The organism is Micromonospora sp. NPDC005413 (assembly GCF_040606435.1).
Taxonomy (GTDB): Bacteria; Actinomycetota; Actinomycetes; order Mycobacteriales; family Micromonosporaceae; genus Micromonospora.
Genome location: NZ_JBEXEV010000001.1, coordinates 114,675 through 172,345 on the forward strand (window position 1 = coordinate 114,675; position 57,671 = coordinate 172,345).

At 71.2% G+C, this 57,671-nt stretch carries 44 protein-coding genes, 1 tRNA gene and 2 pseudogenes (2 of these 47 cut by a window edge); 27 read left to right on the forward strand and 20 right to left on the reverse strand.

The features are described 5' to 3' along the window. A protein-coding gene (locus ABZS37_RS00495) for a helix-turn-helix transcriptional regulator (RefSeq protein WP_355164653.1) crosses the window boundary here: on the reverse strand, positions 1-647 show its 5' portion. Its footprint begins 151 nt before the window's first position; 647 of the gene's 798 nt are visible here — the first part of the coding sequence; its start codon is at positions 645-647; its stop codon lies beyond the left edge, outside the window. Positions 648-901: 254 nt separating this feature from the next. On the opposite strand from ABZS37_RS00495, the gene ABZS37_RS00500 reads away from it, so the two are divergent. The 6 genes from ABZS37_RS00500 to malQ all read left to right on the forward strand — a co-directional run bounded on the left by ABZS37_RS00500 (position 902) and on the right by malQ (position 7,819). Then, positions 902-1,192, forward strand: a complete 291-nt coding sequence (locus ABZS37_RS00500; RefSeq protein ID WP_355164654.1) for a flavin reductase — start codon at positions 902-904, stop codon at positions 1,190-1,192. A 163-nt stretch (positions 1,193-1,355) separates the two neighbouring features. Then, positions 1,356-2,642 carry an ABC transporter substrate-binding protein gene (locus tag ABZS37_RS00505; RefSeq protein WP_355164655.1) on the forward strand — a complete coding sequence of 429 codons (1,287 nt, stop codon included), beginning with the start codon at positions 1,356-1,358 and terminating at the stop codon, positions 2,640-2,642. Positions 2,643-2,695: 53 nt separating this feature from the next. Beyond that, positions 2,696-3,613, forward strand: a complete 918-nt coding sequence (locus tag ABZS37_RS00510; protein ID WP_355165070.1) for a sugar ABC transporter permease — start codon at positions 2,696-2,698, stop codon at positions 3,611-3,613. Between the two features lies 1 nt (position 3,614). Next, positions 3,615-4,457: a carbohydrate ABC transporter permease gene (locus ABZS37_RS00515; RefSeq protein ID WP_355164656.1), complete on the forward strand. Its 843-nt coding sequence runs from the start codon at positions 3,615-3,617 to the stop codon at positions 4,455-4,457. Between the two features lie 10 nt (positions 4,458-4,467). Continuing rightward, positions 4,468-5,676, forward strand: a complete 1,209-nt coding sequence (ugpC, locus tag ABZS37_RS00520) for a sn-glycerol-3-phosphate ABC transporter ATP-binding protein UgpC (protein ID WP_355164657.1) — start codon at positions 4,468-4,470, stop codon at positions 5,674-5,676. Positions 5,677-5,791: 115 nt separating this feature from the next. Next, positions 5,792-7,819 carry a 4-alpha-glucanotransferase gene (malQ, locus tag ABZS37_RS00525; RefSeq protein ID WP_355164658.1) on the forward strand — a complete coding sequence of 676 codons (2,028 nt, stop codon included), beginning with the start codon at positions 5,792-5,794 and terminating at the stop codon, positions 7,817-7,819. Positions 7,820-7,829: 10 nt separating this feature from the next. On the opposite strand, the gene ABZS37_RS00530 is transcribed toward malQ, so the two are convergent. After that, a complete protein-coding gene (locus tag ABZS37_RS00530; RefSeq protein WP_355164659.1) occupies positions 7,830-8,939 on the reverse strand; it encodes a winged helix DNA-binding domain-containing protein in 1,110 nt (369 codons plus the stop codon). A gap of 139 nt (positions 8,940-9,078) precedes the next feature. Between ABZS37_RS00530 and ABZS37_RS00535 the strand changes: the two genes are divergently transcribed. Continuing rightward, on the forward strand, positions 9,079-9,471 hold the full coding sequence (locus tag ABZS37_RS00535) for a hypothetical protein (RefSeq protein ID WP_355164660.1): 393 nt from the start codon (positions 9,079-9,081) through the stop codon (positions 9,469-9,471). Between the two features lie 61 nt (positions 9,472-9,532). Here ABZS37_RS00535 and ABZS37_RS00540 read toward each other — a convergent pair whose 3' ends face one another. Then, a complete protein-coding gene (locus ABZS37_RS00540; RefSeq protein WP_355164661.1) occupies positions 9,533-10,492 on the reverse strand; it encodes a chlorophyllase in 960 nt (319 codons plus the stop codon). Between the two features lie 156 nt (positions 10,493-10,648). Here ABZS37_RS00540 and ABZS37_RS00545 point away from each other — a divergent pair, with 156 nt between their 5' ends. The 3 genes from ABZS37_RS00545 (at position 10,649) to wrbA (ending at position 12,669) form a co-directional block, all read left to right on the forward strand. Further along, on the forward strand, positions 10,649-11,407 hold the full coding sequence (locus tag ABZS37_RS00545; protein WP_355164662.1) for a HipA family kinase: 759 nt from the start codon (positions 10,649-10,651) through the stop codon (positions 11,405-11,407). Next, complete coding sequence (locus ABZS37_RS00550; protein ID WP_355164663.1) at positions 11,404-11,772, forward strand: DUF3037 domain-containing protein; 369 nt, start codon at positions 11,404-11,406, stop codon at positions 11,770-11,772. The genes ABZS37_RS00545 and ABZS37_RS00550 overlap by 4 nt, the downstream gene beginning before the upstream one ends. 279 nt (positions 11,773-12,051) lie before the next feature. Beyond that, positions 12,052-12,669, forward strand: a complete 618-nt coding sequence (wrbA, locus tag ABZS37_RS00555) for an NAD(P)H:quinone oxidoreductase (protein WP_355164664.1) — start codon at positions 12,052-12,054, stop codon at positions 12,667-12,669. Between the two features lie 86 nt (positions 12,670-12,755). Here the strand turns inward: wrbA and ABZS37_RS00560 are convergent, their stop codons facing one another. Next, positions 12,756-14,678, reverse strand: coding sequence for an anthranilate synthase family protein (locus ABZS37_RS00560; RefSeq protein ID WP_355164665.1), 1,923 nt, complete (start codon positions 14,676-14,678; stop codon positions 12,756-12,758). A 205-nt stretch (positions 14,679-14,883) separates the two neighbouring features. Here ABZS37_RS00560 and ABZS37_RS00565 point away from each other — a divergent pair, with 205 nt between their 5' ends. The 3 genes from ABZS37_RS00565 to ABZS37_RS00575 all read left to right on the forward strand — a co-directional run bounded on the left by ABZS37_RS00565 (position 14,884) and on the right by ABZS37_RS00575 (position 19,352). Continuing rightward, positions 14,884-16,296 carry an FGGY family carbohydrate kinase gene (locus ABZS37_RS00565; RefSeq protein ID WP_355164666.1) on the forward strand — a complete coding sequence of 471 codons (1,413 nt, stop codon included), beginning with the start codon at positions 14,884-14,886 and terminating at the stop codon, positions 16,294-16,296. A 99-nt stretch (positions 16,297-16,395) separates the two neighbouring features. Further along, positions 16,396-18,933 carry a nitrate- and nitrite sensing domain-containing protein gene (locus tag ABZS37_RS00570; protein WP_355164667.1) on the forward strand — a complete coding sequence of 846 codons (2,538 nt, stop codon included), beginning with the start codon at positions 16,396-16,398 and terminating at the stop codon, positions 18,931-18,933. A 5-nt stretch (positions 18,934-18,938) separates the two neighbouring features. After that, on the forward strand, positions 18,939-19,352 hold the full coding sequence (locus ABZS37_RS00575) for a roadblock/LC7 domain-containing protein (RefSeq protein WP_354992516.1): 414 nt from the start codon (positions 18,939-18,941) through the stop codon (positions 19,350-19,352). A gap of 80 nt (positions 19,353-19,432) precedes the next feature. Here the strand turns inward: ABZS37_RS00575 and ABZS37_RS00580 are convergent, their stop codons facing one another. Continuing rightward, the gene (locus ABZS37_RS00580) at positions 19,433-20,776 is read right to left on the reverse strand and encodes a GH1 family beta-glucosidase (protein WP_355164668.1); all 1,344 of its coding nucleotides are present in this window, start codon (positions 20,774-20,776) and stop codon (positions 19,433-19,435) included. Positions 20,777-21,617: 841 nt separating this feature from the next. Here ABZS37_RS00580 and ABZS37_RS00585 point away from each other — a divergent pair. Then, positions 21,618-24,524: a glycoside hydrolase family 48 protein gene (locus tag ABZS37_RS00585; protein ID WP_355164669.1), complete on the forward strand. Its 2,907-nt coding sequence runs from the start codon at positions 21,618-21,620 to the stop codon at positions 24,522-24,524. A 316-nt stretch (positions 24,525-24,840) separates the two neighbouring features. Here ABZS37_RS00585 and ABZS37_RS00590 read toward each other — a convergent pair whose 3' ends face one another. Beyond that, a complete protein-coding gene (locus tag ABZS37_RS00590; RefSeq protein ID WP_355165071.1) occupies positions 24,841-25,473 on the reverse strand; it encodes a DUF3159 domain-containing protein in 633 nt (210 codons plus the stop codon). Between the two features lie 185 nt (positions 25,474-25,658). Here ABZS37_RS00590 and ABZS37_RS00595 point away from each other — a divergent pair, with 185 nt between their 5' ends. Next, on the forward strand, positions 25,659-26,546 hold the full coding sequence (locus ABZS37_RS00595) for a phosphatase PAP2 family protein (RefSeq protein WP_355165072.1): 888 nt from the start codon (positions 25,659-25,661) through the stop codon (positions 26,544-26,546). 8 nt (positions 26,547-26,554) lie between these two features. Continuing rightward, on the forward strand, positions 26,555-27,223 hold the full coding sequence (locus ABZS37_RS00600; protein ID WP_355164670.1) for a maleylpyruvate isomerase N-terminal domain-containing protein: 669 nt from the start codon (positions 26,555-26,557) through the stop codon (positions 27,221-27,223). 58 nt (positions 27,224-27,281) lie between these two features. On the opposite strand, the gene ABZS37_RS00605 is transcribed toward ABZS37_RS00600, so the two are convergent. Further along, positions 27,282-28,145, reverse strand: a complete 864-nt coding sequence (locus ABZS37_RS00605) for a DUF1028 domain-containing protein (RefSeq protein ID WP_355164671.1) — start codon at positions 28,143-28,145, stop codon at positions 27,282-27,284. Between the two features lie 51 nt (positions 28,146-28,196). Further along, entirely contained in the window at positions 28,197-29,417 is a 1,221-nt protein-coding gene (locus tag ABZS37_RS00610; RefSeq protein ID WP_355164672.1) for a low temperature requirement protein A, read from the reverse strand. Positions 29,418-29,572: 155 nt separating this feature from the next. On the opposite strand from ABZS37_RS00610, the gene ABZS37_RS00615 reads away from it, so the two are divergent. Both ABZS37_RS00615 and ABZS37_RS00620 read left to right on the forward strand, forming a co-directional pair. After that, on the forward strand, positions 29,573-30,556 hold the full coding sequence (locus ABZS37_RS00615) for an LLM class F420-dependent oxidoreductase (protein WP_355165073.1): 984 nt from the start codon (positions 29,573-29,575) through the stop codon (positions 30,554-30,556). Beyond that, positions 30,553-31,344 carry an SDR family oxidoreductase gene (locus ABZS37_RS00620; protein ID WP_355164673.1) on the forward strand — a complete coding sequence of 264 codons (792 nt, stop codon included), beginning with the start codon at positions 30,553-30,555 and terminating at the stop codon, positions 31,342-31,344. Before ABZS37_RS00615 ends, ABZS37_RS00620 begins: the two co-directional genes overlap by 4 nt. A 97-nt stretch (positions 31,345-31,441) precedes the next feature. Here the strand turns inward: ABZS37_RS00620 and ABZS37_RS00625 are convergent, their stop codons facing one another. The 4 genes from ABZS37_RS00625 to ABZS37_RS00640 are packed head-to-tail and all read right to left on the reverse strand — an operon-like array spanning position 31,442 to position 35,175. Further along, positions 31,442-32,215 carry a MerR family transcriptional regulator gene (locus ABZS37_RS00625; protein WP_355164674.1) on the reverse strand — a complete coding sequence of 258 codons (774 nt, stop codon included), beginning with the start codon at positions 32,213-32,215 and terminating at the stop codon, positions 31,442-31,444. Between the two features lie 44 nt (positions 32,216-32,259). Then, positions 32,260-33,021 (reverse strand): ABC transporter permease, encoded by a 762-nt coding sequence (locus tag ABZS37_RS00630; RefSeq protein WP_355164675.1) that lies wholly within the window; start codon positions 33,019-33,021, stop codon positions 32,260-32,262. A 13-nt stretch (positions 33,022-33,034) separates the two neighbouring features. Further along, positions 33,035-33,883 carry an ATP-binding cassette domain-containing protein gene (locus ABZS37_RS00635; protein ID WP_355164676.1) on the reverse strand — a complete coding sequence of 283 codons (849 nt, stop codon included), beginning with the start codon at positions 33,881-33,883 and terminating at the stop codon, positions 33,035-33,037. Positions 33,884-33,918: 35 nt separating this feature from the next. Beyond that, the gene (locus tag ABZS37_RS00640; protein WP_355164677.1) at positions 33,919-35,175 is read right to left on the reverse strand and encodes an MFS transporter; all 1,257 of its coding nucleotides are present in this window, start codon (positions 35,173-35,175) and stop codon (positions 33,919-33,921) included. A 123-nt stretch (positions 35,176-35,298) separates the two neighbouring features. Between ABZS37_RS00640 and ABZS37_RS00645 the strand changes: the two genes are divergently transcribed. Further along, a complete protein-coding gene (locus ABZS37_RS00645; RefSeq protein WP_355164678.1) occupies positions 35,299-36,258 on the forward strand; it encodes a LysR family transcriptional regulator in 960 nt (319 codons plus the stop codon). Between the two features lie 69 nt (positions 36,259-36,327). Here ABZS37_RS00645 and ABZS37_RS00650 read toward each other — a convergent pair whose 3' ends face one another. The 5 genes and pseudogenes from ABZS37_RS00650 to ABZS37_RS00670 all read right to left on the reverse strand — a co-directional run. Next, positions 36,328-38,748 (reverse strand): transglutaminaseTgpA domain-containing protein, encoded by a 2,421-nt coding sequence (locus ABZS37_RS00650; RefSeq protein ID WP_355164679.1) that lies wholly within the window; start codon positions 38,746-38,748, stop codon positions 36,328-36,330. Continuing rightward, positions 38,742-39,929: a DUF58 domain-containing protein gene (locus ABZS37_RS00655; RefSeq protein WP_355164680.1), complete on the reverse strand. Its 1,188-nt coding sequence runs from the start codon at positions 39,927-39,929 to the stop codon at positions 38,742-38,744. Before ABZS37_RS00655 ends, ABZS37_RS00650 begins: the two co-directional genes overlap by 7 nt. A 14-nt stretch (positions 39,930-39,943) precedes the next feature. Then, positions 39,944-40,939 (reverse strand): MoxR family ATPase, encoded by a 996-nt coding sequence (locus ABZS37_RS00660; protein WP_355164681.1) that lies wholly within the window; start codon positions 40,937-40,939, stop codon positions 39,944-39,946. A gap of 27 nt (positions 40,940-40,966) precedes the next feature. Next, positions 40,967-43,570: a fibronectin type III domain-containing protein gene (locus ABZS37_RS00665; protein ID WP_355165074.1), complete on the reverse strand. Its 2,604-nt coding sequence runs from the start codon at positions 43,568-43,570 to the stop codon at positions 40,967-40,969. A 2,312-nt stretch (positions 43,571-45,882) separates the two neighbouring features. After that, a pseudogene (locus tag ABZS37_RS00670) lies at positions 45,883-46,299 on the reverse strand (tetratricopeptide repeat protein); the annotation flags it as partial. Positions 46,300-46,532: 233 nt separating this feature from the next. Between ABZS37_RS00670 and ABZS37_RS00675 the strand changes: the two are divergent. The 5 genes and pseudogenes from ABZS37_RS00675 to ABZS37_RS00695 all read left to right on the forward strand — a co-directional run bounded on the left by ABZS37_RS00675 (position 46,533) and on the right by ABZS37_RS00695 (position 48,843). Next, positions 46,533-46,619 (forward strand) — tRNA-Leu (locus ABZS37_RS00675). A 147-nt stretch (positions 46,620-46,766) separates the two neighbouring features. Then, complete coding sequence (locus ABZS37_RS00680) at positions 46,767-47,210, forward strand: hypothetical protein (protein ID WP_355164682.1); 444 nt, start codon at positions 46,767-46,769, stop codon at positions 47,208-47,210. After that, positions 47,207-47,626: an integrase gene (locus ABZS37_RS00685; protein ID WP_355164683.1), complete on the forward strand. Its 420-nt coding sequence runs from the start codon at positions 47,207-47,209 to the stop codon at positions 47,624-47,626. Before ABZS37_RS00680 ends, ABZS37_RS00685 begins: the two co-directional genes overlap by 4 nt. 172 nt (positions 47,627-47,798) lie before the next feature. Next, a pseudogene (locus tag ABZS37_RS00690) lies at positions 47,799-47,948 on the forward strand (cytochrome P450); the annotation flags it as partial. Between the two features lie 118 nt (positions 47,949-48,066). Further along, positions 48,067-48,843 (forward strand): Ig domain-containing protein, encoded by a 777-nt coding sequence (locus ABZS37_RS00695; RefSeq protein WP_355164684.1) that lies wholly within the window; start codon positions 48,067-48,069, stop codon positions 48,841-48,843. A gap of 692 nt (positions 48,844-49,535) precedes the next feature. Here the strand turns inward: ABZS37_RS00695 and ABZS37_RS00700 are convergent. After that, positions 49,536-51,806, reverse strand: coding sequence for a glycoside hydrolase family 44 protein (locus tag ABZS37_RS00700; RefSeq protein WP_355164685.1), 2,271 nt, complete (start codon positions 51,804-51,806; stop codon positions 49,536-49,538). A 396-nt stretch (positions 51,807-52,202) separates the two neighbouring features. Here ABZS37_RS00700 and ABZS37_RS00705 point away from each other — a divergent pair, with 396 nt between their 5' ends. Both ABZS37_RS00705 and ABZS37_RS00710 read left to right on the forward strand, forming a co-directional pair. Then, on the forward strand, positions 52,203-52,880 hold the full coding sequence (locus tag ABZS37_RS00705) for a 3-oxoacid CoA-transferase subunit A (protein ID WP_355165075.1): 678 nt from the start codon (positions 52,203-52,205) through the stop codon (positions 52,878-52,880). Next, positions 52,880-53,518 carry a 3-oxoacid CoA-transferase subunit B gene (locus tag ABZS37_RS00710; protein ID WP_355164686.1) on the forward strand — a complete coding sequence of 213 codons (639 nt, stop codon included), beginning with the start codon at positions 52,880-52,882 and terminating at the stop codon, positions 53,516-53,518. The genes ABZS37_RS00705 and ABZS37_RS00710 overlap by 1 nt, the downstream gene beginning before the upstream one ends. 303 nt (positions 53,519-53,821) lie before the next feature. On the opposite strand, the gene sigJ is transcribed toward ABZS37_RS00710, so the two are convergent. After that, entirely contained in the window at positions 53,822-54,763 is a 942-nt protein-coding gene (gene sigJ, locus ABZS37_RS00715; RefSeq protein WP_355164687.1) for an RNA polymerase sigma factor SigJ, read from the reverse strand. Between the two features lie 411 nt (positions 54,764-55,174). Here sigJ and ABZS37_RS00720 point away from each other — a divergent pair, with 411 nt between their 5' ends. Continuing rightward, positions 55,175-55,825: a DoxX family protein gene (locus ABZS37_RS00720; protein ID WP_355164688.1), complete on the forward strand. Its 651-nt coding sequence runs from the start codon at positions 55,175-55,177 to the stop codon at positions 55,823-55,825. A 177-nt stretch (positions 55,826-56,002) separates the two neighbouring features. Here the strand turns inward: ABZS37_RS00720 and ABZS37_RS00725 are convergent, their stop codons facing one another. Next, positions 56,003-57,671: the 3' portion of an excinuclease ABC subunit UvrA gene (locus tag ABZS37_RS00725; RefSeq protein ID WP_355165076.1), read on the reverse strand. 821 nt of this gene lie beyond the right edge of the window; 1,669 of the gene's 2,490 nt are visible here — the last part of the coding sequence; its start codon lies off the right edge, out of view — the gene reads right to left on this strand; its stop codon occupies positions 56,003-56,005.

Genomic DNA, 57,671 nt, shown 5'->3' on the forward strand with positions numbered 1-57,671 from the left:
GCCACCCGCTCGCCGTCCGGCATTTCGGCGATGATGAACTGGCCGCCCATTCCCAGGTACATACCAGCATCCGCCGGCACGATGTGCACCTGAATATGCTCCGCCGTCGCCAGTTGGGCCAGGTGCTCACACTGCTCGGCCATCAGCCCCGGCTGATCGAGCACCGGCCGGCGGAGCACGGCCTCGTCCAGGACGGCGATGAGCTGAGGCGGGCGCGGGCGTTGCAGGATCGCCTGCCGCTCCAGCCGGGAGGCGACGATGCGATCGATGTCCTCGACATCGAACCGGCCGCCGGCAAGCGTGGCGCGTGCGTACCGCTCGGTCTGCAGCAGGCCCGGCACGTACGCCAGCTCGAACCAGCGCAGCGTGGTCGCCTCCCGTTCGAACTCGATCCACTCGCGGAGCCAGGCCGGCTCGGCGTCGAGTTGGGCCAACCTTTCCAGCATCCGCTGGAAGCGCCCGCTGGTCTCGTGGTGGGCATCGACCGCCCGCATGTACTCCTTCGTGGGCGGTCGGCCACCCGTCTCCACGGAGCTGACGTGCGAGCCTGAATAGCCGATGCCCCTGCCGAAGTCGTCCTGACTGAGCCCGAGCCCCGCCCGGAACAGGCGTAGCTCCTCCAACACGTAGTCGGTAGCGGTCCCCATCGATTCCCCAACCTTCGCTCACTGTGGATCGGCGTGTCTTTCAGGGCTGCTCACCTGAGCCGTTGAGCTGCACGGATGCCGTGAGCACGTATCGACGGTAGTCGTGTCATCACCAAACTGTCACCAGTGGCGGGTCAGCTGGTGGCCGGAAGTGGCGGCGGCGGGCCCTGCCCCGGGGTCGCTCCCGTCTCCCCCTTGCGGGAGCGGCCCCTCCCCGTCCCCGAGGAGGTCGATGTGCCGAGCCCGATCACCTGGTGGAGAGACCACCAGCCCGCGATGCGGTGGCGGTGACGATGGTCCGGCCGCCCGTCCCGCACGTCGCCATGCGTCCGCTCTGGCGGTGCCGCAGCTGCGGCACGGAGTGGCCCTGCCAGCCGGCCAAGCTCGCCCTGCTGACCGAGTACCGGGGCAGCCGGACCGCGCTGTTGATCTATCTCGGCACCCTGATGCACGAGGCGACGAACCAGCTCACCCAACTCCACCCGGATCACCCACCGGTCGGGATGACCGAGCGCTTCCTCTCCTGGGCGAGGGCCCGGGGCTGACACTGCTCGTGGCCAGGTTTCGCGACTTCGCAGGCGGGGCAGTGTAGCCCCACGGAGCATCCGAGCCTCGGAGTTTCCGCAGCTCACGGGCTCGGAATACCTCGCCGTGCACCGGGGCACGGATGCCCCTCCCCGGTTTTTCGCCGAAGAGAGGGGGAGGGCGATGACGGACCCCGAAACGGCTCGACACCGATGCCGGCCGATTGTTCGGCTGGGGGCGGCGGCTGCCGCTCTGGCGCTGGTCGCACCGCTGGCTGCGTGCGGTTCCGGTGACGCTGGTGGCCCACCGACACTCAACCTGTACTACCCGCCCGAGCAGAACCTGCAGAAGGTCGTCGACGACTGCAACGCGCAGGCACAGGGGCGGTACGAGATCGCCTACCGGGTGCTGCCCCGGCAGGCTGACGACCAGCGGGTGCAGATGGTGCGCCGGCTGGCCGCCGAGGACAGCGGCATGGACCTGCTCGGCCTGGACGTCACCTGGACCCAGGAGTTCGCCAGCGCCGACTGGATCCGCGAGTGGACCGGCCAGGACAAGGCCGAGGTCGAGCAGGGCACCCTCGCCGGGCCGCTGGACACCGCCCGCTACGAGGACAAGCTGTACGCGGCACCGAAGAACACCAACGTCCAACTGCTCTGGTACCGCAAGGACCTGGTGCCCCAGCCGCCGACGACCTGGGATCAGATGATCAGTGCGGCCCAGCAGCTCAAGGACCAGGACAAGCCGTACCAGGTGCTCACCATGGGCGCCCAGTACGAGGGTCTGGTCGTCCTCTACAACACCCTGGCCGAGAGCGCCGGTGGGAAGATCCTCTCCGACGACGGCAAGAAGGCCGTGATGGACGACGGCACGGTCCGGGCGCTGGATCAGCTGAAGCGCTTCGCCACGTCGGGCGTGACCTCGCCGTCGTTCAGCAACGCCACCGAGGACCCGGTCCGGTTGGAGTTCCAGACCGGCTCGGGCGCGTTCCAGGTGAACTGGCCGTTCGTCTACCCGGCCCTGCAGGAGGCGAACCCGGAGCTGGCCAAGCAGGTCGGCTGGGCGCGGATCCCGGGCACCGACGAGGGCACCCCGAGCAAGGTCACCATCGGCGGGGTCAACCTCGCCGTCAGCTCCTACTCCAAGCACCCCGAGCTGTCCTTTGAGGCGGCCCGCTGCCTCCGCAACGCCGAGAACCAGAAGTTCTCCGCGATCAACGACGGCGTACCGCCCACCATCGAGGCGGTCTACGACGACCCGGAGATGGTCGAGGCGTACCCGATGAAGGACACCATCCTGGAGGAACTGAAGGACCCGGCGACCCGTCCACTGACCCCGGCCTACCAGAGCATCTCCACCGTGATGTCGGCGATCCTGTCGCCGCCGTCGGCGATCCGTCCGCAGCAGACCGCGGACGAGCTGCGCAAGGCCATCGCTGATGCCCTCCAGTCGAAGGGGGTCCTGCCGTGACCCGGCCCGCCGCCTCTGCGACCACGGAGAAGACCGATGGCCAGCGTGCCACCGTGCCCACCCAACGCGGCGGCCGCCGCAAGCCGCCGCTGAGCGAGAACAAGAAGGCCGAACGCAGGCTCGGCTGGTTGCTCTGTGCGCCCGCCGCGCTGGTCATGGTCGCGGTGACCGCGTACCCGATCATCTATTCGGTCTGGCTGTCGTTGCAGCGCTTCGACCTGCGCTTCCCCGACGAGCGCAAGTTCATCGGGCTGGAGAACTACGTCACCGTGCTCAGCAACGAGTTCTGGTGGACCGCGTTCGGGGTGACCATGCTGATCACGGTGGTCACCGTGGCCGTCGAGCTGGTGCTCGGCATGGGGCTGGCGATCATCATGCACCGCACCCTGATCGGCCGCGGCCTGGTGCGGACCTCGGCGCTCATCCCGTACGGGATCGTCACGGTGGTCGCCGCGTTCTCCTGGCGGTACGCCTGGACGCCCGGCACCGGGTACCTCGCCAACCTGTTCAGCGACGGCGCACCGCTGACCGAGCGGGCCAGCTCGCTGGCGATCATCATGCTGGCCGAGATCTGGAAGACCACGCCGTTCATGGCGTTGCTGCTGATGGCCGGGCTGGCGCTGGTGCCGGAGGACCTGCTCAAGGCCGCCTCCACCGACGGTGCCACCGCCTGGCAGCGGTTCACGAAGGTGATGCTGCCGGTGATGAAGCCGGCGATCCTCGTCGCGCTGCTGTTCCGCACCCTGGACGCGTTCCGGGTCTTCGACAACATCTTCGTGTTGACCGCTGGCGGCAACGAGACGTCGTCGGTGTCGATGCTCGCCTACAACAACCTGATCCGGGGCCTGAACCTCGGCATCGGCTCGACGATGTCCGTGCTGATCTTCATCACCGTGGCGATCATCGCGTTCGTCTTCGTGAAGCTGTTCGGTACCGCTGCCCCGGGCAGCGACGACTCCGAGAGGCGCTGACATGGCCACCGGTACCGCAACCACCACCCGGGCGAAGCTGCGCTGGGGCCTGCTCGACGTCCTCGTGGTCGTCTTCGCGCTCGTCCCGGTGCTGTGGATCGCGTCGCTGTCGTTCAAGACGCCGGCCACCCTCACCGACGGGAACTTCATCCCCCGGGAGTGGACGCTCGACAACTACAAGACGATCTTCGACACCGACCAGTTCGTCCGGGCGCTGGTCAACTCGATCGGCATCGCGCTGATCGCCACGCTCATCGCGGTGGTGCTCGGCGCGATGGCCGCGTACGCGATCAGCCGGCTGGACTTTCCCGGCAAACGACTGCTGGTCGGCGTCTCCCTGCTGATCGCGATGTTCCCGCAGGTGTCGCTGGTGTCGCCGCTGTTCGAGATCGAGCGTCAGCTCGGCCTCTTCGACACCTGGCCCGGGCTGATCCTGCCGTACATCACGTTCGCGCTGCCGCTGGCGATCTACACGCTGTCGGCGTTCTTCAAGCAGATCCCGTGGGACCTGGAGAAGGCGGCGAAGATGGACGGCGCCACCCAGGCGCAGGCGTTCCGGCGGGTGATCGCCCCGCTGGCCGCCCCCGGGTTGTTCACCACGGCGATCCTGGTCTTCATCTTCTGCTGGAACGACTTCCTCTTCGCGATCACGCTGACCTCCACCGAACGCGCCCGTACGGTGCCGGTCGCCCTGTCGTTCTTCACCGGCGAGTCGCAGTTCGAGGATCCCACCGGGGCGATCTGCGCCGCCGCCGTGGTGATCACCATTCCGATCATCCTGTTCGTCCTCTTCTTCCAGCGCCGCATCGTGTCCGGTCTGACCTCCGGCGCCGTCAAGGGATAGGTGAGTAGTCATGGCTGACATCGTGCTCGACAAGGTGAGCAAGAGTTTCCCGGACGGGACCGTCGCCGTGCAGGACGTCGACCTGGAGATCGCCGACGGCGAGTTCGTGATCCTGGTCGGGCCCTCGGGCTGCGGTAAGTCCACCACCCTCAACATGATCGCGGGGCTGGAGGACATCAGCTCCGGTGAGCTGCGCATCGCCGGCCAGCGCGTCAACGACAAGGCTCCCCGGGACCGGGACATCGCCATGGTGTTCCAGTCGTACGCGTTGTATCCGAACATGACCGTGCGGGAGAACATGGCGTTCCCGCTGCGGTTGGCGAAGCTGGACAAGGAGACCATCAACCAGAAGGTCGACGAGGCGGCGAAGGTGCTGGAGCTGACCCCGCTGCTGGACCGCAAGCCGGCCAACCTCTCCGGCGGGCAGCGCCAGCGGGTGGCGATGGGTCGGGCGATCGTCCGCCAGCCGAAGGCGTTCCTGATGGACGAGCCGCTGTCCAACCTCGACGCCAAGCTGCGGGTGCAGATGCGTACGGTGGTGTCCCGGTTGCAGAAGCAGCTCGGCACCACCACCGTCTACGTCACCCACGACCAGACCGAGGCGATGACCCTCGGCGACCGCGTGGTGATCATGCGCGGGGGCGCGGTGCAGCAGGTCGGCCCTCCACAGGAGCTCTACGACCACCCGCGCAACCTCTTCGTGGCCGGCTTCATCGGTTCGCCGTCGATGAACTTCCTGCACGCCGCCGTGCAGGACGGCGGGCTGCACACCGCTCTGGGTGACGTGCCGCTCGGCGACCGGGTACGCCGCGAACTGGAGGCCGCCGACGCGCCCCGCGAGCTGATCCTCGGCATCCGCCCCGAGCACTTCGAGGACGCCGAGCTGATCGACGAGGACACCCGCCGCCGGGGCATCGAGTTCGAGGCGCCAGTCGACATCGTCGAATCGATGGGCTCGGACAAGTACGTCTACTTCACCGTGGAGGGCGAGAAGGCCAGCGCCGCAGAGTTGGAGGAGTTGGCAGCCGACGCCGGTGCGGCCGACTTCGCCCGCGCGGGCGGCAACCTGGTCACCCGGCTGTCCGCGGAGTCCCCGGTCGTCGAGGGGCAGTCGCGCCGGGTCTGGTTCAACCTGGAGAAGATCCACCTGTTCGACCCGGCTACCGGCCGCAACCTCACCCTGCACGAGGGTAGAGCTGCCGGCGCGCTCGCCGACTGACAGCGTCCACCGTGGTGGGGGCCGGCGGGTTCGCCCGCCGGCCCCCGTCGTGCCCTGCGCCGCGCGCCCGGCCGTGGCAAGGTGGTCGCAGGTCGCGTCGCGAAGCGGGGGACGGATGAATCGACGACTGGCCGCGCTGGCCAACGCGCACGGCGTGTCCACCTGGTACGAAGATTGGCGGCACCGCCGCGTCGAGGTCGCACCGGAGACGGTCGTGGGTGTGCTCGGCCTGCTCGGCGTGGACGCCACCAGCCCGACGGCCATCGCCGCCGCGCTCGCCGCCGCCCGCGCGGTCGACCGGGGCGCACTGCCGGAGACGGTCGTGCTCGGCCACGGCGTCACCCGGGCACTGCCCGGCCCGGGTGTGGTGACCCTGGAGGACGGCGGTCGCCGCGCGGTCGACGGCGAGCTGCCGTCGGACCTGCCGCTGGGTTGGCACCGGCTGGCCTGCGCCGGCCGGGAGGTGACGCTGGTGGTGGTGCCCCGTCGGCTGCCCGTGCCGCCGCGCACCTGGGGGTGGATGCTCCAGCTCTACGCGCTCAGCTCGGAGCGCTCCTGGGGCATGGGCGATCTCGGTGACCTGGCCGAGTTCACCGGCTGGGCGGGGGCAACCGGCGCGGGGCTGGTGCTGCTCAACCCACTGCACGCGGTCGGGCCGGCGCACCCGGTCGCCGCCTCACCGTATTCGCCAGCCAGCCGACGCTTCGTCAACCCGCTCTACCTGCGGGTCAGCGACACCGCCGCGTACCGTGCGGCGGACCCGGCGACCCGTGCCGTGGTCGACGCGTTGCGCCCCGACCGCAGTGACCTGATCGACTACGACGAGGTGTGGGCCGCCAAGCGGCACGCCCTGGAGTTGCTGCACCCGTACGCCCAGCGGGTGGACCTTGCCGCGGACCCGGCGCTGGGCAGCTTCGCCACCTGGTGCGCGCTGGCCGAGCGGCACGGCAACGACTGGCGTGCCTGGCCGGCGGAGCTGCATCACCCGGACGCCCCGGCGGTCGCCGAGCAGCGCCGCCAGCTCGCCGACCGGGTGGACTTCCACGCCTGGCTGCAACACCTGTGCGACGAGCAGCTCGACGCCGTGACGGCGGCGGCCCGGGCGGCCGGGATGCCGGTCGGCGTGGTGCACGACCTGGCCGTCGGCATCGACCCGGGCGGCGCGGACGGTTGGCAGCTCGCCGACGTGCTGGCCCAGGGTGTGCGGGTCGGCGCACCGCCGGACGACTTCAACCAGCTCGGCCAGGACTGGGGGCTCGCCGCGTGGCGCCCCGACCGGCTCGCCGCAACCGGGTACGCGGCCTACCGGGACATGCTGCGTCGGACCCTGCGGCACGCCGGTGGCCTGCGGGTGGACCACGTCGCCGGCCTGTGGCGGTTGTGGTGGGTGCCGCCGGGCGCCGGGGCAGCCGAGGGCACCTATGTCCGCTACGACGCCGAGGCGATGCTCGGCATCCTCGCGCTGGAGGCGCACCGGGCCGGCGCGGTGGTGGTCGGTGAGGACCTGGGGACGGTCCAGCCGGCGGTGACCCGGGGGCTACGTGGGCGCAACATGCTCGGCTCCACCGTGCTGTGGTTCGCACGCGACGACGACGGTGACTTCGTCCCACCGGCCCGGTGGCCCCGCAACGCCCTCGCCACGATCTCCACTCACGACCTGCCCACCGCACCGGGCTTCCTGACCGGTGAGCACGTGCGGGTGCGCGACGAGTTGAAGCTGCTCAGCGCCGACGTGGCGGTGGAGCGGGGCCGAGCCGTCGCGGACCGGGAGCGGCTGCTGACGATGCTGCGCGACGAGGCGCTGCTGCCGCAGACACCCGGTCCGGGGTCGGAGCCGGCCGGCGGGTCGCCCCAGCCCGCCGACGGCGACGTGGTGGTGGCGATGCACGCCGCGCTCGCGGCCAGCCCGACCCGGCTGCTCGGCGTCTCCCTCTACGACGTGCTGGGCGAGGTACGCCAGCCGAACATGCCGGGGACGGTGGACGAGTATCCGAACTGGCGACTGCCGCTGCCAGCCACCGTGGCACAGATCCGCACGGACCCCCGGGTGACCCGGATCGTCGAGCTGCTCACCGCCGCCCGCCCGCGACGGGCCAACCCTGCACGAGCCGACGCTCACCCGGCCGACCCGGCCGAGGAGTAACGCCGCCGGGTCAGGTCAGCCAGTCGAATCGCGGCGGCAGGCCGAGGAAGTCGGCGTACCGCTTCAGCGCCTGCTCAACACAGGCCCGTTCGTCGTCGGCCATCGGCACCAGCGGTCGCACCGTTAGGGTGACCGCGGCCCGGCCGACCTGGCGCTTCCACACGCCCACCACCCGACCGGCACGGACCACGGTGGCCTGGAAGACGCCGTTGTTGCCCGGCACGACGGCCGCCTGGTGCGCGGGGTCGAGCATCAACGTGCGGTCCCGGTAGCCGAGCAGGTATTCGTCGAAGCCCGGCAGCGCCAGCACCTCGTCCACCGGGGTGCGTGGAACGTCGACCAGTGCCGCGTCGACGTGCATCGGCGCGCTCTCGACTCGCACCGTGGTGAGCGCGTCGCCGGCGGCGGCCAGCCCGCGCCGCGCGTCGGTCAGCGTCAGACCGGACCAGCCGGCGAACTCGCGGTCGCTGACCGGCCCGTGCCCCCGCACGTAGCGGTGGGCGAGCAGGGCCAGCGCCTCGTCCCGATCCAGCTGGCGTGACTCGGGTGCCCACTCGTCGAGCAGGGCGAAGGTCTGATCCTTGCCGACGTTCGGTGCCACGCAGGTCACCCCGCGCACACTCGCGAACCACAGCAGGTGGTAGCCGCACTGCCCGTCGGTGGCCAGCCCCGACGCGCGCAGGGTGGCCAGGCACTCCGCACGGGTGAGCCGGTTGCCGCCGGCCAGCGCGGTGCCGAGGACGTCTACCGCCCGGTCCGCGTCGGCCTCACTGAGCCCGAGCTGCGCCCGGCGGGTCGCCGCGCCGGCCAGCGAACGGACACCGGTCAGCTCCAGCATCCAGCGGGCGTCGGCGGGTGGAACGAGGTGCACGGTGCCCCGCATCGGCCAGGTGCGCAGCGCCTCGCGTCGCTCCAACGCCGCCTGCACGTCGGCCATGGTGCTGCCCGGCAGCCGGGCGCCCAGAGACCACAGGCCGCTGGCCAGATCCTGTGCCTGCATCGCGCCGAACCACTCGACCAGGTCGGCGACGGTGCCGGGTCGGGTGCTCGGATGCGGGCGCAGCAGCAGGCTGGTCATCCGCAGCGCCAACGCGTCGGCCGCGCTGAGGTCGGCAGGCATCGCGCGCCCCTTCCGGTGGACGAGCGCCCAGCCTAGGGCCGGCCACCGACGTTCCTGCTGACGGGAGGAGTAACGGCGGTTGTCGTGGGAAAGCGGCCCGCCGGAAGTGCGTGCGCCGCGCGTACGGGAGGGAAGTCCCATGACTGCCGCAAACGAGCCGGCCCGGGGTGCCGGCGCACCGGCCGGATCCCGGACCCATCGGGGGGACGCCCGCGCGAAGACGAGCGCGGCCGCCACCTTCGCTCTGGTCTTCGGCGTTGCCGGCTTGCTCAGCGTGCTGACCGCCATCCTCGCCTGGATCGGGTTGGTGCTGGGCATCATCGGGATCATCCTCGGCATCGTCGGGCTGAAGATGAGCCGGCGGCCCGGGGTGACCGGTCGGGGGGTGGCCATCGGCGGGTTGGTGCTGAGCATCCTGGCGGTGCTGATCGGTCTGGGCCTCGCCGCTGGCATCTCCACCTTCGTCAACAACGAGGGTGCCGTCAACCGCCTCCAGCAGCAGGTCGACGACCTGCGCGACAAACTCGACTGACGCCGGCCCGGGGACCGGGGGACCACCTTGTGCTGCTGGTCGGCCAGGTGGCCCCCTCGGGCTATTTGGATTCGACCCGTCCGAGCGGGTTGACCCCGGCGGTCAGCACGTCACGCGCTGCCTGCCAGGCGGAATCGCCGGGGTAGAGCTCGCTGCGGAGGTATGCCCAGGTGAGCAGTTGGACCGCCGCCACCCGCTCCGGGTTCTCGTCCGTGGTTTCGGCGACGTCATATCCGGAGATGCCGCCGAGGCAGTGCTCCGCGTCGAAGAGGGTGAGCAGGGTCTTCGGGCCGGGAGACAGGACGTACGGATCGGCGTGCCAGTCCGCGCCCCGAACCGTCAGGTGAGTAGAGGTGTCCTTGTCGCCGGCGACCACGAGCGTGGGTGTCGTCATCGCGGAGAAGTCCGTGGTCAAGAAGAAGGAGTAGTTCGTGGCCGCGAATTCGCTGAGAGCGTCGCCGCCTCTGCCGGGCGCGGCAAGGAGCACACCCGCCTTGATCCGGGGCTCGGCCAGGTTCACCTCTGTCCCGTCGTGAGGATCGGTGAGCCGTGCGCCCAGCAGCAGGCTCGCGGTGTGTCCGCCGAGCGAATGCCCGGCCACGGCGACCCGGCTTCGGTCCAGGCGCCCGAGGAGTTGCGGGACAGCGGCCTCGATCACGTCGAGTTGGTCGAGGATGCGCGTCATGTCCTGGGCCCGCGAACGCCAGTGGAGAGGCGCGTCGGGGTCGGTGGGATCGAGGCTCAGCGTCTTCGAGTCCAGATGGGTGGGCTGGATGACGACGAAGCCGTGCGCTGCCCAGAAGGTGGCCAGTGGGCTGTAGCCGTTCAGTGACGAGAGGTTGTTCGAATACCCGTGCCCGTGTGAGAGCAGGATGATCGGCAGCTCACTACCGGTCATCGGCGCGGAGACGCGCACCTGGAGATCCACGGCGCGGCCGGGTGCTGACAGCACGATCGGGCTGGCGGAGAGGACGGGGGTGGACGCGCTGATGGTGTCGGCTGCGAGAGTCGCTGCGCTCATGATGTCGAGGCCTTCCGAGGTATAAACGGATCAGTGTTCCACTAAATATACGGAACAACGCTCCGTTTTGCCAATGGCCGTGCGCAACGAGCCGACGCCCGACGCCGCGCGACACTTCCGATGGGCGCGGCCGGAGATCACAGTAGGGTGGTCGTCGTGCTCCGCCAGGTCACCGCGATCCGCTACGTCACCCCGCTGCGCGAGGGTGGGTCGCTGCCTGGCGTGGTGGAGGCCGACGACCTGGGCACGTACGTGGCCAAGTTCCGGGGCGCCGGCCAAGGACCCAAGGCGCTGATCGCCGAGGTGATCTGCGCAGAGCTGGCCCGCCGCCTGGAGCTGCGGGTGCCCCCACTGGTGGTGCTCGACATCGACCCCGTGATCGGCCGGGCCGAGCCCGACCAGGAGGTGCAGGAGCTGCTGCGCAACAGCGGCGGCGCCAACCTGGGGATGGACTTCCTGCCCGGGGCGCTCGGCTTCGACCCGGTGGCGCATCCCGTCGACCCGACGCTGGCCTCGCGCGTGCTCTGGTTCGACGCGTACGTGGAGAACGTCGACCGGAGCTGGCGCAACCCGAACCTGCTCGTCTGGCACCGGGAGCTGTGGCTCATCGACCACGGCGCCTGCCTGTACTTCCACCACAACTGGCCGCGAGCCGCGGCTGCCGTGCACCGGGCCTACCGAGCTGAGGACCACGTGCTGGCGCCGTACGCCCACCGACTCGCCGAGGCCGACGCCGAGCTGGCCCCACGGATCACCCCGGAGCTGCTCACCGAGGTCCTGGCCCTGGTGCCCGCGGAGTGGCTGACGGCTGCCGACTTCGAGACGGCCGACGCCGCGCGGGCCGCGTACCTGGAGCACCTGTGGGCCCGGGTCGCCCGCACGGCCGACTGGCTGCCGCAGGGGAGCGCCGCATGAGGCATCCCTTCGAGTACGCGCTGATCCGGCTGGTGCCCCGCATCGAGCGCGGCGAGCAGATCAACGTCGGAGTGTTGCTCTACTGCCAGCAGCGCGACTTCCTGGCCGCGCGTACACACCTGGACGCCGACCGGGTCCGCGCACTGGCACCCGACGTGGACCTGCCGGCAGTGGCCGCGGTGCTCGACTCCTGGGACCGGACCTGCTCCGGGGACGGGCCGGCGACCCGGATGCGGCTCGGCGAGCGGTTCCACTGGCTGGCCGCGCCGCGCAGCACGATGATCCAGACGGGGCCGGTGCACACCGGGCTCACCGTCGACCCGGCCGCCGAGCTGGACCGGCTGATGGCGGCCCTGGTCCACTGAGCGAGGGCGGTGGACGGCAGCCCCTGATCGCGCTACGCCAGCCCCGTTGCCGACGGAGCGCGATCCCCCGTTCAGGTGCCCGGTGCGGGGCGGCGGCTGGTTCCCGCCGGCACCGATCCCATCAGGATCGCCGCCCGCACGGTGCGTAGGGCCGAAACCACCGGGAAGTTGCGGAAAACTTGAGCCCGGCGGACCGGTAAACGGGAGGCGCTGCCGTTAGAGATCAGGCGCAAGGGGTAGTCGCGGGAGCTGACCCGAGACGATAAGGGGAAACATCTGATGGCTGCCCAGACCAAGGTAGCGGTGATCTACTACAGCGCCACCGGCATCACGTACCAGATGGCGCAGGCCGTGTGCGAGGCCGCCGGGGAGGCCGGCGCCGATGTGCGCCTGCGCAAGGTGCGCGAGCTGGCGCCGGACGAGGCGATCCGCTCCAACTCCGGCTGGGAGGCTCACCGCCTGGAGACCCAGGATGTGCCCGAGGCGATGGTCGACGACCTGGCCTGGGCCGACGTGGTGATCTTGGGCGCGCCCACCCGGTACGGCATGGTCGCCGCCCAGCTGAAGCAGTTCATCGACACCACCGGCCCGCTCTGGGCGCAGGGCGCGCTGGCCAACAAGGTCTACTCCGCCTTCACCTCGACGGCGACCTCGCACGGGGGGCAGGAGACCACGTTGACCTCGCTCTTCAACGTCTTCTACCACTGGGGCGGCATCGTGGTCACTCCTGGTTACACCGACACCAGCCAGTTCATCGCCGGCAACCCGTATGGCGCCTCGCACACGAGCAACAACGGTGAGATCGCCCCGGACGCCGTGGCGCTCGGCGCCTGCGCGCTCACCGCACGGCGGGCGGTGCTGGTCGGTGCCGCGCTGAAGGCGGGCATGGCCGGCTGACGGGCGAAGGCGACCGGTGGCGCGGGCGGGGGCTCTCGGCCCGCCCGCGCCACCGGTCGATCCAGCTCTACCCCGAGGCAGGGCGGCTATGCGCGTCCGCCCATTGCGGACAGCTCGTCCGTGCGCGGAGCCGGCAGCAGGTCGCTCAACAGCTCGGTCAGCACGGCGAGCCCGTCCGGGCTGAGCACCGACTCCGGGTGGAACTGCACCCCGGCGAAGCCGCGCCCACGGAGGGCATGCACGGCGCCGTCGCTTGAGTCCCGGGCCAACTCCACCGGCCCGTACGCGGTGGCCAGCCGGTCCGCCTCGGCGCGGGCGGTGAACGTCGAGTAGAAGCCGACCCGGCGGGTCCGGCCGAACAGCCGCACCTCCCGCTGCAACCCCTGATAGGGAGCCTCGCGGCGGTGCAGTGGCAGCCCCAGCAGCCCGGCCAGCACCTGATGGCCGAGGCAGACCGCGAGGGTGGGACGGCCGGTCGCCAACAGCTCGGTCAGCAGTCTCCGCAGCGCCACCATCTTCGGCTCGTCCGAGCTTCCCGGGTCACCCGGCCCGGGACCGGCCACCACCAGGTCGTAGGGGTCGACAGGGCCGCTCGCGTGCCACGGTCGCATGGTCACCGCGAGACCCAACGCGCCCAGTTGGTGGGCCAGCATCCCGGTGAAGGTGTCCTCGGCGTCCACGATCAGCACCCGGCGGCCGACCAACCCGGGCAGACCCGGCGCGTCCGGTGACCGCTGGTCCAGCCAGAACCGCGACAGCGGTGCGTTGCGCGCGGCCAGCGCGTCGCGTACCGCCGGCTCGTCGGCCAGTCGCGCGACCGGCCCGCGGCCGCCGACGGGCGCCGCCGGCCCGAGGCCGAGCGCGGCCAGTACACCGGCCGCCTTGGCGTGCGTCTCGGCCACCTCGCCGGCCGCCGTCGAGTGCCGGACCAGGGTGGCGCCCACCGGCACCCGCAGCCGGCCGGTGGGGGAGATCTCGGCGGTACGGATCAGGATCGGGGCGTCCAGCGTCTGCTGGCCGGCCTCGTCGTGGCCGAGCAGGGCCAGCACACCCGCGTAGTAACCCCGGCCTCGGCGCTCGTGCCGGGCGATCACCCGGCAGGCGTTCTCCATCGGGCTGCCCGTCACGGTGGGGGCGAACATCGTCTCGCGCAGCACCTCCCGCACGTCACGGGTGCCCCGCCCGGCGAGCAGGTACTCGGTGTGCGTCAGGTGCGACATCTCCTTCAGGTACGGGCCGATCACCTGACCGCCGTGCTCGGCGACGGTCGCCATCATCTTCAGCTCCTCGTCGAGCACCATGTACAGCTCCTCGACCTCCTTCGGGTCGGCGAGGAAGCGCAGCAGCGCAGCCCGGTCCGGGGTGCCACCGGCAGACCGGAAGGTGCCGCTGATCGGGTTCATCATCACCAGACCGTCGTCGACGCTGACGTGCCGCTCCGGGCTGGCGCCGACCAGAGTCCGCGCGCCGGTGTGCACCACGAACGTCCAGTACGCGCCGCGCTCGGCGACCAGCAGCCGGCGCAGCGCGGCCAGCGCGGCCACCAGCGGCGGGCCCTGCACGGTGGCGTGCAGGGTGCGGTGGATGACGAAGTTCGCGCCCTCGCCGCGGCCGATCTCCTCGGCCAGCACCCGCTGCACGGTTCGCGCGTACTCCTCGTCGGTGATGTCGAAGGCGGCGTCGATGGTGCGGACCGGCTCGTCGGGCAGCGTGGCCAGGGCGTCGGCCAGGGCGATCCGCCGATGCTCGCGGACCTGGAGGCACTCCAGCGGGGCGCCGTCGTCGACGCAGGCGAAGCCGCGCTCGGTGATCTGCCGGTACGGCACCAGGGCCAGGGTCCGCGCTCCGGGCGTGCCCGGCGTCAGTGGGATGTCCGCGAGCCGTTCGACGGTGTCGACCGGGCCGGTGAACAGCTCCAGTTCGTCCGCGCCGTCGCGGCGCAGCAGCGCGAAGGGACCAGGGTCGACACCGTGGGCGACGGCGGCGAGCAGGTCGGTCAGGTGGGTCATCGGAGTCTCCGTGGGGCCGGGCGCCGCCTGCGGGGCGGCCATCGGGCCGGGAGAGCCGGCGGCCGCCTCGATGGCGGCCGCGTGGATGGAGCTACGCGCGGGAGATGGCCGCCGGGTTGGCGGGCCACCAGCAGGTCAGATGCGCGAGCATGTGATCCACCCTACGCGCCCGCCGCCCGGCTGACACCGGGTAACTTGACCGGCGATGAACATTCTCGCGCTCGATCTGGGCACCTCCTCGGTACGCGGGTTGGTGCTGGACGGGGACACCCGACCGCTGCCCGGCGCCCTGGCCCGGCGCAAGGTCGACCTCGCCATCGGCGACGACGGCACCGGCACGCTGTCCGGTCCCGCGTATCTCGCCTACCTGGTCGAGTGCCTGGACGAGCTGGCCGACGCCGGGCACCTGCACGACGTCGACCTGGTGGCGGTCTCCGCCCAGTGGCACTCGGTGCTCCCGCTGGACCGCGACGGCGCCCCGATCGGCCCGGTGATCACCTGGCTGGACACCCGGCCCGCGCCGGTCGGCGGTACACCGGGGCCGGCCGACCCGGACGACTTCCACCAGCGCACCGGCTGCTGGTGGCACCGCTCCTACTGGTCGATGCGGTTGCCCTGGCTGCGCGAGCAGTCCGGCACCCCGATCGCCCGGTTCGTCGGCCTGCCCGAGTACGTGCTGGGCGAGTTGCTCGACGAGGCGCCCATGTCGGTCTCCCAGGCTTCCGGGACCGGTCTGCTGGACCTGCAGAGCATGCGCTGGGACGAGGAGGCGCTGACGCTCGCCGGGGCGCGACCACAGGAGCTGCCGCCCCTGGGTGAGCTGGACTGGCACGGCCGGCTCCGGGCCGACAAGGCCCGCCGTTGGCCGCAGCTGGCGCAGGCCCGCTGGTCACCTCCGGTGGGTGACGGTGGGGCGTCGAACGTGGGTTCGGGCTGCGTCGACCCGAGCCGGGCCGCGGTCACCGTCGGCACCTCCGCGGCCGTACGGCTGATGCAGCGGATCCCGGCCGGCGAACCGATGCCGCGGCTCCCCGAACGGCTGTGGCGTTACCGGGTCGACCACGACCATGTGGTGACCGGGGCGGCGTACTCCAGCGGTGGCAACCTGTTCGCCTGGGCGAACCGGGAGCTGCGGTTGCCCCGGGGCGCCGAGCTGGACGCGGCGCTGGCATTGGTGCCGGCGGGCGGTGGCCGACCGGCCGACTCCCGCTTCGGTGGCGACCGGCCGCCCGGCCTCGCGCCGGCGGGCAGCGGCGAACTGCGCGGACTCAGCTTCAGCACCACCTCCGTGGACATCCTGGCCGGGTTGATGCAGGGGCTGTGCGAGCTGGTCGCCGAAGATCTCGCGGTGCTGGAGTCCACGATCGACAAACCGGTCGGTGTGGTGCTGGGCGGGGGTGCGGTGGCAGCCTCGGTGTGGTGGCGGCAGGCCTTCGCCGCCGCGCTCGCACCGCGACCGGTGTCGCACCAACGCAACCCGGAGATCGGCGCCACCGGCGCGGCATTGGTGGCCCTGGGTCGATCTGGTGACGCGGCCGACCTCGCCGACATCGGCCGGACGGACGAGCTGGTCCTGCCGACCACGGCAGGACGTTCCCACCCGCAGTATCCTTCCTGAACCTCCGCGTTGCCCGGGCCGTTGACAGCGCTCCCGAGCCTGGTTGGATGGACTGCGCTCCCCGGACCGCGGTGGACGCGGTAGGACGGAGGAGACAGGGTGGCGGTAGGTCCCGACCCGGCGACCGGCGCGGTGTCGAACCATCGCCGGCGCCGCTTCGACGTTCGCGTCGTCCCACATCGGCGTCGGTCACCGTTCCGGCTGCGGGACTGGCGGATGAGCACGAAGCTCGCCACCGTGCTGGTGGTGCCGTCGGTGGCGTTCCTGGTGCTCGCCGGCGTGCAGACCAGCGCGCTGGTAGGGCGGACGACGGCGTTGAACGACTTCTCCGGCCAGGTCGGCATCGGCCGGCAGATCACCGCGGTGGTGCACCAGCTCCAGCAGGAACGCGACCGTTCGGCGGGGGAGCTGGGTGAGCTGCGGAGGGGTGGCGACCGGGAGCTGGCGGCGACCAACCTGAAGCCGTTGCAGACGGCCACCGACCGGGCGATCGGCGAACTGCGCCAAGCCGCCGAGCCGCTGGCGAACGCCGACGCGTCCTGGCGGGTCGCCTTCTCCGAGGCGCTGGAGGCGTACGACCAGGTGGCCGACATCCGTGCGGCGATCCCGCCGGCGGTGCTCAGCAACGACACCATCCTGAGCAACTACCACCGCGCCGTCGGCGCGATGCTCGACCTGCTCGCCGAGCCGACCCCTGGTCAGGACCAGCCGGCGTTGAACGACGCGGTGCTGCGCTACGTCCAGCTGGCCCGGGTCAAGGAGCTCTCCTCGCGGGTGCGGGCCCAGCTGTACGCCGCCGCCCGCGGCGGACGGTACGGCACCGAGGACCGGGTGCTCCTCACCGATCTGCGCGCCCAGCAACTGACCGCGCTCGGCGCGTTCCGGGTGGCCGCGACGACCGACCAGATCCGCCGGTACGACGAGACCTCGGTGGCCCCGATGTTCGTGCTCGCCACCCGGTTGGAGGAACGCAGCCTGCCGGCCGGTGACGCGTCGCCGGAGGTGTTGCCGTCGGAGCAGTGGTGGGCGGCCAGCCAGCAGCGCCAGGAGCTGCTGCGGCAGCTTGAGGCGGGCGTGTTGGACGACGCCGTGCGGCAGGCCGACGACGCCAGTGACAGTCAGCTGCGGGCCACCCTGCTGGTCGTCGGCGGGATCGTCGCGGTCCTGCTGGTCGCCCTGCTGATCTCGTTGCTCGTCGGGCGGTCGGTCGCCCGGTCGATGCGGTTGCTGCGTAGCCAGGCGCTCCGGATCGCGCAGATTGAGCTGCCGGACGCACTGGACCGCCTGAAGACCGTCACGGGCGGGGTGCCCGGAATCGAGGTCGCGCCGGCGGTGGTCCGCTCGCTCGACGAGATCGGTGAGCTGGCCGAGGCGTTCGTGGCGGTGCACCGCAGCGCGGTCACGGTCGCCGTCGAGCAGGCGCTCATGCGGCGCAACGTCAACGCGATGTTCGTCAACCTGGCCCGCCGTAGCCAGGTGCTGGTGGAGCGCCAACTGGAGCTGCTGGACGACCTGGAGCGCGAGGAGAGCGACCCGGACCAGCTGGAGAACCTGTTCAAGCTCGACCACCTGGCCGCGCGTATGCGCCGCAACGACGAGAGCCTGCTGGTGCTCGCCGGCACCGACTCCACCCGCCGGTGGAACCGACCGGTCGGTCTCGCCGCGGTGCTGCTGGCCGCCGCCGCGGAGATCGAGCAGTACCAGCGGGTCCGCATCGAGTCGGTGGCCGAGGTGCACGTGGTCGGGCACGCTGTCGGCGAGTTGGTGCACCTGCTGGCCGAGCTGCTGGAGAACGCCACTGCCTTCTCCCGCCCGGACACCACCGTGGTGGTGACCGCCCGGGTCGAGGGTGCGACCACACTGATCGAGATCGCCGACCGTGGTCTGGGCATGAGCCCAGCGGCGCTGGCTGAGGCGAACGCCGTGCTGGCCAGCCCTCCAGCCGCAGACGTCGCGGCGGTGGAGCGGATGGGTCTCTTCGTGGTCAGCCACCTGGCCGCCCGGCTGGGCGTACGCGTGCGGTTGGACGGTGGCCAGGGCGGCCTGGTCGCCCGGCTCGCGTTGCCCGCCGTGCTGCTGGCCCCGGCGGGCTCGCTGGAGCTGGACCCGCCCGCGCCGGCCCGGATGCTGGCGACGAGCGCCGCTCGGGGAGTGGCTCCGCAGCCCCGGGTCGCCCGGGAGGCCGGTGCCCCCGTGCCGGGCTTCGCGGCGCGGGACCTGCCGGTGGCCGGCCGTCCGCCGGGCGTCGCCGTGCCGCGCCAGGCCCGTCCGGTGCCGGTGCGCGCCGAGGACGTGCTGACCCCGGCCACCGCCCGCGACGACGGCGGGGGTTGGTGGTCGCGGCAGGGTCCCTTTGCGCCAGTAGTGCCCGCGGCGGCGGTGCCGCCGGCCATCCCGGTGACCGCCGGCACGAATGAACGAGGGCTGCCGGTGCGGGTGCCCATGGCGCAGTTGTCCGCGGTCACCCGTTCGGCACAACCGGTGTCGACGCTGACCCGCGCTGACCCGGACCCCGAGGCAGTTGGCGGCATGCTCTCCCGGCTCTACAGCGGAGTGCGGCGCGCCGAGGCCGAGGACACCACCGAGATACCCGTGCCACCGTCCCAGGGGCACGATGAAAGGGGACGACGACAGTGACGACGTTGAGCCAGGAGGCGCGTGACCTGAGCTGGCTGGTGAGCGCGTTCGCGGAGCGGGTGCCGGGCGTGGCGCACGCCGTGGTGGTCTCCTCCGACGGGCTGCTGGTGGCGATCTCCGACCACCTGCCCCGCGACAACGCGGACAAGCTCGCCGCGGTGACCTCCGGGCTGATGAGCATCACCGCGGGCGCGGCCCAGTTGTTCGACGGCGATATCGTCAAGCAGACGGTGGTCGAGATGGGCCGCGGCTACTTCCTGGTGATGCAGATTCGCGACGGTTCGATCCTGGCCACGCTGGCCGCCGGTGACGCGGACATCGGTGTGGTGGGCTACGAGATGGCCCGGCTGGCCAAGCAGGCGGGGGAGATGCTCACTCCGGCTCTGCGGGCGGAGTTGCAGCAGGCGCTGCCCCGCTGACTGGCCCGGCCGAGTCCCGGACGGTCACCGGCTCACCGGAGCCGAGCCGTCCGGGCCCGGCCGTCCGGGTGGCGGCCTGCTCAGAAGCCGCCGTCGGCGATGACGGAGCGGTACCAGGTGGCGCTGCTCTTGAGCACCCGCCGCTGGGTCGGGTAGTCCACGTAGACCAGTCCCCACCGCTGGTCGTACCCCTCGGCCCACTCGAAGTTGTCCAGCAGTGACCAGACGTGGAAGCTCTCCAGCGGCACCCCGGCGGCGATGGCCCGGTGCGCGGCGGCGAGGTGGTCACGCAGGAAGCTGATCCGACCCGCGTCGTGGACGGTGCCGTCCACGGCCAGGGTGTCCGGTGTGGGCAGCCCGTTCTCGGTGATGGTGAGCGGGATGGGGCCGTAGTCGCGGGTGACCCGGGTCAGGATGTCGTACATCCCCTCGGGGTAGATCTGCTGCCACTCGGCCTCGGAGGTCGACCAGCGGTGCTCGGTGCCGCCGTCGGTGGCGACGTAGATGGGCGTGTAGTACTGCACGGCCAGCAGGTCGACCGGTGCGGAGATGATCGCCAGGTCGCCGTCGCGGATGCCCTGGACCATCCGGCTCTGCGGGCCCAGGTCGGCCAGCACGTCTTCCGGGTAGCTGCCCTTGAGCAGGGAGTCCAGGTAGAGCCGGTTCTCGTAGCCGTCGTAAAGGCGGGCGGCGGCGGCAGCCTGCGGGGAGTCGTCGGCGGGGTAGCAGGGGTGCAGGTTGAGCGCGGGGCCGATCCGACTGGTGCTGCCGGTGGCCCGCAGCGCGCCGACCGCGAGCCCGTGCGCGAGCTGCAGGTGGTGGGCGACCAGGTAGGCCGCGTCCGGGTCCTGCCGGCCCGGGGCGTGGTGGCCGATCAGGTAGCCGTTCTGCACCACGGTCTTGGGCTCGTTGACGGTGAGCCAGTCCGGCACCCGGTCGCCGAGGGCATGGAAGACTGCGTCGGCGTAGTCGGCGAAGCGGTGGGCGGTGTCGCGTGACTCCCAACCGTCGGCGTCCTGGAGTGCCTGCGGGAGGTCCCAGTGGAACAGGGTGGCCATCGGGGTGATCCCGCGTTCGTGCAGGCCGTCGAGGAGCCGCCGATAGAAGTCGAGCCCGCGCTGGTTTGGCGCGCCCGTGCCGTCGGGCTGGATCCGTGGCCAGGAGATGGAGAAGCGGTAGCTGCGCAACCCGAGGTCGCGCATGAGGTCAAGATCCTCGGCGTACCGGTGGTAGTGGTCGGCGGCCACGTCGCCGGTGTCGCCGTTGCGGGTGCGCCCGGGGACACGGCTGAAGGTGTCCCAGACCGACTCGCCGCGCCCGTCCTCCTTGGCGGCGCCCTCAATCTGGTACGCGGAGGTGGCCGCGCCCCAGCCGAAGTTGTCAGGGAAGCGCAGCGGGCCGGCGGGCCCGGTGGGTATCGACATGGATTCTCCTCATGGATACGGGGCCACCGCCGAGATTCGGGAGCGCTCCCATGATAGGGCAGGGGCGGCGGGCCCGGTCAGCCGGCCGTCGTGGCGGGCCGGCGGTGGCGGGTTGAGGCGGGTGGGGCCCCGAACAGCGAGCGAGGCCGCCGGGCGGCGCGGCGCGCCTGTCCCGTCGGCCTCTTTTCCCATCGTGTACGGGGGTTTAGTGTGGGGACGGGGGAGGGCAACCCCCGTCCCCACCGTAACTGCACACACACGGGCGGAATTTGGGTCCTGCCGTGCGTGTCGCGCGGGAGCCGGGCCACGCGAGTGGCTTTGGTTCCACCTCCCTCCATGTGGCGGGACGATGGCTGACGGCGGCGTCCGGGCTGGCCCGTCGTCAGCCCTCGGGCTGGTTCCCCGGGTCCGTCAGAGACGGCCCGGCGATCTTCTTGTTGGAACCTTGTCGATGGAAGCGCTCCCATCGACCGATGTTGCGACTGTAACGCCCGTCACGTCATTGTGAAAGACCCAAAACGAGATCGAAACAAGGAGCTGATCCCGCCACCCGCACGCTTGTTGTGGGAGCGCTTCCATGGCACACTGTCGATTCGACGCGACAGGAGCCACATCGCGTGAATGCGGGTCCGCCGAGGGCAGCCGGCAGCACCACTTCCGGTCACGGTCACCCGATCGCAGCCGGCGGGACCCCCTCCCGCGCAGGCCGCACCGCCGTACCCCGGCCGGGCCCGGGGGAGACCACCTTCCCGGCGCCTCGAATCTCCCGCGGACCACCACCCTCGCGGGCAGGCGCCTCGCCGGGGACCATCCCGGCCTGGTCCGAGGAGACACCGCGCACATGAGACAACTGGCACGACGCCGTCGCGTGGCGATCATCGCCGCCACCGTGCTCGCCATCGGCGGGGTGACCCTGCCCGCCGGCGCCGCGCAGGCCGCACCCGCCTGCGACGTGGTCTACGCGACCAACGACTGGAACACCGGCTTCACCGCCAACGTCACCATCAAGAACCTGGGCGACCCGGTCAGCAACTGGACGCTCAAGTGGACCTTCCCGAACAGCGGCCAGCGGGTCACCCAGGGCTGGTCGGCCAAATACAGCCAGTCCGGCAGCGAGGTCACCGCGACCAACGAGTCGTACAACGGCAACCTCGGCACCGGGGCCTCCACCACCATCGGCTTCAACGGCGCCCACTCGGGGAGCAACCCGAAGCCCACCTCGTTCACCCTGAACGGCACTCCCTGCAACGGCACGCCGGCCAACCAGCCGCCGACGGTCTCGCTCAGCCTGCCGAGCGGGCCGTTCACCGCGCCGGCCGACGTGCCGCTGACCGCCACCGCCAGCGACCCGGACGGGACGATCAGCAAGGTCGAGTTCTACCGCAACGGTCTGCTGATCAACACCGACACCTCAGCCCCGTACGCCTACACCCAGGAGGACCTGCCGGCCGGCAGCTACACCGTCCAGGCCAAGGCGTACGACAACGCCAACGGCATCGGGGTCGCCGAGAAGGCGTTCACGGTCACCGCCGCCACCGGCCCGACGCTGGTCGCCACCCCGTCCGCGGTGAGCGTCAACGAGGGTGGCACCGCCACCTTCAACCTGAAGCTCAGCGCTGCGCCGACGGCCAACGTGCCGGTCACCCTCACCCGCACCGGCGACACCGATGTCACGGTCTCGCCGGCCACCGTCACGCTGACTCCCAGCAACTGGAACACCGGGGTCACCGTCACGGTCGCCGCGGCGGAGGACGCCGACACCGTCGGTGGCGCCGCCACCATCACCGCCTCCGCCACCGGTCTCGCCCCGCTGGCGGTCACCGCCACCGAGATCGACAACGACACCCCGGGCGGCGACAACACCTACATCGCGAAGTTCCTCGAGCAGTACGGCAAGATCAAGAACTCGGGCTACTTCAGCGCCGAGGGCGTGCCGTACCACTCGGTCGAGACGCTGATCGTCGAGGCGCCCGACCACGGTCACGAGACCACCTCGGAGGCGTTCAGCTTCTGGCTCTGGCTGGAGGCGAACTACGGGCGGGTCACCCAGAACTGGGCCCCGTTCAACAACGCCTGGACGGTGATGGAGAAGTACATCATCCCGACGCACGCCGACCAGCCGACCGCCGGCTCCGCGGGAACGCCGCAGTACGCCGCGGAGTACAACCTGCCCAGCCAGTACCCCTCGGCGCTGAACCCGAACATCCCGGTCGGGCAGGACCCGCTCCGCTCGGAGTTGCAGTCCACCTACGGCACCGGCGACATCTACGGTATGCACTGGCTGATAGACGTCGACAACACCTACGGCTTCGGCCGCTGCGGTGACGGCACCACCAAGCCGGCCTACATCAACACCTTCCAGCGGGGCACCCAGGAGTCGGTGTGGGAAACCGTTCCGCAGCCGTCCTGCGACACCTTCAAGCACGGCGGTCAGTACGGCTACCTCGACCTGTTCGTCAAGGACACCGGCGCCCCCGCCAAGCAGTGGAAGTACACCAACGCCCCGGACGCCGACGCCCGCGCCGTGCAGGCCGCGTACTGGGCGCTGACCTGGGCCAAGGCGCAGAACAAGCAGGCCGACGTCGCGGCCACCATCACCAAGGCCGCCAAGATGGGCGACTACCTGCGGTACGCGATGTTCGACAAGTACTTCAAGAAGATCGGCAACTGCGTCGGGGCGAGCACCTGCCCCGCCGGCAGCGGCAAGGACTCGGCGCACTACCTGCTGTCCTGGTACTACGCCTGGGGCGGCGCGTACGACGCCAGCCAGAACTGGTCCTGGCGGATCGGCTCCAGCCACAACCACTTCGGCTACCAGAACCCGTTCGCGGCCTGGGCGCTGACCAACACCCCGGAGCTCAAGCCGCAGTCGTCGACCGCGGTCGCCGACTGGACCAAGAGCTTCGAGCGGCAGTTGGAGTTCTACACCTGGCTGCAGTCCGCCGAGGGCGGCATCGCCGGTGGTGCCACCAACAGTTGGGACGGCAGTTACGCCCAGCCGCCGTCCGGCACCAGCACCTTCTACGGCATGTTCTACGACGTCGACCCGGTCTACAACGACCCGCCGTCCAACCAGTGGTTCGGCATGCAGGCCTGGTCGATGCAGCGCATCGCGGAGCTGTACCTGCAGACCGGCAACGCGAAGGCCAAGGCGCTGCTGGACAAGTGGGTGCCGTGGGCGATCGCCAACACCACCGTCGGCACCAACTGGTCGATCCCGTCGGACATGGCGTGGACCGGTCAGCCGACCACCTGGAACCCGTCCAACCCGCAGCCCAACACCAACCTGCACGTCGAGGTCACCGTCAAGGGCCAGGACGTCGGCGTCACCGCCGCCTACGCCCGGACCCTTATCGCGTACGCGGCCAAGTCGGGCAACGTCGCGGCCAAGAACACCGCCAAGGGGCTGCTCGACGCGCTGTCGGCCGCCAGCGACGCCAAGGGCGTCTCCACCACCGAGAAGCGTGGCGACTACCGGCGCTTCGACGACACCTACAACGCGTCCACCGGGCAGGGCCTCTACGTCCCGTCGGGCTGGACCGGGAAGATGCCGAACGGCGACGCCATCGCCGCCGGCAAGAGCTTCCTCGACATCCGGTCCTTCTACAAGAACGACCCGGACTGGCCCAAGGTGCAGGCGTACCTGAACGGCGGTGCGGAGCCCAGCTTCAACTACCACCGGTTCTGGGCACAGGCCGACGTCGCCATGGCGTACGCCGACTACGGCAGCCTGTTCCCGAACGGCTGACAGCGACCCGGGGTGGGTGGTGCAGGTGCACCGTCCACCCCGGGTTCGGCCGGGCCCGGTAACGACGGCCCTGGCCGCCGGACGGCCTGACTCCCACGGTCAGGCCGGGGTGGGTCGGCCATCTGGCCGACGCAGCGGATCGGCCGGCCCACCCCACCGCCCGGACTGGAGGTAGCCGCGAAAAAGCCCAGAAATTCTGGCCGCCACGGGATCACGCCGAAGTCGGTGACGGAGTAACGTACGTCACCGGAGAGGCCGCTCCCCCCGTGGCGGCCTCTCCACTTATTTGCCCCGCCACCGCCCCGATCCGCTCGGGTCAACGGGGCGATGTGGCCCGATCTCCGGTGACCGGATGACGCAGACCCGGGTGCCCGGCCGACAACGACCGCCGCAGCACCACCCAGCTCAGTGCCAGCGCCGCGGCGACCAGCGGCCAGGTCAGGGCCACCCGGGCCACCACCAGCGCGAGCACCTGCCCACCCAAGTACAGCGGCACGAACACCGCGAGCCGCGTCAGGTAGGTCGCCGTCCACACCCAACTGGCCCGGCCGTACCCGCGTCTCAGCGCCGGGTCGCGCCGCCACCGGGCACGCTGGCCCAGCACCCCGCCGACCAACACACCGAGCAGCGGCCAGCGCACCACGATGCTGACCGCCCAGACGAGTGCGCTGGCGGCGTTGGAGAGCACCTGGATCAGAAAGAAGTTCTCGGCCCGGCCGGTTCGCACCGCGATCAACGCCGCGACGCAGACGGCCAGCATCCCGATCAGCACCGATCGGGGCCGGTCACCCCGACGCAGCCGTACGCCGGCCACCACCGCGCCGACGGCCAGCGCCGCGCCGACCCCACCCCACAGCGACTCGCCGCCCAGCAGCCAGCCGGCAGCGAACGCCAGCGGCGGCAGGGTGGCATCGATGGCACCGCGTCGTCCGCCCAGCAGATCCGCCAGCGACTCGTCCCGTGCCGGCCCTCCAGAGCCCGGATTGGCGTCCGACCGCTGGTCCGGGCCGGGTGCGGTCGGGCCGCCGTCGCGCTCCGGTGTTCCGCCCACCACCGCCTCCTCGCTTCCGGGACAACCTAACCGGCGACGGGTGGCGGGCCACCGCCCGGCCGCCCGACACCGGCCGCTACGGTGTGCGGATGCGCGCGACGGCACGGGGTTGGACTGCGGTCTGGTTGGTCGTACTGGCCCTCGTCCAGGCGGCTGCCTTTCTCGCCGTGTGGCGGGTGGCCGTGCACACCGAGATCGGGCAGTGGGTGGACACCGTCGCCCTGACAGGCAACCGGATCGGGCAGGACACTATCGACGGCCCCGTCGACCGGATCCTCAACGCGATGTCGGTGGTCTCCCTGCTCGCTGCCACCGCGACGATCGGGTTCATCGCGCTGATGCGCGGGCGGATCGCCCTGGCCATCACCGCGACCCTGCTGATCGCCGGTGCGAACGTCTCGACCCAGCTGCTGAAGCACGGGCTGAGCCGGCCCGACTACGGTCTCGACCCGGAGCGCGCGGGGGTGGGCAACAGCCTGCCCAGCGGGCACGCCACGGTGGCAGCGTCGGTGGCGGTCGCGCTGATGCTCGTCCTGCCGCCCAAGGTGCGAGCGGTGGGCGCCATCATCGGTGCCGGCTATGCCGCCGTCGCCGGAGTCGCCACCCTCTCCGCAGGCTGGCACCGGCCCAGCGACGCGGTTGCCGCGTACCTGGTGGTGGGCGTCTGGGCGGCGTTGGCCGGGCTGGTCCTGCTGATCACCCAGCGGGAGCAGGCCGAGATCGCCCCCGGCGACGCGCACCGGATCGCTGCGCTGGTCCTCGGGGTGGGCGGTGTGCTCGCCCTGGTCGCCTGCGGGCTGTCCCTGGCCTGGCTGGTCGAGCTGCGTGACACCGGGCCGGACGAGTTGGCCCGCCGGCCACTGTTCGTCGGGTACGCGGGCAGCGCTGCCGGGATCGCCGGCATGATGGCGGTGGTGATGGCGCTGGCGCTCACCGTCGTGCACCGGCTGGTGCCCCGGGTCAAGGGCTGAGCCGGCCGGTGGACGCGGTCCGCACGGCGTTCTCCGCCGAGTGCGCGCGGCTCACCGAGATCCTGGCCGAGTTGGTCGACGCCGACCTTGACCGGCCCACCGACTGCCCGCCGTGGACCGTCCGGGAGTTGATCGCGCACGTGCGCACCGGGATCGGCCGGCTGACCGACATGCTCGCCGCGCCGGCACCGCCACGCGCCGAGGCGGACGCCGCCGGCTACTTCGGCACGGCGAAGTTCACCCCGCAGGTGGACGCGGACCGGATCGCCGGTGGTCGGCGCGACGCCCGACAGGTGGACCGGGCGGCGCTGGCGAGCGAGGTGGACCGGGCCTGGAGGGCCACCGACGCGGCGGTCGCCGCCGCGCCGCCCGATCGGGTGGTTCGGACCCGGCACGGCGACGCGATGCTCCTCACCGAGTTCCTGCGGACCAGGGTCGTCGAGGTGGGCGTGCACGGTCTGGACCTGGCCGCTGCGCTGGGCCGGCCCCCGTGGCTCACCGCTGCGGCGGCCGCGGTGATCGCCGACCTGCTCACCGGTGGACGACCGGCACCGGCCGGGTTGCGCTGGGACCGGCTGACCCTGATCCGCAAGGCCACCGGCCGGGCGGCGCTGACCGCCCCGGAACAGGCCGTGATCGACGCGGCCGGCTTTCGCTGGCTCGCCTTCGGCCGCTGACCCTGATCGTCGCTGGCGCCGGTCGCTGTCGGCTCCGGTCGCTGCCCGCCCAGGCGGGTCAGCTCGCGGAGCGGGGTGCGGGGACGTGGGGGGCGACGCCGCGCAGGTGCGTCAGCACCACCGGGTCGATCCGCCCCGGCACCAGCCGCTCCTCCAGGTTCTCCAGCCCGGCCCAGGAGATCAACGCTGCCTCCGGCCCGTCGTCGACCACCGGATGGCCCAGCGCGCTGAGCAACGCCGCCACCTCCTCGGCGACCGCGCCGCTCAGGTCGAGCAGGGTGGCCGGGTCGGGCCGGCTGAACAGCATCGTGTGCACGGCGAGCAACCGACCCAGCTCGGCGACCGGGTCCGGGTGGTCGTCCACGCGAAGGTCGACCACCACGTCGCTGGTGCCGCCGTACCCGCCGCCGCGCTCGACCACCAGCAAACCGGCGCTCTGCCGGCCCCGCCGGTCGCCGCCGGCCTCGTCGCCGGCCCGCAGCGCGGTCACCAGCCGCTCGGCGAACGGCAGCGCCGACCCCGCCAGCCAGGCATCACCGAGTGCGTCGACGACCTCCGGGCCGGTGAGCACGTTGCCCTGCGCGGCCCAGCCGTCGCCGGTCCGCCCGCCGGCCCACGCATGGCAGGCCGGTCCGGTCCAGCTGGCGCCCGGCCCGCTGGCTCCCACGACGCCGAGCTGGCGGTGCTCCCGCTCGGGGTCGGCGGCGACCAGCCCGGCCACCACGTCGGCGGCCGTCACGCCGGTGCGCAGCAGGGTGAGGCCCTGCGGGCGGTAGGCGAGGTTGACGTGCGCCTGGGTGGCCAGTGCACCCACGTCGGCGGCGGCGGCCGGCACCAGCGCCCCGGCGGCGAGGAACTTGCTGGCGACGGCGACGCCATGCAGGCGGCCATCGGCGGAGCGGGCGACAAGCGAGAAGGTCACCCGCCGAGACTAACCGGCCGCGCCGGCAGGACATCGCCGTGCGTCATTGCCTCAGAAGGGTGGCGCGGGGGCCTCCAGTGGGGCCCCGCGCGCCCGGCGGGCGTCGGCGACCGCGACCGCGGCCAACACCAGCACCCCGACGGCGGTCGCGGCCAGACCGGGCAGGAACAGCAGCGGCACCGCCGACGCCGCCAGCACCAGGAGGGCGATCCACCGGGACGGGGAGACCCGCGCGAACACCTCGTACTCGAGGCGGGCCCGACCGGCCAGGAACAGCACCGGGCCGCCGAGCACGATGGCGAGCCATGACCCCGGGATCCGATCCAGCGGATGCTCGATGATCAGCTCGTAACCGATCGCGGTCGAGGCAAGACCGATCACCATCACCAGATGGGTGTCGGCCGCCGAGCGACCGATGTTGGCCGGGTGCCGGGCCTTCATCACGGCCTCACCCAGGATCCGCCCGGCGCGCTGCACATAGATCCGCCACAGCATGATCGAGGTGGCCAGCGCCAGCGCGAACGCCCACGCGTGCCCCGCCTCGTACTGCCCCCTGCTGTACGCGAAACCCGCCACCAGGATCGTTTCGCCCAGCGCGACGAGGAAGAACTGCTGGTACCGCTCGGCCAGGTGCTCACCGGCGATATCCCACCTCGAGATCGTCGACCGGCCCAGCCCCGGCACCGGCCAGCCGTACCGGCCGGCCAGGTATTCGATGATCAGCGCCGCCGTCCAGAGCATCACCTGCCCGTTGGTCCCCAGGAGCGCACCACCGATCCAGAACACCCCGCTGACGGCGTACACCACCGTCATGCGCACCTTCAAGCGGCGGTACGGGTGTGGTCCCAGCGCGATCGACAGGATCAGCGGCCGGGTCACCTGCGCGACCACGTACGCCACCGCGAACATCAGGGCGGTCTGGCTGAACGCCCGGGGGATCGCCACCCCCATCACCATGCTGCACACCAACGCGGTGATCACCACGGTCTGCAGTGGCACCTTGTACGGGTCGTACCGGCTGGTCGTCCACGCGGTGCCCTGCCAGACCGCCCAGAGGGCGAGCAGCAACAGCAGGGTCTTGCCGCCGCCGGTGACCGCCGCCCACCCATGCTCCCGAGCCGGTTCAACGGTCAGGTCCTCGAACGCGCGCGCGGAGATCCGGGTGAGCGCGAAGACATACACCAGGTCGAAGAAGAGTTCCAGGAAAGTGGCCCGGTTGGGAGCGGCCGCCGCAGGGACCGGCTCCAGGCGTCCCGCTGCCCTGGATCCCATGGTCAGCGGCCTGCGCCGTTGGTCCGGTCCACCTCGAAGTCGTAACACCATTCGGTGGCACGGACGGCCGGAAACCGGCGATTCTGCCCAGTACGGGGATCTTGCTCGGGCACCCTGTCAACGGGCACGATCAATCGGTGACGAATCGATGGGGCATGACGGTGCCGCTGGGCGGGATCGTGCTGACCGACCATGACGCGGTCTACGCGGCGCTCGACCGGGCGGGGTTCACCGACGTCTGGTCGTCCGAGGTCGCCGGGACGGACGCGTTCACCCCGCTGGCGCTCGCCGCGGCCTGGCAGCCCCGGCTGCGGCTCGGCACCGCGATCACGCCGGTCTTCACCCGGGGCCCCGGGCTGCTGGCGATGAGCGCGGCGGCGCTGGCGGAGGCCGCGCCGGGCCGGTTCTCGCTGGGCATCGGCGCGTCCTCACCGGTGCTCGTGCGGGACTGGAACGCGCTGCGGTTCGACGAGCCGTTCCGGCGGACGCGGGACGTTCTGCGTTTCCTGCGTGCCGCGCTGCGCGGCGAGACCGTGGACGAGGTCTACGACACGTTCACCGTGCGCCGGTTCACGCTGGAACGACCGCCGGCGGTGCCGCCGCCGATCCTGCTCGCCGCGCTGCGCCCGGGGATGCTCCGGCTGGCCGGCGCGGAGGCCGACGGGGTCATCCTCAACTGGCTCAGCGCCGACGACGTGCCACGCGCCCTCGCCGAGCTGGGTGAGCGGCGTGCCGGCTTCGAGATCGCCGCCCGGATCTTCGTCTGTCCCACCGAGGACGCCGTGTACGCCCGAGCGCTGGGCCGCCGGCTGATCACCAGCTACCTCACCGTCCCGGCGTACGCGGAGTTTCACCGTTGGCTCGGCCGCGACGAGGCCCTGGCGCCGATGTGGGAGGCCTGGGCCGCCGGTGACCGGCGCGGTGCCAGCGCGGCAGTGCCGGACGAGGTGGTCGACGCCCTGGTGCTGCACGGCTCACCGGAGCGGTGCCGCGCCCAGGTCCGCCGCTACGCCGACGCCGGTGTGGACGTGCCGGTCCTCGCACTGCTGCCCACCCCGGAGACCACCGCCGGCGGAGCCGCCGCGCTGCTCACCCTCATCGCCCAGTTGGGCACCGACCCGGCAGGAGCGTCCGAGTGAACCTCACCGACCGGATCGTGGTGGTCACCGGCGGCGCCGGCGGCATCGGGGCGGCGCTGTCGCGCCGTTTCGCCACCGAGGGTGCCGCGGCCGTGGTGGTCGCCGACCTGGACGTCGACGTGGCCCGAGCGGTGGCCGAGGGCATCGGCCCGGTCGCGCATGCCAGCGCCCTCGACGTCACCGACGAGGAGCAGGTCCGCGCGCTGGTCGCCGACACCGAGAAGCGGTACGGCCGGATCGACCTGTTCTGCGCCAACGCGGGGGTGACCACCGGCGGGGGAGTGGAGGTCGACGACGCCGGCTGGGACCGGGCGTGGCGGGTCAACGTGCTCGCCCACGTCTACTCGGCCCGTGCGGTGGTGCCCGGAATGCTCGCCCGGGGCGGTGGCCACCTGCTACACACCTGCTCGGCGGCGGGTGTGCTGACCGCGGTGGGCGACGCCGCGTACACCGCGACGAAGCACGCCTCGGTGGGGTTCGCGGAGTGGCTGGCCATCACCTACCGGGACCGGGGCATCCGGGTGAGCGCGCTCTGCCCCCAGGGCGTGGACACCCCGATGCTCGCGGACGGGATCCGCGAGGGCCACCTCGGCGCCCGGGTGATCGAGGCCTCCGGTGCGGTGCTCACCCCGGACCAGGTCGCCGACGCGACCATCGCGGGGCTGGCCGAGGAGCGCTTCCTGATCCTGCCGCACCCGGAGGTCGCCGACTACGCGCGCCGCCGCGCGGAAGACCCGGACGGCTGGCAGGCCGGGCTGCGCAAGCTCGTCCGCCGCCTGACCGCCTGACCTGGCTCGGCCTGGCCTGGTCCCGCGCGGCCTGGCCTGGGCTGGCTCGGTCAGGACCGGTCGAGTCGGACCAGGCAGCCGAAGGTCGCCGATGGCCCTAATCGGGCGGCTTCGCCAGCCGCTCCACCCGGGTCCAACCGGACCAGCCACGCTCGCGCATCAGGTTCCGCAGTCGCTCCGCGCGCGGGTCGGTTTCGACGGCGAGCGCGTCCAGAAGGTCAGGCAGATCGTCCTGCGCCTCGTCGACGAGGACGTCACCGGAACTGTAGGCCTGCTCGACCAGGGCGGCCATGATGTCGGCGGCCTCCTCCAGCAGCGCGTCCTCGCCCGCGTCGCTGTCGAAGATCTCCGACAGGACCCGATAGAGCCGCACGACCTGCGGGTCGTCGAGCTGCGCGAGTTTCGCCGGCATCCACTCGATGATGTGATCGGGCCAGCGAGCCGCGACCAGGATCCACCCGTCCCGTTCAGCCTCCACCATCCGCTTCGACGCCCCGATGGCCCGGAGTCGATCGAGGTAGGACACCACCTGCGGTGGGAGCGTCAGACTGTCCCCGGCAGTGAGCTGCGCGATCTGCTTGCGGCTGGACTCAAGCCGTTCGATCTCGTCCCGCAGGTGGCTGTCGATCCTCTGGATGGACTCGGCGAAGGTCGACGCGTCGGCTTCGAGCATCTGACCGATCTGGGACAGCGGCACGCCGGCGTTGGCGAGGGTGCGGATCTTGATGAGGGCCACGACTGCCGTTGCGCCATACCGCCGGTAGCCCGAAGCATCCCGTTCCGGCTCGGGCAGTAGCCCGACCTGGTGATAGTGCCGCACCGCTCGCACGGTGACGCCGGCGTACGCCGCCAGTTGACCGATCGTCAGCATGCTCTGATCCTGCCCCCACCTCGCCCAGACCCGGTCGACACGGCTCAGGAGATCTTGCGGCGGTAGGACAGGGTGGCGAAGAAGTAGGCGACGATGAGGATGCCGACGCACCAGGCGAGGGCGATCCAGATGCCGGTTCCGACCGCTTGCTGTGTGAGCAGGTCGCGGATCGTGTTGACGATGGAGGTCACCGGTTGGTGTTCGGCGAAGGCGCGCACCGGGCCGGGCATGGTGTCGGTGGGCACGAAGGCCGAGCTGATGAACGGCAGGAAGATGAGCGGGTAGGAGAATGCGCTCGCGCCTTCCACCGACTGTGCGGTGAGGCCAGGGATCACGGCGATCCAGGTCAGCGCCAGGGTCAACAGGATGAGGATGCCGGCGACCGCGAGCCAGGCCAGCACTCCAGCTCCCGAGCGGAAGCCCATGACGAGGGCGACGAGGACGACGACCACGAGCGAGATCACATTGGCGACCAGCGAGGTCAGGACGTGCGCCCACAGCACGCCTGATCGGGCGATTGGCATGGACTGGAATCGCTCGAAGATTCCGCCCTGCATGTCGTTGAAGAGCCGGAACGCGGTGTAGGAGATTCCCGACGCGATGGTGATGAGCAGGATGCCGGGCAGCATGTAGTTCACATACGAGACGGCTCCGGTGTCGATCGCACCGCCGAACACGTAGACGAACAGCAGCATGATGGCGATCGGTGTGATCGCGGTCGTGATGATGGTGTCCATGCTGCGGGTGACGTGGCGCATGGTCCGTCCCGTGAGGACGGCGGTGTCGGCGAAGAAGTGCGTGGCCATTGTTTGTTGTTCCCTACTTCTTGTTCGACTCGGTCATGCGGCCTTGGCTGCCCTTGGCGGCGTTGCCGTCGACGTCGTCCTCGCCGGCGTCGCCGACGACCGCGAAGAAGACGTCTTCGAGGGAGGGCTGCTTCTCGACGTATTCGACCTTGGCGGGCGGCAGCAGCTGTTTGAGCTCGGCCAGGGTGCCGTCGACGATGATCCGACCCTGGTGGAGGATCGCGATCCGGTCGGCGAGTTGTTCGGCCTCCTCCAGGTACTGGGTGGTGAGCAGCACGGTCGTGCCGCCCGCGGCGAGTTCCTTGACGGCCTGCCACACCTCGATGCGCGCCTCCGGGTCCAGCCCGGTCGTCGGCTCGTCGAGGAAGATGACCGACGGGTTCCCGATGAGACTCATCGCGATGTCCAGCCGGCGGCGCATGCCACCGGAATACGTCGCCACCCTCCGGCGGCCCGCCTCGGTCAGTGAGAAGCGGCCCAGTAGGTCGTCCGCGATCGCGCCCGGGTCCGTGAGGTGCCTCAGCCTGGCTACCAGGACGAGATTCTCCCGCCCGCTGAGGATCGCGTCGACCGCCGCGAACTGCCCGGTGAGGCTGATGGACTCGCGTACGTCGGCGGCCTGTGTAACGACATCGAAGCCGTTGACCCGGGCAGTCCCCGCGTCGGCCTTGAGCAGCGTGGACAGGATCTTCACCACCGTGGTCTTGCCCGCCCCGTTCGAGCCGAGCAGGGCGAAGATGCTGCCCCGCGCCACGTCGAGGTCCACGCCGCGCAGCACACGCAGCTCCTTGTACGACTTCTCCAGCCCCTGCACGTGGATCGCAGGCCCCTGGACCTGATTGGTTGTTGGCGAAATGCTCATGGCAGGCAGCATGGAGGGTTGACGCAGCGTCAAGGTCAAGCCTGCAGTGCGGCCTGGAGGTCTTCGGCCGACTCGACGGGCTCCGCGTCGGGCAGGTGTGTCCGGTTGGGCAGCAGGAGCGGGGTGGCGAGCAGCAGGACGCCGGAGATGGTGATCGCGGTGAGCGGGCTGGTGAGTGTGGCGAGGATGCCCCAGATCGCCATGAGCATGGCCTGGGAGAGTCTGCTGCTGACACTCCACGCGGTGAGGACCTGTGCGGCATGGTCGGCGGGAGTGCGTTGCAGGCGTTCTGTTGCGGTGATGGGGTTGAAGACGCCCATGCAGGTGATCAGCAGGCCCTCGACGATGATCACCGTGAGGAGCCCGGGGATGCCGGGTTGGGTCAACGCGAGACCGAGCGGGAAGATCGAGCGCAGCCAACCGGACACGATCATGACGCGGTGGCGACCGTAGCGGTTGACGAGGGGTGCGGAGAGGCGGGCACCCGCGAAGCCGCCGAGTGCCGGGATTCCGAAAGCGAGACCGTACTGCCAGGCGGGGAAGTGGTACTGACCGAGCAGGAGGACGGCCAGGAGCGGACTGGTGGCCATGATCAGACCGCTGACCGTCACGGAATTGAGGAACAGACGTCGGAGAACGCTGTCGTGGAGGATGAACCGCCAGCCGTTGAGAAGGTCGGTGGCGCGCACCCTGGTCGCGGGATCGCGGGGTGCCGCGACGTCGCTTCCGCGGATGCGGCGGACCCCCAGCGCGGACAGTAGGTAGCTGACGGCGTCGGCGGCGACGGTGGTGACCGGGCCGAGTAGCCCGATGAGCGCGCCGCCAATGGGCGGGCCCGCCGCGATCGCCACCCAGCTCGTGCCTTCGAATCTCCCGCTCGCGACCAGGAGATGCTCGTTCGTGACGAGGTGTTTCAGGTACGCGCCGGAGGCGGCGGTGAAGGCGATGCTCGCGGTTCCGCAGATGACCGAGACGACCAGCAGTTGGCCGTACGACAGCAGGCCGAGGAGGTACGCGATCGGAATGCTCGCCATGGCGAGGAACCGGATCAGGTCCATCGCGATCATCACCGGACGCTTGGCCCGGTGCTCGACCCACGGCCCGAACGGCACGGCGACGATCGCGGCGACGGCAAGCCCGGCGGCCCCCAGGAGCGAGACGGCGAATGCCTGCGTGTGCAGCACCTGAACCGCGATGAGCGGGAACGCCCCGAAAGCGATCCACGTGCCGTACGTGCTGACGGCGTACGCCGACCACAGCCACCCGAAACTGGGCCCCAGCCGCACGCCCACGTGACTCCCTCGCAACAACCGACGGTTTGGTGCCGGAATCAGACCAGCCACGCCAGAGTGCGATCAAACAACCGGCCGCTCGGCGAGCCACAACGATCAGTTGTGCCCGCCTACGATCGCCTCATGGATACCGAGGGGCTGCGATCGTTCGTCCGAGCTGCCGAGCTCGGCCAACTGCAACAGGCGGCCGACGAGCTGGGCGTGACGCAACAGGCGGTCTCCAAACGGATCGCCGTCCTGGAGCGTGAGCTGGAGGTCCGCCTCTTCACCCGTACCGCCCGGGGGGTCGAGCTGACGCTCGACGGTCAGGCGTTCCTCCCACACGCCCGGAGCATCGTCACGGGTGTCGAGCGTGCCGTCACCGCGGTCAGGCCGGGCTCCCGTGCCCTTCGGATCGACGTGCTCGGCCTGCGAAGCGCGCAGGCCGTTGTGCTGCACGACTACTGGCGGTCGCATCCCGGCACCAACCTCGACGTGGTCACGCTCAAGGTCAACGACCCGCGCGTGGCGGTCGCCGCCGTCGAGGCAGGCGACATCGACGCGTCGTTCCGCACCGTCACCGACCCGGCGACGCTGCCGCGCGACGTGCAGATGATCCACGCGTTCGACTCCCCGCTGGAACTCCTCGTCGGCCCGAGACATCCGCTCGCCTCAGCACGAACACTGACGCCACTCCACCTGCGCAAGCACCGGATCTGGGTGCCGGGCATCGCGCCGCGCAGCGAATGGGCGGAGTTCTACGATCAGCTCGCCGCCGACTTCGACCTCCGCATCGACGCGGCGGGCCCGCATTTCGGCGACGAGGTGCTCCTGGACACCCTCGCGGACTCCGCGGACGTGGCCACCCTCGTCGGGGCGCGTGACCGGTACATCTGGCCGACCAACCACGACCTGCGTCGCATCCCGATCGTCAACCCGACGCTCGCATACCCGATCTCCCTCATCCTCCCCGCAACGAACCCACATCCAGGACTCCGGGCGATCATCAACCACTTCGGAAACCTGGCACCCCTGCCGGAGACGACCTGGCGCCCATTCTGGGCAACGACGCCACGCCGCAACGACGGCGACAGCGCACGTTGACGACACGTGCGCCCGGTGGGGACCGGGCAGCGTGAGGACCGAAAGATGCCCGCTACGCCGGCCGGCCGGTCAGCGGCGGCGTAGCGGGCCAGGGTGGATCGACCAGAGCAGCCGTCGCCACCACGGGCGGGCGGCGCGCAGCCCCTCCACGTAGGTGGTGGCCACCGTGCCGGCGTGGTCGGCCTGGGCCGCGGTGGAGCTGCCGGGAGCGAAGGCCACCTGGTTGAGCAGAGCGGCCAGGTCGTCGACCCCGGGGACGCTCCCCCCGGCCCCGGCCCCGGCCCCGGCCCCGCCCGGCGTCTGGCCCGTGCCGCCGGGCACGAGGGCCACTCCGCCCGGTACCTCGCGGTGGTCGCCGCTGGCGGCGGCGTCCGGGTCGCCCGGCCTGCCGCCGGACCGTCTGATGCGAGCGTCGAGCAGAGCCTGACGAGCCTGGTCGGCCACCTCGGTGGCCGCCAGGTCGTCGCCAACCGGCCTCCCCGCCAGGCGCAGCGCGTCGGTGACCTCCTGCCAGGCGCCGACGATGCGCTGCGCGGGATCGTCCCGGCCCAGCCGGGCACGGGTGAGTGAGCGGCGCATCGCCAGCAGCGTGAGCAGCAGGGCTCCCACCAGCAGAAGCAGGCCACCGCTGCCACCCGCGACCAGCAACGGCGTGGACACCCCGTCGGGGGCGGGCGGCCCGTCGGGGGCGGCGACCGGCTCGGGCGAGGCCGTGGGCTCCACGGTGGGCGCCGGCGCCTCCGATGGCGGCGGGTCCTCCGGCGTCGGGCGGAAATCCTCCTCCACCGGTCTCGGCTCATCGTTCGGGCGGGGCAGCGGGTCGAACGACACCCAACCCAGCCCGTCGAAGAGCACCTCCGGCCAGGCGTACGCGTCACCGGCCAGCACCGGGCCCTGCCCGCTGGCCCGGAAGCCCACCACCACCCGGGTCGGCAGCCCGGAGAGCCGGCCGAGCACCGCGAACGCCGCCGCGAACTGCTCCGAGGTGCCCTCCTGCCCGCCGCCGCTGCGTGGCCCGAAGAGAAAGAAACCCAGATTCGGGTACGCGTGCCCGCTCGGCGCGTCCGCCGCCACCCGGTAGTGCTCGGCCAGGAACTGCTCGATCGCCGAAGCTCGCGCGAACGGGGCGCCGTTCTCCTCGGCGAGTTGCGCGGCCAACCGGCGCATCGGGTCGGGCACCCCGTCGGCGACCCGCAGCACCCGGGCCACCTCGTCGCCAGCGGGCACGTTCGCAGTGGCCAGGAGATTGTTGTCCGGGCGCTCCCGGGCCGACGTCACCATGTACCGCAGCCCCGGGGTCAGCCCCTCCGGCCGGATCAGCGTCCCCGTCGCCGGGTCGTACGCCACCCGCGCGCCGCTGACCTCCCTGGGCGTCGCCACGGCGGGCAGCAGCCGACCGGTCAGCTCCGCCACGGTGACCTTCTGCTGGACGGTCTCCACCGTGCTGTCCCGGGCCGGTGCCGTGGCCGGCAGAATCCGACCGGCGTTGCGGTACGTCGCGCCGACCCGCCAGGTCACCCCGTCGTAGTCGCTGAGCACCGCCAACCGGATCCGCACACTGTCCGTCGCCGGTCTCCCTTCGGTGGACGGCTCTGTGCCCGGTGCGGCGTCGCCGGGCGCCTGCGCATCAGGGCGCTCCGTGCTCACGTCGAGGAGCCTCTGCTCCGGGTGCAGCGCCCAGCCGGAGATCCGGATCAACGGGTTCTCGTCGAGCGTCTGCACCTGCGGCGGCTCCACGTACCGGCGCGGGTCCACCGGCCGGCCGTCGACCTGATCGGCGACGACCGGGCCGAGCAGCGCGACCAGCCCGACCACCAGAGCCACCCCGAGCGCCGCGCTGGTGGCCAGCCGGAGCCGCACCGCCGCGCGTACCCGGGGGGCCAGCTCGGCCGCCGGATCCCCGCTGGCCGGTGCCCTACCGGACGGGGCCGCCAGGCCGACCGCCGCGACCGCGACGAACGCCAGCGTCGCCCCGACCGCTGGTTCGGCGTTCGGCCCGACCGCGTAGAGGGCGGCGGTGTAGAGCCCCGCCGCCGGCAGATAGCCCAACAGCACCCGACCGGTGCGCAGCGCCACCTCCGCACCCGCCAGCCCGGCCAGCCAGGCCGCGACAACGGGCACCAGCACCGTGTCCGGTGTGGGCTCCACCGGAATCATCGCGGTGAGCAGCCGGGGGATGCCGTTGCGAGCCGCGTCGGCGGTGACCTCCAGCAGGCCGCCCGGTAGGTCGGCGCGGGTGGCGGCGAGCCGCAGCGACCAGAGTGTCCAGCCGGCCATCGCGGCGACCGACACCGGCGCCACCAGCCAGGACGGCAGACGCCGGGCTGCCACGCTCACCAGAACCGAACCGGCTGCGGCGCCGATGACCAGCCAGGCCAGCAGGTCACCCGCGTACACCCGGCCGAGCACCACCCCGGCGAGCGCGGTCAACGCGATCAGCGCCAGCGGGACGACGGCCACCCGCAGCACCCGCACGGCGAGCGTCACCACCGGCGTACCCCGTCCCACTCGGCGGCGAACTGCGCGCCGTCCGCCGCGTCGACGACCACCAGGCCGGCCGCGCCCGGCGGCGTCGGCTCAGCAGCGCCGAACACGCCGACCACCACCGACGGGTACGCGCCGCGCAGCGCCCCGACGTGCCCCAGCTCGCCCCGGCCACCCGGCCCGGTCAGGAAGATCAGCGTGTCACCGAGCCGGTCCTGCCGCAGCCGGGTGGTGGCCGCGCGCACCGCGTCACCATCGTCGGAGAGCTCGGCGGCGGCGAGCCGGTCCAGCGGCCCGAGCGCGGAGCCGACGTCCGGGTCCCCGCCGGGCGTTCCCGGCTCAGCCGGGGCATCCGGCTTCGCGGCGACCACCACCAACAGCACCGGCAGGTCCGCGTGGTGCGCGGCGGTGACGATCGACGCCGCCGCCTCACAGGCCGACTCGAACGACTCCGCGACCCCGTTCGTCCGTTGCGGGTGCGCGGCGGCGCGGTTGTCCAGCAGGACGACCAGGCGCGGCAGGCTGGTGTCCACGTTCTCCCGCACCATCAGCTCACCCACCCGGGCGCTGGTCCGCCAGTGCACCCGGCGCAGCTCGTCGCCGACCACGTACTCCCGCAGCGAGTCGAACGTGATCGACCCATGGGGGACCCCGTCCACCCGGCCGTCGAGGCTGCGCCCCGCGCCGGTGGGCACCGCCGTCAGCGGATGGATCCGGGGGTGCACCCAGACCGGCACCGCCGCACCGTACGGGCGGGCCAGCGCCACCAGCCCCAGCGGGTCGCGCCGGGTCACCCGTAGCGGCCCGACCGGCACCACCCCACGGCGATGGGTCGGCACCTCGTAGCGGACCTCGGTGTCCCGGCCGGGCCGCAGGCGCAGCACCGGCACCGGCACGGTCCGCTCCCCGCAGCGGTCCTCGGCCAGCAGGTTCGCCGACCGGAACCGGCCGGCATTGCGCACGGTCAACGTCATGCTCGCCGGCTCACCGCGCGCCACCCGGTCCGGGTCCGCGCGGCGGGTCACCGTCAGCCGGGGCCGCCAGGCCGCGACCAGCGCGGCGTAGCCGACGGCCGCGAGGGCCGCCGCGCCGAGCAGCGTCAACTCGGGGTACGCGAACCGGAAACCCGCCCCCAACAGGACGACGGCGGCGACGAGCAGCCCGACCCCACGGGCGGTGATCCCCATACCGCTGCTGCCGGTCAGCCCTGCACCGGAGCGGGCTGCCCCGACGGCAGGGGCACCGGCACCGAGGCGACGGCCTGGCGTAGCACCTCCGCGGCGGTCATCCCGCGTACCTGGGCATCTGGGGTGAGCAGCAACCGATGCGCGAACACCGCTTCGACGAGCGCCTTCAGGTCCTCCGGCATGATCCAGCCTCGTCCGTCGATCAGCGCGTACGCACACGCCGCGCGGGTCAACGCGATCACGCCCCGGGGACTGACCCCGACTCGCACCTGCGGGTGGGTGCGGGTGGCGGCGGCCAGCCGGACCGCGTACGCGTAGAGCGGCTCGGCGATGTGCACCCGGCGAGCCATCCGGACCATCTCCCCGACGGTGGCGGTGTCGGCGACCGGGGTGAGCGCCTCGGGGGAGCGCACCGTCGCGCCGCGCAGCACCTCCACCTCGACCGCCTCGTCCGGATAGCCGACGGAGAGCTTCACCAGGAAACGGTCCAACTGCGCCTCGGGCAGCCGATAGGTGCCGTCCATCTCCACCGGGTTCTGAGTGGCCACCACCAGGAACGGCGACGGCACCGAGTGCCGGACCCCGTCCACGGTGACCGTGCGTTCCTCCATCACCTCCAGCAGCGCCGACTGGGTCTTCGGCGACGCCCGGTTGATCTCGTCGGCGATGACGATGTTGGCGAAGACCGGCCCCGGATGGAACTCGAAGTCCCGGGTCGCCTGGTTGAAGATCGTCACACCGGACACGTCCGAGGGGAGCAGGTCGGGGGTGAACTGGATGCGCCGCCACTGACCCTTCACCGTGGCGGCGATGGCCCGCGCCAAAGTGGTCTTACCGACCCCGGGCACGTCCTCCAGGAGCACGTGACCCTGCGCGAAGAGCGCGGTCAGCGCCAGCCGGACCACCTGCGGCTTGCCGAGCACCACCGCGTTGACGTTCTCGGCCAGTCGGGCGGCCAGGGCGGCGAAGCCCTGGACCTCCGGCTGGGTGAGCGGCTCGTGGGTGTTCACGGTCGGTGGTGCTCCTTGCCTGGTGGTTCAGCAGGTGGGCAGGACGTTGATGGTGTCGCCGCCCTCCAGGTTGAGCCAGGCCCACGGGATGTAGTTCTTCCCGCCGAATTCGACCTGCACCCACCAGGTGCTGCGCTTCTGGTTGTTGTAGATCCAGGAGTCGACGTCCTCACCGGACTTCCTGCAGTACGCCTTCAGCCGGGTGCCGGGCTTCGCCCAGCCGGCCTGCTGGTCGTTGTCCTGCCGGGTGACCCTGAAGACCTCGTTGCCGTTGCGGCCGTCGACTTCCTTGTTGCAGTAGGTCCGCTGGTCGCCGTCCGGCCCGTTGGTGCAGGTGGCGATCCCGTACAGCGGCGGGGTGTCCTGCGCCTTCGTGGCGGTGCCCTTACCGGCGGCGTTGGTGGCCGTCACCGTGAACGTGTAATCCGTGCCCGGCGTCAGGCCCGGCACCGTGATGCTGGAACACGCCCCGGCCTTCGCCGGCTCACCCGGCGTGCTCACCGAGCAGGTGGCCTTGCCGCCGCCAGCGTCCACAGTGAACGTCACCGTCGCCGAGGTGGCGGTCGACGACGAACCGGTCACCGTGACCCGTGGTTCGGCGACCGTACGGGCGGTGGCGGTCGCCTCCGGGCCGGGCCCTGCCTCGTTGACCGCCTTCACCTTCACCGTGACGTTCTGGCCGTTGCCCAGCCCGGTGACGGTCGTGCGGGTGTCGGTCACCTCGCTGACGCGCCCACCGACGTCCACCAGGTACTTCGTCACCGGCCGACCGTTGGCCTCGGCCGGCGCCCACCGCACCGTGACCGCACCCGGCTGGTTGGCGACCGTGCCGGCGTTCAGGTCGAGCGGTCGACCGGGCGCCGCGAACGGCACCACCGTGTTGCTCACCGGAGACGCCGCCGACCCCGCGCCCTTGTCGTTGACCGCCACCACGGTGAACGCGTACTGGGTGCCGAACTCCAGCTCACCGGAGGGCACCACCAGCTCCGTCTTCTTCGACTCGCCCGCCGGCGCGTTCGTGCCCGCCGAACTGGCCGTCACCGCGTACCTCGCGATGGTGTTGCCCTGCCCGTTCGCCGCCGGCCACTTGACCAGCACCGTGCCGTCCGGCCGCTCCTGGGCGGTGACGCTCGCCGGCGGGTCGGGCACCGCGGCGGTCGGGGTCACCGGGTTGCTGTTACGCGACGGACCGTCGCCCTTGGCGTTGACGGCGTGCACCGCGAACCGGTACGTCTCGCCGTTGGTCAGCCCCTTGACCTCCACGGCACGCTGGTTGGCACCCACCTCCAGGCTCTGGCCTGCGCCCTCCACCACGTACTTGATGATCTCGGCGCCGTTGGCGGCGGCCGGCCGCCAGCTCACCCGTGCCTGAGCGTTGCCGGCGGCGGCGGTGACGCCGCGCGGCGCGCTCGGCTTGCCCACCCGGGGCTTCTTCGGCGGGGGCGGCGGCGGGGGAACCGGTGGCGGATCGCCGCCGAGCACGTCGTTGGCGTACTTGTTGACCTCGCGCACCTGGTGCTTGTCGTCCACCACCCGGGCGGTCGCCGAGTCGGGGGAGTTGATGAACAGGTGATTTTCCCGCACCTCCAGCTCCAGCGGCCCGTTCGCCCGCCCGCCGATGGTCTCGACCAGCTGACCGCCCGCGTCGAAGGAGTAGATGGTGCCGGTGGCCTCGTCGGCGCAGTAGAACCGGTCAGCCCAGGCCACCGCCGGGCTGAGCCCGTCGCCCTCGCCCGGCACGGTGAACGCCCTCTCCTCACCACCGTCACCCACCACCAGCACCCGCCGATCGGCGGGCACGGTGACCGGGATCCGCGAGCCGCTGGTGCGCGGGGGCAGTGCCGCCGGACCGGACAGCGTCAACGAAGTCGGATGGACCTCGCCGCGCTGCACCCGCACCAGCTTCCCGGCCGTCCGGTCGAGCACCGCCACACCGTCGTCCAGGGTGGAGACGACCAGCTCGTGGCTGGCGTCGGCCACGTCGTACGACTCGACCCGCTCCGGGCTGAGCCCGGCACCGGCCGGCACGGCCGAGGCCGGCGCGGACGGCAGCTTGGCGGCGGTGATCGCCGAGACGGTGCCCTCGCTGGGCACCGCGATCCAGAGCCGACCCTCGCCGTCGAAGGTGCCGCCGGTGATGCCCGGTGGGTAGCGCACCGGCTCGCCGACCGGGGTCAGCGACCGCGGGTCGAGCTGCCGCACAATGCCCTGCACGGCGTCGACGACGAACGCCGCGTCCTCGTGCAGGGCCACACTCACGCCCAGGCCAGGGGTGGTCCGGGTGGTCGCGGTGAGCTGCAGGGTCGCCAGGTCCAGTGAGCTGACCTGCCCCGTCTGCAGGTCACGCAGGATCAGCAGCCGGTCGGTCTGGGTGACCTGCATCGGGTGCCGACGGGCGCTGGGGATCTCGGTGCGGGTGTCCACCCGGGCGGTGACCCCGTTGACCCGGGCCAGCTCGCTGCGCGCCGCGCTCCACAGCCAGGAACTCGCGTCGTAGTTGGCCACCGCGTTGTCGGCCGCCCCCAGCCCGAGGACGGTCAGCCCCATGGCTGCCAGCAGCGCGGTCACCGTGCCGACGGTCACCAGCCCGCCGCGAAGCCGGGACCGGGAGCGGGGGGCGTCGGTCCGCATGGCGTCGTCGATGCTGGCCACAGCCGGCTGCCTCCCCTGAGTCGTGGCAGGTGGCGCGCCTCGCGGCGACCCCTCCCCTGAGCCGGGTGCCATCATATGGCGCTGCTGGTGACGGGGGAACCCGCACCGTCACCCCTGTGGATACCGAGCGTGTGCGTTGTGGACGCCCAGCTCAGCTCGGTTCAGCGTGGCGACGGTCGGCCCGAGGGCTCGCGGGTCGACGGGGTGGTGCGCTCGCGGGCGGTGCAGACCTGTCCCGATGTCGCAAAGCTGTCAGTGGAGTAGACCGCCAACACGGTGAAACAGTGGTCTACCCGCGAGTTCAACCCGTTCACCGTGTAGCTGGTCCTGCCCGGGTCCACGGTGGCCATCACCCCCAGAGCCTGCCCGGCCCGACCGGCGGCGACCATGAACGGCACCGCACCGCCGGACGGGTCCGTCCAGGTCAGCGTGATCGTGGTCGAGTCGTCCCGCAGCTTCAGGTCGCCCGGCGGTGGCCCGGCCGCCGTCGGTGCCGCAGCTGTCGGCGCGGTCCCGACCGACGGCGGCGGGTCGTCGCGGGTCAGCACCACCGCACCCAGGCCGGCCACCGCCACGACGGCCACCCCGGCCGCCGCCACCGCGCCGATCAGCGTCGCCCGGTTGCGCCCCGCCGACCCGCCCTCATCGGTGTACGCGGGCCGGTACGCCTCCTGCGTCGGGTGGTACTGCTGGCCCGGGTACGGCGCCTGGATCGGGCGGTGTTCCTGGATCGGGCGGTGCTCCTGGATCCGGCGGTGCTCCTGGGTCGGGTACCGGTCCTGGCTCGGGTACTGGTCCTGGTGGTACTGCTGGACCGGTCGCGGCGCGGTTGACGGCGGCATCGCCGGGTCCCTGCCGGCGTCCGCAGACCAGGTCGGCGGAGTCGGCTCGGCCGACGTCGCGACGTGGCTCGACTGCGTGGCGGGCGGGCCTTGCCAGGCGGGGACGGGCTGGGACGGGCTGGCCTCCCCCCTGGTCGGGTCACTGCTCGGCTGGACGGACGGGAACACCTCCGTCTGGTCGGCCAGCGCGACACGGGCCTGCCGCGCCGGTACCGCCTTGGCAGCGCTCAGCCCGAACTCACCGTCCGCGCCGGTGTCGCTCGCGTCCATCGGGGACCGGTCAGCGGAGTCCGCACCGGGAGACGCCAGTGGCTGCGGTGGCGCGCTGCTGCTCCACGGCGGCGCGGTCAATCCCCACGGCGGTACGGGTGGTGCGCTCACCGGAAGCCCGGAGACGGGTTGTCCGTCAGGCGGCCCGGAGACGGGTTGCTGGAAACCGGGCGGAGCGGACACCGGGTAGGTGTGCCCGGGTGGTGCGGACACGGGTTGCCCATGGCCAGGCGGTCCGGACACCGGGTACGGGTGGGCTGGTGGTCCGCTCATCGGGTACGCCGGCCCTGGATGGTTACTGGTCGGGGCTGGCCTGCCCGGCGATGTCGCCTCGACGCCGGACACGTTGCCCGATCCACTCGCCCCGGTTTGGCTGGCTGCGGCTCGGGCAGCCTCCTCGGCGAGGAGCGGCTCGATCTGCCGTACCTGGATCGTGGGGTTGTCCCAGCGGGGTGCCGGCACCGACGGTGCTGCCGAGGTGGCCGCCGACGCCGGGGCGGATGGGGTCGACGGCTGGTGTGGAACGTCGACCGACGGATGGGGCGCATGGGCGCCCTCCCGCTGATGCGGCGCTACGGCTGGTCCGACCGGAGGTCGGTGTGGTGGCCGCTGACCGGCCGGCGGCGTCGGCTGGCCTTCGGCCCTTGGCCGGGGCAGCGGGCCGACCGCCGGCCGGGAAGACTCGGGCGGTCGTTCGTCGGCCCGTTGACGCGGTGGCACTGCGGGTCCGGGCGGTGGTTGTTCGTTGGCGTGTTGATGCGGTGGCACCGCGGGCGCGGGCGGTTGTTCGTTGGCGCGTTGACGCGGAGGCACCGCGGGTGCGGGTGGCGGCGGGCCGGGCTGCGCCGGCGCGATCGAGGGAGGTGCCGGCTGGACGGGTGTCACCCGAGGGACTGGAGCCGGCGCTGCGGCGGCGTTGCTGGGCGGGGTGGGTGCGGCGGGTGCGCGTACCCCTGGAGGGGTTTGCCAGAGTGTGGCCGGCGGTTGCGGCGGAGCCCAGGGTGAGGCGGCGGCCGACGGGCCACCAGCGGAGGGCCGCATCGCGGCCAGGGTCGCCAGGGACAGCGTCGGGCCGGACAGTGCCGACCGGGCGCCGGACGCGGTCGCCGCCGCGACCGGGGACGGACTGGGCGCCGACGGTGAGCCGTGCTGCTCGCTCGGCGTTGACGCAGGCAGGCCGAGGTAGTTGCGGGCGGCGCGTACCGCGGGATGGTGCTCCCCGAGCGCGGCGGGCCCGGCGGTCGCGACGCGGGTGTAGTTGCGGCGGGCCTCGTGCCGGTTGCCCAGCTCCTCCGCTACCTCAGCGAGCTCGAAGGCGAGCGCGAGCATCACCGGGTCGGAGTGCTCCCAGCGCCGCTCGCCCGCCGCGAACGCCTCCTCCAGCACCCGGCGGGCGGCGAGCGGGTCGTCCGCCTCCCGGTGCAGCCGTGCCAGCAGGTGCCCGGTGTGCAGCACCTCGGGGTGGTCGTCGCCGTACGGAGGGGGAGCGGATCCGACGGCCTCCGCGAGCAGCTGCCGGGCGGCGCTGAGGTCGCCCGCGGCGCGCAGGGCGAGGGCCCGGTGCTGGGCGGCTGCCAGGGGGGAGGGTTGGGACACGTGGCAATGCTGCCGTCAGAGGGCCGCCGGACGCTACCCGGAGACGCTCCGGCGGGGTGTCGGTCAGCGTGTGCGAGGCGGTGTGAGCAGCGGCGGAAGCACCGTGAGAGAGGCACCGGAAGGCGATGTGCATGATCCACGAGCGGCGTGTACAGTAACTCCCCGTGCGGCCCGCCGTGCCGACCATCGGATGGAAAGATCATCTGGGTCGGCGAGGTAGGCTGAACGTGTAGGTCCGGGTGGCGGAATGGCAGACGCGCTAGCTTGAGGTGCTAGTGCCCGTATAGGGCGTGGGGGTTCAAGTCCCCCCTCGGACACCAAATTGCAGCATCCATGCTGTGTTTCGCGTACTGGTGGTCAAGCGCGCTTGACCACGCAAATCTCATCTCAGCGACGCCCTCGACCGAGCCTGTCTCGATCGGGGGCGGTTGTCGTGGCTGAGCGTTCTGGAGCCCGTCATTCCGCCCGTGCTGCTGTCGGACCGACAGGCCCGGGCATCGTCACCCACGTGGTGGGGCTCCTCGCCGCCCGCCGTTGCCGCTGCCGGTTCTGCCGACGCCGCGCACAGGACGATGGTGTACGGCCTGGCAGCTATCGACATCAGTGGCCGGATCGCGGACCGCACGATCATCCGTGCTCTCGGATGGGCGCCGGGCACCCGCCTGCACATCCGCGAGGGCTCCGGAGTCATCGTTGTGAGGCTGGATCGGCAGGGCGTCTTCACCGTTACCGGCCAAGGTCATCTCCATTTGCCGTCGGCGGTGCGGCATTGGTGCGGGCTCACCGCCGGTGGCCGGGTGCTGCTGGCCGCCAATCCTCCTGAGGGTCTACTCGTGGTGCATCCTCCGGCCGCGCTGGATGCGATGGTCGTGGCGGTTCACGCAGGTGTGCTGGGCGGTGGTCAGGAATGAGTGACACCACCGTGGGCCGTGCAGAGTTGGACGCCGCGCGGTTGCTGCTGGCCCGGATGGGGATCTCGCCGGCTGATCTTGTCGAGGCGGTGTCGGACCGTCCGCCCGCGCCAACGTTCGCCGAATACGTGCCGGTGGTAGCGGCGGCGGTCAGCGACGGAACCAGGCGGGCCTACGGCTCGTACTGGAAACGGGTCCTGGAGCAATGGGGACAGCGCCGGCTCGACGAGCCGACGCCATCGGAAATTGAGCAGCTCGCGGAGTACGCCAAGACGCACGTGGTGGCGCGGCGTAACGCGCGGGGTGGGCGAAGTGCGGCGGAGCATCTGATCGCTGCGCTGCGGTGCCTGTACAAGCGGGCCGTCGCCGACGGGATCATCGCTGCGGGGGACAACCCTGCTCTCAAGGTGACCTAGCCCCGCGCCCGGGCGCTGGAGCGCGTCGATGCCGATGCCCGCGACCCGGTGGACTGCCGCGCCGGGCTGGCGGCGATGGCCGGCGCGGTCGAGGAGGCGGCCCGGTCCGCCCCGCCGGTGCTCGGCGTGCTGCGCCGGGCCACCCGCGACGTGACGATCGCCGGGCCGGGCGGTGCCGGCGGGCGCCGAGCTGGTGGTGATGACCGCCGCGGCGAACCGCGACCCGATGTGCTTCGCCGACCCGCACACCTTCGACCCGCGCGGGCGCCCCAACCCGCACCTGTCCTTCGGGCTGGGCCCGCACTACTGCCCGGGTGCCGCATTCACCCGGCTCGCCGCCCGCGATCGTGCAGGCCCCGGTCGCCCTCCCGGTCCGGGTCAAGGGAGCCCCGAAGGCTCGGCCATTGCCGACTCCGACGCCTCCGTGCGACCATACATCGATGTATGTGGAACTCTGGCGTCGCAACAGATCCCGCCTACTGCTGACCATGGCAGCGGCTGCCATGTCCATCGCATCCCTGGGTTTCGCCACACCGGCGTCCGCCGCTGTTTCCGACGGTCACTACTGTGGGTGGATCACGCCGGACAGCCCACCGGGCAAGACTGACTCCAAGACCGTCAACTACACCGCAAGTGTCCAGTGCGACGGTCCAGTGCGTCGCGTCGACCTCACCGTGGAATTGCTCTACCACGGGCTGGTCGGCGGCCCCGGCCAAACAGTGAACGGCCGTACAGAGGTTTGGCAGAACACCAACCTAACCCTGTTCGGTCTTGGCGTCACCAACCCGGGCACGCTCTGCGAGTCGGGCTACTACTCGGGTCGAGCGACCGCCACCGTCCAATTCCTTTCGGGGACTCCGGAGTTCATCACCAGAACGGCAGGGTCTCAGCCGGTATCGCTGACGTGCCCGCCACCGGATATTCCCATACCCCCGCCGAGCGGGGCGGTGACGGTCACCAACCCAGGCACCCAGAGCATGCTCAAGCTGGACACCGTGGCGCTGCAGATGCAGGCCACCGGCGGGAGCGGGTCGTACACCTGGTCGGCGACCGGTTTGCCTCCTGGGCTGGCCATCAACCCCTCGACCGGCCTGATCAGCGGCACACTCAGCACCATAGGCAGCTACACCGTCACGGTCACGGCCGTTGGAGACGGACAGGGCAGTACCATCTTCAGCTGGGGGGTCAGAAAAGACTCCCCCTGCACGCGCTGCTGACGAGCTACCCCTACGGAAAATCTCTGGCAGAAAAGAGACGGCGCGTATCGTCTGCGGTTCCGGGCCAGTCCTTCTCTCCAACCCCCTCGCTGCGGGTTGGAGAGGAGCAATCCCGGCGGGCTCCAGGGGTGGGCTCCGGCTGTGGACGGAGCAGGCCGCGGGCCTGATGGATGCTCTCGGTGTCGAGTACTACGCCGTGGTGGGTCACTCCATGGGCGGTGCCGTGGCGTTGGCGGCCGCGCGCCCCCGACAGGTCACCCGTGTCGAGCGGGGGCGGCCGCATTCGCGTCGTTGTTCCCTCCACCTAGGGCACGATGGGTCGACGAGCTCACCCTCTCGGCGCAAACGCTGGCAGCGGTCCGCGCGCCCGTGCTGCTCGTTCACGGCGCCGAGGACCGAGTCACCCCGCTCGGGACGGCAGCCCAGCCCCTGCTCGAACACCTGGCCGATGTCCGTCTGCACGTGCTCGGCCGATGCGGGCACGTGCCGGCGATCGAGCACCCGCACGAGTTCAGGCAACTGCTGTCGTGCTTCCTCCGCCGGGACCGAGGTCACTAATTGCTGCGGCAGGTCCGCAGCCTGTCGCGGGACTGTCCTGGACCGCCACGTGAGCGAGTGGTCCGGGGCGCAGTGGCGCCCCGGACCTCTCGGGCCGGCTCCGCCGGTGTGGGACGGACTAGCGGTCTCTCAGGTCACCCGCAGCGTTGACCGTTGAGGTTGAAGGCCGTTGGCGCCGGATTGGTGCCGCTCCACGTGCCGTTGAAGCCAGTGCTGGTGGACGCGCCGGGGCTGAGTTTGCCGTTCCAGCTCATGCTGTCCGCGGTGACGCTCGTTCCGTTCTGTTTCCAGCTGGCCGACCAGCCCTGGCCGACCTTCTGGCCGGCGGTGGGGAAGTCGAAGGCGAGCTTCCAGCCGTCGATCGCGGTGGTGCCGGTGTTCTTGATCGTCACGGTCGCGGTGAAGCCGCCCGGCCAACTGTTCGCCGTGTAAGCGACCGTGCAGCCGACGGTCGGGGCGGTGGGCGCGGTCCGCACGGTCAGGCCGGGCGAGGCCGCCGAGACGTTGCCCGCCGCGTCGCGGGCGTTTACCACGAAGGTGTACGGGGTGTCCGGCGTCAACCCGGTCACGGTGTACGTGGTGCCGGTGGCGCTGCCCACCTTCACGGTGCCGGTCGTGTCGACCCGGTGCACGTCGTATCCGGTGACTGCGGTGTCGTCGGTGGACGGCGTCCAGGTCAGCGCGACGCTGTCGCCGGTGATCGTTCCGGCGGTCGGCTTGCCCGGGGCGGTCGGCGCCTGGGTGTCGCCGGGCGTGGTGCCGCGCGGCAGCACCAGGTGGGTGATCGAGTTGGCCGGGAAGGTGGCCGTGAGGCCGCCGGCGGTCAGCGGCTGGTCGGCCTCCCGGACGACGCCGGCGAGGTCCGTCCCGCTGTAACGGTAGACCTGGGCGGTGCTGGCGGCGGCGCCGGTGAGGGCGACCGGGCTGGTCAAGTCGTCGCCGGTTTTGTTGACTACGACCAGGGTGAGTGCCTTGTCGGCGCTCCGCTCGGCGGCGTAGACGGCAAGCCTGCCCTGGTCGGCGCTGGTCGCCTTGACGGAGGTCTCGCCGAACGCGCCGCCCTTGCCGTCGTAGTTGCGGTAGATGCGGAAGGCGTTGGCCACCGGCTGGTCGGCCTCGGGCGCGGTCCAGAGGGTGGCCAGGTCGAGCCCTTCGCGGCCGAAGATGCCGAGTACGTCAGCCTGGGCGAGCGCGCCGTTGAGCGACCCGTGGCCGCCCCAGTTGTACTCGGTCATCGCGAGCTTCGTGCCCGGGTAGTGCTGGTCGACCAGCTCGCGCAGGCGCGGGATGAACCGGACCGGGCTGTTGATCCAGCTCTCGTCCACGTAGGTCGGGTCCCAGAGCTGGCGGGTCGAGCGCAGTCGCAACGCCTGGGTGTTGGCGTCGCCGGCCGCGTCGCCGAACACGCCGGACTGCTGCGGGTAGAGGTGGACGTCGAAGTAGTCGAGGATGCGGGTGCCGTGCTGCTGCTCGTACTCGCGCATCCGGTCCAGGTACCACGGGCCGAGGTCCTGGCCGCCGTGCGCGGCCTTGTCCGGCGGGTTCGACCAGCAGCCGGTGCGCGAGCAGGTGTCCTGGTCGAGGCCCGAATAGAAGATCGAGTTCAGGCCCCAGCCGACGGGACCGAGCGTCTTCGCGCCGGGGTCGGCAGCCTTGATCGCGGCGGCGTACTCGTAGGTGCGGTCGCGTAGCTCGTCGTAGCCCAGCCCGGTCGGGCGGACGTCGCGGTGGGTGGAGTGCCACAGGTCCGGCTCGTTGTCCAGGTTGTAGAACTGGACCCCGCCGTCGGCGGCGGCGCCAAACTGCCCCTTGAGGTGGTTGACGAAGTCGGCGGCGTACCCCGGACCGACGGCGACGCTGGTGTCCTCCGGATCGTTGCCGGTGACGGGTGACCCGTCCGGCTTCTTGCCGTTGCCGCAGTCCGGTGCCCAGGGGTCGGTGGACTCCTGCGGGCCGTACTTGGCGACGCTGAAGCCACACGCCCGCGACCGGTCCTTGGCGATCCAGCCGAGCATCGGCACTGTCATGACCGTGGCGGCGCCGGTGGCCCTGTTCTGCTGCACGAACCGGTCGGTCTCCGAGCCCACGGGGAGGTCGGCCGGACTCGGGTTGTCGTTGGGGATGTTCTCGAAGTACCAGTCCGACGCGCGGTTGGTGGTGTCGGCACGGAAGTTGTAGCGAGTGGTGGCGTTGCCGCCGTAGCGGTGCACCGGCAGCCGTAGGTCGCGGGCGAGGGCCTCGTCGGCGAAGTTCATGCCGTAGACGTACGGGCTGATCTGGTGCCGGGCGGCGGTGGTGTCGACGGCCAGCGCCGGGCCGGCTGCGGCCAGGGCGGGCTCCGGCAGGGCCAGACCGCCGAGGGCCGTGGCGAGCACGACCGGGAGTAGAGCTGTGGTGGGACGCACGAGCATTCCTCTCGAATAGGAGCTCGTCGATGGGAGCGCTTCCTCACAATTGCGCTTTCCTGGCTACTAGTCAACGCCGGAAGACTCCTCGCCGTCCTGGCCCTTATCCGTGAACTCCCGAGCTGATCATTCGTGCCGACCTGGCTGCGGCGTGAGCGGATCGCAGCGGCCTGTGGCAGGCCGAGCGGGGACGCCCGACGCGGGGGAATGGCTGGTCGTCGAGGACGAGGCCGCCCGCGAGTGGGCCGCCACGAAGACGCTTGTCGCGTACGGACGCAAGCCAGCCCTCATAGCGATCATCGACATCTCTCGCTACGATCCGATATCGACAGATTACTGAGCGTTGATGTGTGCTGTTCGCAAGCCCTGAACGCTGGCAATCCGGCGCCGCTGCGAATGTGGTGCCGGCCTGAGGATCACGCCGTCTCGACGATGGGAATTCGGATGACGGTGGGTGGCTTCGGACTCGCCGGCATGCCATTTAACCTGATCGATGCGTTGATCCGGCACGGCGCGGGCGACCTCACCATCGTGTCCAACAACGCCGGCAACGGCGACGTGGGCCTGGCCGCCCTGCTGAAGGCCGGCCAGGTGCGGAAGGTCCTGTGCTCGTTCCCCCGGCAGGTCGACTCCTACGTCTTCGACGACCTCTACCGCCGTGGAGAGATCGAGCTCGACGTCGTCCCGCAGGGCAACCTCGCCGAGCGGATGCGGGCGGCTGGCGCGGGCATCGGGGCGTTCTACTGCCCGACGGGCGTCGGTACGCCGCTTGCCGAGGGCAAGGAGACCCGCACGATCGACGGACGTGACTACGTCCTCGAGTACCCGATCAAGGGTGATGTCGCCCTGATCTCCGCTCACATCGCCGACACGATGGGCAACCTCGTGTACCGCAAGACCGCCCGAAACTTCGGCCCGGTGATGGCCACGGCCGCCACGACGACCGTCGTCCAGGTCTCGTCGATCGTGGACGCGGGGCAGATCGACCCGGAGGTCGTTGTCACCCCGAGCATCTACGTCGACCGTGTGGTCCAGGTCGAGCCGCGTCACTACACCGTGCAGGGAGCCCGCTGATGCCACTCGATCCCGACCAGCTCGCGGCCCGGGTTGCGCAGGACATCGAGCCAGGAAGCTTCGTCAACCTCGGCATCGGTCAGCCCACCAGGGTCGCCGACCACCTTCCGGCCGAGATCGGCGTCGTCCTCCACACCGAGAACGGCATGCTGGGCATGGGCCCCGCAGCTGTCGGCGACGAGGTCGACCCTGACCTCACCAACGCCGGCAAGGTGCCCGTCACCGAGCTACCTGGAGCGGCGTATTTCCACCACGCGGACTCCTTCGCCGTGCTGCGTGGTGGCCACCTCGACGTGTGCGTCCTCGGTGCCTTCCAGGTCTCGGCGAACGGTGACCTCGCCAACTGGGACACAGGCGCGCCCGGCTCGATCCCCGCCGTCGGCGGCGCGATGGATCTGGCGATCGGTGCCAAGCGTGTCTATGTGATGATGACGCTCTTCGCGAAGGACGGCAGCCCGAAGCTCGTGCCGACCTGCACCTACCCCCTGACGGGCGTCGGCTGTGTCAGTCGTGTTTACACCGACCACGCCGTGTTCGAGACCACCCCGGATGGCGTCCGCGTGATCGAGTCGTTCGACACCTCCGTCGAGGAGCTTCGTGCCAGGCTGGACGTCCCGCTCGTGGTTCGGTGCCACTGACCGTCCGGCTCGGCCATCCCGCCCACCCCACTCTCGGCAGCCAACATCAGCGCCGTCGAGGGTGAGCCCCTGCCGCCCAACCTGGGTAAACATTGCTCGGCGTTTCATTGGCCCGTGAACGTTCCTGGACAGCGCACAAGGTCGTCCGGCGTCGGCGTCATGCCCGGTGCGGAGACGGGAGGTATCGCGAGCAGCGGCCGGGGCAAACCCCTGCCATGGCCGCTGATCGGGACGACCGGCTCCGCCCCGACACCGTACCGAGCAGGCCAAGGACATCACGGCGCGGGCGGAGCGGGGGAACCCCTACAGGAGCCGCACCGTCCACGGCCGGAGCTTGTCGGGATGGCGTATCGCCCAGATGCGCTTGATCCGGTCGCCCGCGACCTCGAACGCGTACACCGATACGGTGACGCCGTCCTGCTGGGCGATCAGGCCGGGTTGGCCGTTGACCGTACGCTCCAGGATCGTCAGGTTGCGAAGTCTGCTCTCGAGATGGACCAGGGAGCGCGCGATCTGCTCGGTGCCTTCGATCGGGCGGAGCACGGCGCCGACGACGCCGCCGCCGTCGGCGATCGCTGTCGCGTCGGGGTCGAGAAGGCCGATGAGGGCGTCGATGTCCTTGGCTTCCCAGGCCTGCTTGAAACGCCTGACGATGTCGGTTCGGCGGGCTGTCGAAGTCGCGGGGGTGTCCGCCGCGCGGACGCGGCGGCGGGCCGAGGAGGCCAACTGCCGGCATGCCGCCGGGGTACGGCCGACGATGTCGCCCACTTCGGCGAAGGAGTAGCGGAAGACATCGTGCAGGATGAACGCGACGCGCTCGGCCGGGGTCATCGATTCGAGCACGACGAGGAAGGCCATGTTGATCGATTCGTCGAGGGTGACTCGGTCGGCCGGGTCGATGGTGGTGACGTCCGTCCCCCCGGTGATCCACTCCGTAGGTTCGGGTAGCGGCTCGGGGATCCATTCGCCCACGTAGGTCTCCCGCCTGGCCCGTGCCGAGGAGAGCACGTTGAGGCAGATGCGGCTGGCGACCTTGGTCAACCAGGCGCCGGGGGACTGGATGACTTCCTGCTGTTGTCGGGGCATGGCGTACCAGCGGGCGTAGGTCTCCTGGACGGCATCTTCGGCGTCGGCCAAGGAGCCGAGGAGCCGGTATGCAAGATTGATCAGCTGACGCCGCTCGTTCATGATCGCGCTCAGGCTCGGATCGGGTCGGCCGTGTCCTGGTTCGGAACGTGTGGTCATGGTGTCGCCGACTCCCCTTGATCGCATCTGCCTCATTCAGTTCGACAAGACAGCACACCGAACTGTGAGGTTTCCGCGTCGCCTCACATACCAAGGGGCTCTGTTGTCGTACTACTGAGACGAACACCCATCCAGCGCGCAGGGGGCTCAGCGACATCATGACCGGCCCATCCGTCCTGGCGGTCGCACCTGACCGGAACCCTGACCATTCCCGACGACACCGTTGGCGTGGACAGCACCCGGGGCCGGCCCGATGCGGTCGTACCTGTGGTCTCCGAGGCGGACGTCGTCGAGACCGTGCGATCCACCCGCGCCGAAGGCATGCCGAGCCAACCCGCTCACCACCTGGCAACGAGAAATCTCCAGAACGTATGAGATCGATTTGACGAGAAGGCTGAGATGCAAACTCACATGGCCAAAGCTCTCCAACATTCCACCGACGAGAAGTCGGTCCCCGTCACACGTAGCGGCTGGACCTGGAGCCGGATCAGCTCCATCGCCTTTTGGGTCACTACGTCCGTCATCGTCTTCGAGTTGATTGCCGGATCGGTATGGAACCTTCTGACGATCGAATGGATCGAGGTCCAGTTACACCACCTGGGATACCCGCACTTCTTCGCCTACGTCCTCGGCACGTGGCAGGCCGGTGCGGCCGTCGCGATCATCGCGCCCGGGCTCCCGCTGCTCAAGGAATGGGCGTACGCGGGTGCCTTTTTCCTGTGGTCGGGTGCCGTGGTGTCGCACCTGTCAGTCGGTGACGGTCTTCAGTCGTGGGGGGTGCCGCTGATGTTCGGTGCGTGCGCCATCGCGTCGTGGGTGCTGAGGCCAGCCGACCGTCGGCTCCCGCAGACGCGGCTCCGTCGGGACCGCCTTGCCGACGCTGGGGAGGGTGGCGCCCGGTCACCGGAAATGCGTTCTCACGCGTGGGAAATTCGTCCTCGCGCCTGGATTGTTCCAACCGTGCTCCTCGTTGTGCTGTATGCCGTTTCGTTGCTCACCCTGCCCGTGATGGAGGACGTCATGCGCGAGCAGGCAGTTGAGCTCGGCTGGATCAACGAGTAGCCAGGTTGCGACGTCTCGCCGACACATGGTTCCGCGATGACCCGCACCCGCCCGCCTGGGCTCGCGCTGGCGCCACTCTGGCCCACTCACCGCAGCGCTGGCCCAGCGAAGCGGTGTCGCCGGCGACGGCCTACCGAGCGGCACCGCGCCGGACAAACCGTGGGGCGGGCCTCGTCCTCAGCGGCGCGCGCCTTCCCGCGCCTGCAGCAGCGGCAGGCCCGCCGCGTACCGCCGAAAGAAGCCGGCGGTCGGAGTGTCCGCTGTTGCGACGGCGTCCGGGGGGCCTTGCGCGATCACCGCACCCCCGTCCGGACCGGCTCCCGGTCCCAGGTCGATCACCCAGTCCGCCGACGCGGCGACGGGGATGTGATGTTCGGCCACGACGACGGTGTTGCCGGAGTCGAGCAACACATCGAGCGCATCCACCACACGCTGGATGTCAGACGGGTGCAGGCCCGAGACGGGCTCGTCGAGAACGACGAGGCCGGCCTTGCGGCTCGCAGCGCCGCGCTGGATCGCGGAGGCCAGCTTCAGCCGCTGCGCCTCGCCGCCGGACAATTCTGTGGCGCTCTGCCCGAGTTGGAGATAGCCAAGCCCCACCTGGTTCAGGGCTCCGAGCGTTTCCGCGAGCTGTCGGGGCTCGGAGAAATGCTCCGCAGCCTCGGCGACGGTCAGCTCCAGCACCTGATCGATGGCCAACCCCTGATACCTGATCTCCAAAGCCTCCGGCTGGTAGCGCCGACCCTCACAGGCGTCGCAGACAACCCACACATCTGGCAGGAAATGCATGTCGACCAGCTTGCGGCCATAACCGGTGCAGGTCTCGCAGCGGCCGCCATCCGCGGTGTTGAAGCTGAACCAGGAGGCGTTGGCCCCGCGCCCGTGCGCCACGTCGGTCTCGGCGAACAGCTTGCGGATGATGTCGAACGCCTTGCTGTAGGTGGCCGGGTTGGACCGAGGCGTCCGCCCCAGCGGTTCCTGATCGACGACGGCGACCCAGCTGAACCCATCGAGGCCGGTCACCTCCCGCACCGTGTCGGTCGCCGTCCCGGTCAGGGCGGCCTCCACGCTCGCCGCGAGCGCGCCGAGCAGGCTGCTCTTACCGCTGCCACTCACCCCGGTCAGGCAGGTGAGCCGACCGGCGGGGAAGCGCACCAGATCCGCGGTCACGTTGTGTGCGCGCAGGCCGTGCAGTTCCACCCAGCCGGTGTCGTCCCTGGCCGGGCGGCGGGTCCGGTGCAGCTGCGGCCCCTCACCGGCCAGATAGCGCCCGGTAATCGACGTCGGGTGGGCGATCACGTCGGCGGGAGGCCCCGACACCAGGATCTCCCCGCCAAAGCGGCCCGCGCCGGGTCCCATATCGATGACCCAGTCGGCCAGGGCGATCAGCTCAGGGTCGTGCTCGACGAGGAGCACCGTGTTGCCAGCCTCGCGCAGCTCCAGAGCGACGTCGAGCAACTGTGCCTTGTCCGCCGGATGCAGCCCCGTCCCGGGCTCGTCCAGGACAAAGATGATGCCGCTCAGTTCGGTGCTGAGCTGCGCGGCGAGCCGGGTCCGCTGCAACTCACCCCCGGACAGCGTCGCCGCGCTCCGGGACAGCTGGAGATGGGCCAGGCCGAGCCGGTCAAGGATTCCGAGCCTGCGACCCAGGTCCTGCAGCAGCGGCTCGCCCACCTCCCGCTGCCGGGCGCCCAGGTCGTCCGCCACGCGCTTCGCCCAGCGGCGCACCTCCCGTACTTCCACCTCGAGCAGGTCGGGGTACGTGAGCCCGCCGAGCCGCACCGACCGCGCCACCTGGTCGTACCCGCTGCCGTCGCAGGTGCCGCAGGGCTGCTTGCGCATGTAC

Coding starts and splice junctions, on each gene's coding strand:
- ABZS37_RS00505 (WP_355164655.1), top strand. CDS start 1,356: ATGACGGACCCCGAAACGGCTCGACACCGATGCCGGCCGATTGTTCGG.
- ugpC (WP_355164657.1), top strand. CDS start 4,468: ATGGCTGACATCGTGCTCGACAAGGTGAGCAAGAGTTTCCCGGACGGG.
- ABZS37_RS00560 (WP_355164665.1), bottom strand. CDS start 14,678: ATGACCCACCTGACCGACCTGCTCGCCGCCGTCGCCCACGGTGTCGAC.
- ABZS37_RS00720 (WP_355164688.1), top strand. CDS start 55,175: ATGGCCAAAGCTCTCCAACATTCCACCGACGAGAAGTCGGTCCCCGTC.
- ABZS37_RS00630 (WP_355164675.1), bottom strand. CDS start 33,021: ATGGCCACGCACTTCTTCGCCGACACCGCCGTCCTCACGGGACGGACC.
- ABZS37_RS00585 (WP_355164669.1), top strand. CDS start 21,618: ATGAGACAACTGGCACGACGCCGTCGCGTGGCGATCATCGCCGCCACC.
- ABZS37_RS00530 (WP_355164659.1), bottom strand. CDS start 8,939: ATGCCTGCCGACCTCAGCGCGGCCGACGCGTTGGCGCTGCGGATGACC.
- ABZS37_RS00540 (WP_355164661.1), bottom strand. CDS start 10,492: ATGAGCGCAGCGACTCTCGCAGCCGACACCATCAGCGCGTCCACCCCC.
- ABZS37_RS00550 (WP_355164663.1), top strand. CDS start 11,404: ATGAGGCATCCCTTCGAGTACGCGCTGATCCGGCTGGTGCCCCGCATC.
- malQ (WP_355164658.1), top strand. CDS start 5,792: ATGAATCGACGACTGGCCGCGCTGGCCAACGCGCACGGCGTGTCCACC.
- ABZS37_RS00535 (WP_355164660.1), top strand. CDS start 9,079: ATGACTGCCGCAAACGAGCCGGCCCGGGGTGCCGGCGCACCGGCCGGA.
- ABZS37_RS00645 (WP_355164678.1), top strand. CDS start 35,299: ATGGATACCGAGGGGCTGCGATCGTTCGTCCGAGCTGCCGAGCTCGGC.
- ABZS37_RS00625 (WP_355164674.1), bottom strand. CDS start 32,215: ATGCTGACGATCGGTCAACTGGCGGCGTACGCCGGCGTCACCGTGCGA.
- ABZS37_RS00610 (WP_355164672.1), bottom strand. CDS start 29,417: ATGGGATCCAGGGCAGCGGGACGCCTGGAGCCGGTCCCTGCGGCGGCC.
- ABZS37_RS00705 (WP_355165075.1), top strand. CDS start 52,203: ATGTGGTGCCGGCCTGAGGATCACGCCGTCTCGACGATGGGAATTCGG.
- sigJ (WP_355164687.1), bottom strand. CDS start 54,763: ATGACCACACGTTCCGAACCAGGACACGGCCGACCCGATCCGAGCCTG.
- ABZS37_RS00695 (WP_355164684.1), top strand. CDS start 48,067: ATGTATGTGGAACTCTGGCGTCGCAACAGATCCCGCCTACTGCTGACC.
- ABZS37_RS00565 (WP_355164666.1), top strand. CDS start 14,884: ATGAACATTCTCGCGCTCGATCTGGGCACCTCCTCGGTACGCGGGTTG.
- ABZS37_RS00515 (WP_355164656.1), top strand. CDS start 3,615: ATGGCCACCGGTACCGCAACCACCACCCGGGCGAAGCTGCGCTGGGGC.
- ABZS37_RS00685 (WP_355164683.1), top strand. CDS start 47,207: ATGAGTGACACCACCGTGGGCCGTGCAGAGTTGGACGCCGCGCGGTTG.
- wrbA (WP_355164664.1), top strand. CDS start 12,052: ATGGCTGCCCAGACCAAGGTAGCGGTGATCTACTACAGCGCCACCGGC.
- ABZS37_RS00580 (WP_355164668.1), bottom strand. CDS start 20,776: ATGTCGATACCCACCGGGCCCGCCGGCCCGCTGCGCTTCCCTGACAAC.
- ABZS37_RS00655 (WP_355164680.1), bottom strand. CDS start 39,929: ATGGGGATCACCGCCCGTGGGGTCGGGCTGCTCGTCGCCGCCGTCGTC.
- ABZS37_RS00635 (WP_355164676.1), bottom strand. CDS start 33,883: ATGAGCATTTCGCCAACAACCAATCAGGTCCAGGGGCCTGCGATCCAC.
- ABZS37_RS00665 (WP_355165074.1), bottom strand. CDS start 43,570: ATGCGGACCGACGCCCCCCGCTCCCGGTCCCGGCTTCGCGGCGGGCTG.
- ABZS37_RS00615 (WP_355165073.1), top strand. CDS start 29,573: ATGACGGTGCCGCTGGGCGGGATCGTGCTGACCGACCATGACGCGGTC.
- ABZS37_RS00710 (WP_355164686.1), top strand. CDS start 52,880: ATGCCACTCGATCCCGACCAGCTCGCGGCCCGGGTTGCGCAGGACATC.